This is a genomic window from Nocardioides sp. LHD-245, assembly GCF_030929495.1.
Classification (GTDB): Bacteria; Actinomycetota; Actinomycetes; order Propionibacteriales; family Nocardioidaceae; genus Nocardioides.
The window spans coordinates 228502-283994 of sequence record NZ_JAVFWN010000005.1 but is presented as its reverse complement, the minus strand read 5'-3'; the positions used below and the strand labels follow the sequence as shown (position 1 = coordinate 283994).

General features: G+C 72.5%; 58 protein-coding genes (2 of these 58 only partly in view). 42 read left to right on the top strand and 16 right to left on the bottom strand.

The genetic code is table 11. The features are described from left to right. Positions 1 to 268: the end of an S-methyl-5'-thioadenosine phosphorylase gene (locus tag RB608_RS10365; protein WP_308087789.1), read on the top strand. 518 nt of this gene lie to the left of the window's left edge; the window shows 268 of its 786 coding nt (coding positions 519-786); its start codon lies off the left edge, out of view; it ends in the stop codon at positions 266 to 268. A 2-nt stretch (positions 269 to 270) separates the two neighbouring features. Then, on the top strand, positions 271 to 1314 hold the full coding sequence (locus tag RB608_RS10360) for an NAD-dependent epimerase/dehydratase family protein (protein WP_308087851.1): 1044 nt from the start codon (positions 271 to 273) through the stop codon (positions 1312 to 1314). Positions 1315 to 1319: 5 nt separating this feature from the next. On the opposite strand, the gene RB608_RS10355 is transcribed toward RB608_RS10360, so the two are convergent. Further along, positions 1320 to 2651, bottom strand: coding sequence for a hypothetical protein (locus RB608_RS10355; protein WP_308087788.1), 1332 nt, complete (start codon positions 2649 to 2651; stop codon positions 1320 to 1322). A 102-nt stretch (positions 2652 to 2753) separates the two neighbouring features. Between RB608_RS10355 and RB608_RS10350 the strand changes: the two genes are divergently transcribed. From RB608_RS10350 to RB608_RS10315, 8 genes are all read left to right on the top strand, one after another. Then, a complete protein-coding gene (locus RB608_RS10350) occupies positions 2754 to 3425 on the top strand; it encodes a glycosyltransferase family 2 protein (protein ID WP_308087786.1) in 672 nt (223 codons plus the stop codon). Next, positions 3422 to 4063 (top strand): TIGR04282 family arsenosugar biosynthesis glycosyltransferase, encoded by a 642-nt coding sequence (locus tag RB608_RS10345; protein ID WP_308087785.1) that lies wholly within the window; start codon positions 3422 to 3424, stop codon positions 4061 to 4063. Before RB608_RS10350 ends, RB608_RS10345 begins: the two co-directional genes overlap by 4 nt. Beyond that, entirely contained in the window at positions 4060 to 4701 is a 642-nt protein-coding gene (locus RB608_RS10340) for a methyltransferase domain-containing protein (RefSeq protein WP_308087784.1), read from the top strand. Before RB608_RS10345 ends, RB608_RS10340 begins: the two co-directional genes overlap by 4 nt. Continuing rightward, positions 4698 to 5852, top strand: coding sequence for a molybdopterin-dependent oxidoreductase (locus RB608_RS10335; RefSeq protein ID WP_308087783.1), 1155 nt, complete (start codon positions 4698 to 4700; stop codon positions 5850 to 5852). Before RB608_RS10340 ends, RB608_RS10335 begins: the two co-directional genes overlap by 4 nt. Next, a complete protein-coding gene (locus tag RB608_RS10330) occupies positions 5849 to 6289 on the top strand; it encodes a hypothetical protein (protein ID WP_308087782.1) in 441 nt (146 codons plus the stop codon). Before RB608_RS10335 ends, RB608_RS10330 begins: the two co-directional genes overlap by 4 nt. After that, a complete protein-coding gene (locus RB608_RS10325) occupies positions 6264 to 6953 on the top strand; it encodes a response regulator transcription factor (RefSeq protein WP_308087781.1) in 690 nt (229 codons plus the stop codon). The genes RB608_RS10330 and RB608_RS10325 overlap by 26 nt, the downstream gene beginning before the upstream one ends. After that, on the top strand, positions 6950 to 8077 hold the full coding sequence (locus RB608_RS10320; RefSeq protein ID WP_308087779.1) for a HAMP domain-containing sensor histidine kinase: 1128 nt from the start codon (positions 6950 to 6952) through the stop codon (positions 8075 to 8077). The genes RB608_RS10325 and RB608_RS10320 overlap by 4 nt, the downstream gene beginning before the upstream one ends. A 240-nt stretch (positions 8078 to 8317) precedes the next feature. Next, positions 8318 to 9130 carry a siderophore-interacting protein gene (locus tag RB608_RS10315; protein ID WP_308087777.1) on the top strand — a complete coding sequence of 271 codons (813 nt, stop codon included), beginning with the start codon at positions 8318 to 8320 and terminating at the stop codon, positions 9128 to 9130. Between the two features lie 119 nt (positions 9131 to 9249). On the opposite strand, the gene RB608_RS10310 is transcribed toward RB608_RS10315, so the two are convergent. From RB608_RS10310 to RB608_RS10290, 5 genes are all read right to left on the bottom strand, one after another. After that, on the bottom strand, positions 9250 to 10779 hold the full coding sequence (locus tag RB608_RS10310; protein WP_308087776.1) for a DUF4407 domain-containing protein: 1530 nt from the start codon (positions 10777 to 10779) through the stop codon (positions 9250 to 9252). Between the two features lie 91 nt (positions 10780 to 10870). Then, on the bottom strand, positions 10871 to 11620 hold the full coding sequence (locus tag RB608_RS10305; RefSeq protein ID WP_308087775.1) for a hypothetical protein: 750 nt from the start codon (positions 11618 to 11620) through the stop codon (positions 10871 to 10873). A 12-nt stretch (positions 11621 to 11632) separates the two neighbouring features. Continuing rightward, positions 11633 to 12361, bottom strand: a complete 729-nt coding sequence (locus RB608_RS10300) for a hypothetical protein (protein WP_308087774.1) — start codon at positions 12359 to 12361, stop codon at positions 11633 to 11635. 19 nt (positions 12362 to 12380) lie between these two features. Further along, entirely contained in the window at positions 12381 to 14231 is a 1851-nt protein-coding gene (locus RB608_RS10295) for a ThiF family adenylyltransferase (RefSeq protein ID WP_308087773.1), read from the bottom strand. A 76-nt stretch (positions 14232 to 14307) separates the two neighbouring features. Then, positions 14308 to 15183, bottom strand: a complete 876-nt coding sequence (locus RB608_RS10290) for a hypothetical protein (protein WP_308087772.1) — start codon at positions 15181 to 15183, stop codon at positions 14308 to 14310. Between the two features lie 136 nt (positions 15184 to 15319). On the opposite strand from RB608_RS10290, the gene RB608_RS10285 reads away from it, so the two are divergent. Genes RB608_RS10285 through RB608_RS10265 form a run of 5 tightly spaced genes read left to right on the top strand, consistent with a single transcriptional unit; the run spans position 15320 to position 20276 of the window. Continuing rightward, complete coding sequence (locus RB608_RS10285; RefSeq protein ID WP_308087771.1) at positions 15320 to 16537, top strand: caspase family protein; 1218 nt, start codon at positions 15320 to 15322, stop codon at positions 16535 to 16537. Between the two features lie 13 nt (positions 16538 to 16550). Further along, complete coding sequence (locus RB608_RS10280; RefSeq protein WP_308087769.1) at positions 16551 to 18134, top strand: hypothetical protein; 1584 nt, start codon at positions 16551 to 16553, stop codon at positions 18132 to 18134. Between the two features lie 48 nt (positions 18135 to 18182). Continuing rightward, a complete protein-coding gene (locus RB608_RS10275) occupies positions 18183 to 19514 on the top strand; it encodes a hypothetical protein (RefSeq protein WP_308087768.1) in 1332 nt (443 codons plus the stop codon). A 22-nt stretch (positions 19515 to 19536) separates the two neighbouring features. Next, the gene (locus RB608_RS10270) at positions 19537 to 20013 is read left to right on the top strand and encodes a hypothetical protein (protein WP_308087766.1); all 477 of its coding nucleotides are present in this window, start codon (positions 19537 to 19539) and stop codon (positions 20011 to 20013) included. 53 nt (positions 20014 to 20066) lie between these two features. After that, positions 20067 to 20276, top strand: coding sequence for a hypothetical protein (locus RB608_RS10265; RefSeq protein WP_308087764.1), 210 nt, complete (start codon positions 20067 to 20069; stop codon positions 20274 to 20276). A gap of 94 nt (positions 20277 to 20370) precedes the next feature. Here the strand turns inward: RB608_RS10265 and RB608_RS10260 are convergent, their stop codons facing one another. Beyond that, on the bottom strand, positions 20371 to 20880 hold the full coding sequence (locus RB608_RS10260) for an Lrp/AsnC family transcriptional regulator (protein WP_308087762.1): 510 nt from the start codon (positions 20878 to 20880) through the stop codon (positions 20371 to 20373). Positions 20881 to 21059: 179 nt separating this feature from the next. Here RB608_RS10260 and RB608_RS10255 point away from each other — a divergent pair, with 179 nt between their 5' ends. The 5 genes from RB608_RS10255 (at position 21060) to RB608_RS10235 (ending at position 25780) form a co-directional block, all read left to right on the top strand. Further along, on the top strand, positions 21060 to 22175 hold the full coding sequence (locus tag RB608_RS10255) for a Glu/Leu/Phe/Val dehydrogenase dimerization domain-containing protein (RefSeq protein WP_308087761.1): 1116 nt from the start codon (positions 21060 to 21062) through the stop codon (positions 22173 to 22175). A 73-nt stretch (positions 22176 to 22248) separates the two neighbouring features. Beyond that, complete coding sequence (locus tag RB608_RS10250) at positions 22249 to 23373, top strand: thiamine pyrophosphate-dependent enzyme (protein WP_308087760.1); 1125 nt, start codon at positions 22249 to 22251, stop codon at positions 23371 to 23373. Beyond that, entirely contained in the window at positions 23373 to 24368 is a 996-nt protein-coding gene (locus RB608_RS10245; RefSeq protein WP_308087759.1) for an alpha-ketoacid dehydrogenase subunit beta, read from the top strand. The genes RB608_RS10250 and RB608_RS10245 overlap by 1 nt, the downstream gene beginning before the upstream one ends. Then, positions 24361 to 25503, top strand: coding sequence for a dihydrolipoamide acetyltransferase family protein (locus RB608_RS10240; RefSeq protein ID WP_308087758.1), 1143 nt, complete (start codon positions 24361 to 24363; stop codon positions 25501 to 25503). Before RB608_RS10245 ends, RB608_RS10240 begins: the two co-directional genes overlap by 8 nt. 10 nt (positions 25504 to 25513) lie before the next feature. Beyond that, positions 25514 to 25780: a hypothetical protein gene (locus RB608_RS10235; RefSeq protein ID WP_308087757.1), complete on the top strand. Its 267-nt coding sequence runs from the start codon at positions 25514 to 25516 to the stop codon at positions 25778 to 25780. Here the strand turns inward: RB608_RS10235 and RB608_RS10230 are convergent. Continuing rightward, a complete protein-coding gene (locus tag RB608_RS10230; protein ID WP_308087756.1) occupies positions 25767 to 26444 on the bottom strand; it encodes an FCD domain-containing protein in 678 nt (225 codons plus the stop codon). The genes RB608_RS10235 and RB608_RS10230 overlap by 14 nt on opposite strands. 168 nt (positions 26445 to 26612) lie before the next feature. Here RB608_RS10230 and RB608_RS10225 point away from each other — a divergent pair, with 168 nt between their 5' ends. Continuing rightward, complete coding sequence (locus RB608_RS10225) at positions 26613 to 26795, top strand: hypothetical protein (protein ID WP_308087755.1); 183 nt, start codon at positions 26613 to 26615, stop codon at positions 26793 to 26795. Positions 26796 to 26906: 111 nt separating this feature from the next. Here RB608_RS10225 and RB608_RS10220 read toward each other — a convergent pair whose 3' ends face one another. Continuing rightward, positions 26907 to 27551, bottom strand: coding sequence for a nitroreductase family protein (locus RB608_RS10220; RefSeq protein WP_308087754.1), 645 nt, complete (start codon positions 27549 to 27551; stop codon positions 26907 to 26909). Between the two features lie 42 nt (positions 27552 to 27593). Then, positions 27594 to 28418 (bottom strand): enoyl-CoA hydratase/isomerase family protein, encoded by an 825-nt coding sequence (locus tag RB608_RS10215; protein WP_308087752.1) that lies wholly within the window; start codon positions 28416 to 28418, stop codon positions 27594 to 27596. 75 nt (positions 28419 to 28493) lie between these two features. Between RB608_RS10215 and RB608_RS10210 the strand changes: the two genes are divergently transcribed. From RB608_RS10210 to RB608_RS10185, 6 genes are all read left to right on the top strand, one after another. Next, positions 28494 to 29690 carry an acetyl-CoA C-acyltransferase gene (locus tag RB608_RS10210; protein ID WP_308087751.1) on the top strand — a complete coding sequence of 399 codons (1197 nt, stop codon included), beginning with the start codon at positions 28494 to 28496 and terminating at the stop codon, positions 29688 to 29690. Positions 29691 to 29759: 69 nt separating this feature from the next. Continuing rightward, positions 29760 to 30905 (top strand): acyl-CoA dehydrogenase family protein, encoded by a 1146-nt coding sequence (locus RB608_RS10205; protein ID WP_308087750.1) that lies wholly within the window; start codon positions 29760 to 29762, stop codon positions 30903 to 30905. Between the two features lie 49 nt (positions 30906 to 30954). Further along, positions 30955 to 31419 (top strand): MaoC family dehydratase, encoded by a 465-nt coding sequence (locus tag RB608_RS10200; protein ID WP_308087749.1) that lies wholly within the window; start codon positions 30955 to 30957, stop codon positions 31417 to 31419. A gap of 72 nt (positions 31420 to 31491) precedes the next feature. Further along, a complete protein-coding gene (locus tag RB608_RS10195) occupies positions 31492 to 32256 on the top strand; it encodes a 3-oxoacyl-ACP reductase FabG (protein WP_308087747.1) in 765 nt (254 codons plus the stop codon). Positions 32257 to 32268: 12 nt separating this feature from the next. Beyond that, positions 32269 to 33318, top strand: a complete 1050-nt coding sequence (locus RB608_RS10190) for an acyl-CoA dehydrogenase family protein (RefSeq protein WP_308087745.1) — start codon at positions 32269 to 32271, stop codon at positions 33316 to 33318. A gap of 4 nt (positions 33319 to 33322) precedes the next feature. Then, positions 33323 to 34456: an acyl-CoA dehydrogenase family protein gene (locus RB608_RS10185; RefSeq protein WP_308087743.1), complete on the top strand. Its 1134-nt coding sequence runs from the start codon at positions 33323 to 33325 to the stop codon at positions 34454 to 34456. A 41-nt stretch (positions 34457 to 34497) separates the two neighbouring features. Here RB608_RS10185 and RB608_RS10180 read toward each other — a convergent pair whose 3' ends face one another. Beyond that, complete coding sequence (locus RB608_RS10180) at positions 34498 to 35148, bottom strand: TetR/AcrR family transcriptional regulator (RefSeq protein WP_308087742.1); 651 nt, start codon at positions 35146 to 35148, stop codon at positions 34498 to 34500. Positions 35149 to 35222: 74 nt separating this feature from the next. Between RB608_RS10180 and RB608_RS10175 the strand changes: the two genes are divergently transcribed. From RB608_RS10175 to RB608_RS10155, 5 genes are all read left to right on the top strand, one after another. Then, complete coding sequence (locus RB608_RS10175) at positions 35223 to 36122, top strand: alpha/beta hydrolase (RefSeq protein ID WP_308087741.1); 900 nt, start codon at positions 35223 to 35225, stop codon at positions 36120 to 36122. Positions 36123 to 36132: 10 nt separating this feature from the next. Continuing rightward, complete coding sequence (locus RB608_RS10170; RefSeq protein WP_308087740.1) at positions 36133 to 36999, top strand: acyl-CoA thioesterase domain-containing protein; 867 nt, start codon at positions 36133 to 36135, stop codon at positions 36997 to 36999. Between the two features lie 123 nt (positions 37000 to 37122). Continuing rightward, positions 37123 to 38262, top strand: a complete 1140-nt coding sequence (locus RB608_RS10165) for a substrate-binding domain-containing protein (protein ID WP_308087739.1) — start codon at positions 37123 to 37125, stop codon at positions 38260 to 38262. Then, positions 38259 to 39809 (top strand): sugar ABC transporter ATP-binding protein, encoded by a 1551-nt coding sequence (locus tag RB608_RS10160; RefSeq protein WP_308087737.1) that lies wholly within the window; start codon positions 38259 to 38261, stop codon positions 39807 to 39809. The genes RB608_RS10165 and RB608_RS10160 overlap by 4 nt, the downstream gene beginning before the upstream one ends. Beyond that, positions 39799 to 40851: an ABC transporter permease gene (locus tag RB608_RS10155; RefSeq protein WP_308087736.1), complete on the top strand. Its 1053-nt coding sequence runs from the start codon at positions 39799 to 39801 to the stop codon at positions 40849 to 40851. Before RB608_RS10160 ends, RB608_RS10155 begins: the two co-directional genes overlap by 11 nt. A 50-nt stretch (positions 40852 to 40901) precedes the next feature. Here the strand turns inward: RB608_RS10155 and RB608_RS10150 are convergent, their stop codons facing one another. The 5 genes from RB608_RS10150 to RB608_RS10130 are packed head-to-tail and all read right to left on the bottom strand — an operon-like array spanning position 40902 to position 45511. Continuing rightward, positions 40902 to 41663, bottom strand: a complete 762-nt coding sequence (locus RB608_RS10150; RefSeq protein ID WP_308087735.1) for a crotonase/enoyl-CoA hydratase family protein — start codon at positions 41661 to 41663, stop codon at positions 40902 to 40904. Next, a complete protein-coding gene (locus RB608_RS10145; RefSeq protein WP_308087733.1) occupies positions 41660 to 42727 on the bottom strand; it encodes an acyl-CoA dehydrogenase family protein in 1068 nt (355 codons plus the stop codon). Before RB608_RS10145 ends, RB608_RS10150 begins: the two co-directional genes overlap by 4 nt. After that, on the bottom strand, positions 42724 to 43905 hold the full coding sequence (locus RB608_RS10140) for an acyl-CoA dehydrogenase family protein (RefSeq protein WP_308087732.1): 1182 nt from the start codon (positions 43903 to 43905) through the stop codon (positions 42724 to 42726). Before RB608_RS10140 ends, RB608_RS10145 begins: the two co-directional genes overlap by 4 nt. Next, positions 43902 to 44720, bottom strand: a complete 819-nt coding sequence (locus RB608_RS10135; RefSeq protein WP_308087731.1) for an enoyl-CoA hydratase-related protein — start codon at positions 44718 to 44720, stop codon at positions 43902 to 43904. Before RB608_RS10135 ends, RB608_RS10140 begins: the two co-directional genes overlap by 4 nt. An 8-nt stretch (positions 44721 to 44728) precedes the next feature. Beyond that, positions 44729 to 45511 (bottom strand): enoyl-CoA hydratase-related protein, encoded by a 783-nt coding sequence (locus RB608_RS10130; protein WP_308087730.1) that lies wholly within the window; start codon positions 45509 to 45511, stop codon positions 44729 to 44731. 61 nt (positions 45512 to 45572) lie between these two features. Between RB608_RS10130 and RB608_RS10125 the strand changes: the two genes are divergently transcribed. From RB608_RS10125 to RB608_RS10080, 10 genes are all read left to right on the top strand, one after another. Beyond that, positions 45573 to 46163, top strand: coding sequence for a nuclear transport factor 2 family protein (locus tag RB608_RS10125; RefSeq protein ID WP_308087729.1), 591 nt, complete (start codon positions 45573 to 45575; stop codon positions 46161 to 46163). A 129-nt stretch (positions 46164 to 46292) separates the two neighbouring features. Continuing rightward, the gene (locus RB608_RS10120; RefSeq protein WP_308087728.1) at positions 46293 to 47486 is read left to right on the top strand and encodes a CoA transferase; all 1194 of its coding nucleotides are present in this window, start codon (positions 46293 to 46295) and stop codon (positions 47484 to 47486) included. 14 nt (positions 47487 to 47500) lie between these two features. Beyond that, positions 47501 to 48001 carry a MaoC family dehydratase N-terminal domain-containing protein gene (locus tag RB608_RS10115; RefSeq protein ID WP_308087726.1) on the top strand — a complete coding sequence of 167 codons (501 nt, stop codon included), beginning with the start codon at positions 47501 to 47503 and terminating at the stop codon, positions 47999 to 48001. Continuing rightward, complete coding sequence (locus RB608_RS10110; protein ID WP_308087725.1) at positions 47998 to 48462, top strand: acyl dehydratase; 465 nt, start codon at positions 47998 to 48000, stop codon at positions 48460 to 48462. Before RB608_RS10115 ends, RB608_RS10110 begins: the two co-directional genes overlap by 4 nt. A 24-nt stretch (positions 48463 to 48486) precedes the next feature. Then, positions 48487 to 50313: an acyclic terpene utilization AtuA family protein gene (locus RB608_RS10105; protein ID WP_308087724.1), complete on the top strand. Its 1827-nt coding sequence runs from the start codon at positions 48487 to 48489 to the stop codon at positions 50311 to 50313. Between the two features lie 8 nt (positions 50314 to 50321). Then, positions 50322 to 50639: a hypothetical protein gene (locus RB608_RS10100; RefSeq protein WP_308087723.1), complete on the top strand. Its 318-nt coding sequence runs from the start codon at positions 50322 to 50324 to the stop codon at positions 50637 to 50639. A gap of 17 nt (positions 50640 to 50656) precedes the next feature. After that, positions 50657 to 51841 carry an acyl-CoA dehydrogenase family protein gene (locus tag RB608_RS10095; protein WP_308087721.1) on the top strand — a complete coding sequence of 395 codons (1185 nt, stop codon included), beginning with the start codon at positions 50657 to 50659 and terminating at the stop codon, positions 51839 to 51841. Between the two features lie 10 nt (positions 51842 to 51851). Next, positions 51852 to 53465, top strand: coding sequence for an amidase (locus tag RB608_RS10090; RefSeq protein WP_308087720.1), 1614 nt, complete (start codon positions 51852 to 51854; stop codon positions 53463 to 53465). 60 nt (positions 53466 to 53525) lie between these two features. Then, entirely contained in the window at positions 53526 to 54467 is a 942-nt protein-coding gene (locus tag RB608_RS10085; protein ID WP_308087719.1) for a cyclase family protein, read from the top strand. A gap of 40 nt (positions 54468 to 54507) precedes the next feature. Continuing rightward, on the top strand, positions 54508 to 55493 hold the 5' portion of the coding sequence (locus RB608_RS10080) for a thiolase family protein (protein WP_308087718.1). 157 nt of this gene lie beyond the right edge of the window; only the first 986 of its 1143 coding nucleotides appear in the window; it begins with the start codon at positions 54508 to 54510; its stop codon lies off the right edge, out of view.

Below are 55493 nucleotides of genomic sequence, written 5' to 3'. Positions count from 1 at the left end.
GATCAACATGACCGGTCATCCCGAGGCGGTGCTCGCCCGCGAGATGCGGCTCTGCTACGCGGCCCTGGCACTGGTGACCGACATGGACGCCGGCGTCGAGACCGGCCAGGGCGTCGGTCAGGCGGAGGTGTTCGCTCGCTTCGACGCCAACCTCGCCCGACTCGGCGAGCTGCTGACCCGCGCGGTGACCTCGCTGCCGGACCCTGGCGGCTGCGCCTGCTCGGCCTGGGCCGACGACATCGAGCTCACCTACGACGTGCCGGGTTGAGCATGCGCGTCCTGCTCACCGGCTCGGCCGGCTTCATCGGGTCCGCGGTGGACCGGGCGCTGGACGCGGTGGGTCACGAGGTGGTGCGGGTCGATGCCCTGCTGCCCACGGCCCACCGTGACCCGACCCCGGACGAGGGCACCCATGTCGTCGACGTCCGGGATGCCGACGGCTGGCGCGGGCTGATGGAGGGCGCCGACGTCGTGTGCCACCAGGCCGCCGTCGTCGGAGCGGGGGTGACGACCGCCGATCTTCCGCTCTACGCCGCCCACAACGATCTCGGCACGGCCGCGCTCCTGGCCGCGGCCACCGAGGCGGGGGTCGACCGGGTCGTCCTCGCGTCGTCGATGGTCGTCTACGGCGAGGGCGCCTACGCGTGTGCCGAACACGGGCGGCTCGTGCCGCCGGCCCGTACGCCGGAGGCGCTGGCGATCGGTGACTTCGACGTGCGGTGCCCCCACTGCGCCCGGCCGGTCGCCTCGCTCCTGGTCGATGAGGACGCCGCGCTGGCCCCGCGCAACGCGTACGCCGCCAGCAAGGTAGCGCAGGAGCACTACTCCCTCGCCTGGGCGCGACAGACCGGCGCCGCCGTCGTCGCGCTGCGCTACCACAACGTCTACGGCGCAGGCATGCCGCGGGACACGCCGTACTCCGGGGTGGCGGCGATGTTCCGGTCCTCGCTCGAGAGGGGTGAGCCGCCGCGAGTGTTCGAGGACGGGCAGCAGCGGCGGGACTTCGTGCACGTGGACGACGTGGCGCGTGCCAACCTGCTCGCGGCGACCGCCGTCGCGGCCGCGGCTCCCGGCACCTTCCGTGCCTTCAACGTCGCGTCCGGTCACCCGGTGACCGTGGCCGAGGTGGCGGCACTCGTCGCACGTGGCGCCGAGCATCCGCTGGCGCCGGAGGTGACGGGGGAGTACCGCCTGGGGGACGTGAGGCACGTCGTCGCCTCACCGGCGCGGGCCACGGCCGAGCTGGGCTTCCGCGCCGAGGTGGCGCCCACGGCCGGCCTGCCGGCTTTCGCGACCGCGCCGCTGCGGGGCTGACCTGCTCACCAGGTCGTGTAGAGCAGGTGCTGCAGCACCAGCGCGGTGAGCACCTGCACGGCGAGCGCCGGGCGGTGCCAGGACGCCGGGAGGACCGCGAGACCGACGGTCAGCCAGGGCACGAACGGGAGCCAGATCCGCTCGACCTCGGCCTTGCTCATCAAGGTCGCGTCGGCGGCCACGACGGCCAGGACCGCGCCCCCGACGAGCAGGGCGACGACCGGCTCACTCCGGCGCGCCGCCCAGGCGGCGCCGACGGCGCTCCCGAGCAGTACGCCTCCCGACAGCAGCAGCGCGGCGAGATCGCCCCACAGCCAGTACGCAGCGGGCCGTTGCGCCGCGATGCCGTCCCAGTACCTCTCACGCAGCACCGGCAGCGCCTCCCACCACGAGAACCCCAGCGCCGCGAACACGAGAGCCACGGCGACCGCGGCCACGGCCGCGACGGGCAGCGGCCACCAGCGCCGGGCAGCGGCCAGGACCGCGAGCGCCAGCAGTCCGGCCAGGGGCATGCCGTAGGACATCTGCACGGCGTACCCCAGCAGCGCGCCCGCCACGACCGCCCAGGGCCAACCTGTCCGCAGTGGCCCTCGTGCCGCCAGCGCCAGGGCTGCGAGTCCCCAGGCGACCACCGCCGCGAGGACCGCGTCGGCGGACACGGCCAGGAAGACGGCGGCCGGCGTGACCACCAGGTACGGCGCGGTCCGGCGCGCGAGATCCTCCCGACCGAGCGCGCGCACGGTCACGAGCACGGCGGCGGGCAGCGTCGCGGCGACGACGGTGACGGCGATGCCGGCGGCCAGGTCGCCGCCGAGCCCGAGGCGCACCAGCAGCACGAAGAACAGCAGCATCCCGGGTGGGTGTCCGGCGACATGGGTCGGCCAGTTGTCCGGCGCGGTGGAGGGGATGTGGTCGACGTACGACGCCAACAGGTCGGGCACCGAGGTCACGGCACGCGCGGTGGGCAGGTACTCGTGCCGGTTGCCGAGCACGCGCGAGAGCCCGGACGTCCCGTCGACGAGCGCGAGTCCGAGCAACCAGGCCAGCGATGTGGCCCAGGTCAGGGCGAGCAGCGGACGCCAGCCGAGCCGGTGCGCCACGCCGGGGCCGACGAGCACGACGATGACACCGGTGAGGACGGCCAGCGGCGTCCCCGGGCCGAGCTTGGTTTCGAGATAGCCGTGCAGCGGAGGGAAGCCGACGATGTCGTCGGCCCGCTCCCGCACGTCCCAGCCGGTGAGGGCGGGCACCAGCCCGGCCGCCCCGACCAGCAGGACCGCGACGACGGCGCCGGACAGGGCGCCCCGCCGGACATCCGTCGGAGCCGTCGCCGTCATGCCGCCGACCTTAGGCGCGCCCGCGACCCGGGGGAGGGCGTCGTCACGGGACCGTAAGGATTGGCGGGCATGACGAGGCCCCCGGTTCCCTAGGTTGAAGAGGTGCTCGACTGCCAGCTCGTCCTTCCCTGTCGCGACGAGGAGGCAGCGCTGCGAGTGCTGCTGCCTCGCGTTCCCGCCGGGCTCGGTGTCGTGGTCGTCGACAACGGGTCGAGCGACGCGACGGCGGCGGTCGCGGCGCGGGCCGGGGCCCTCGTGGTGGACGAGCCGCGGCCTGGCTACGGCGCGGCCGTGCATGCCGGGGTGGAGGCCGCCACCGCGACCTATGTCGCGGTCATGGACGGCGACGGCTCGTTCGATCCCGCGGACGTGCTGCCGCTGCTCGCCCTGGTCCGCGACGGTGAGGCCGACCTCGCGATGGGACGCCGGGCCGGCGGCGTACGCCCGCCCTGGCCGGCCCGGGTCGGGAACGCGCTGGTCCTAGCGACCGTACGCCGGCGTACCGGCGTCGCTCTGCGCGACCTCGGGCCGCTGCGGGTCGCGCGCCGCGCCGATCTTCTCGGCCTCGGGATCGAGGACCGGCGCTTCGGGTACCCGGTCGAGCTCGTCCACCGCGCCGCGAGCGGTGGTTGGCGGATCGTCGAGCGGGAGGTGGCCTACCACCCGCGAACGCCCGGCACCCGTTCGAAGGTGTCGGGCTCGGTCGCGGGCACTGTGCGTGCGGCGCGTGACTTCCTCCGCGTCCTCGTCATCACCCGCAGGAGCAGGCGATGACGACGATCGTGGTCATCGCGAAGGCGCCGGTGCCGGGCCGGGTGAAGACCCGGCTCGCCGTCGACATCGGCGAGCACGCGGCGGCTCGGATCGCGTCCGTGGCACTCCTCGACACCATCGATGCGTGCGCGAGCGCCGTCGGCCCCGGGCGGTGTCGGCTGGCCGTGGCCGGCGACCTCGAGGACGCTGTCGACGGTCTGCGGATCCGGCGGGCCCTCGCGGGCTGGTCGGTGGTGCCCCAGGTCGCCGGCAGCCTCGGCGGCCGGATCGCCGCTGCCTTCGCCGCCCTGCCCGGCCCCGTCGTCCAGGTCGGCATGGACACGCCCCAGGTCACGTCCGGCCTGCTGCTCGACGCTGTGGCGCGACTCGAGCGACATGACGCGGTCCTCGGGCCCGCCGAGGACGGTGGCTGGTGGCTGCTCGGGCTCCGCGAGCCGTCCCACGCGACGGCGGTGGCGGCCGTGCCGATGTCGACCGCCCGCACCGGCGTCCTGACCCGCGAGGCCCTGGAAGCGGCCGGTCTCAGCGTCGCGGATGCACCGGTCCTACGGGACATCGACGTCCTGGCCGACCTCCAGGCCGTCACGACCACGCACCCGCGACTTCTGACGAGCGCGGCAGGCCGGGCACTGCCGTGACCGCCTCCACGATGCCCTTCGACGTGGTCTTCGCCCACGCGCTGCGGGGAGAGGCCTGCACGGTCCGCACCGTGGAGGGGGCGCCCGTGCCGCTGCCCGTCGAGGACTGGACACGCGGCGCCGATGTCGTCGATCGCCTGTTCCTGCGCCACTGCGCCGGAGCCACGATCGACGTGGGCTGCGGGCCCGGGCGGCTGACCGAGGAGCTGGCGCTCGCGGGGCACGTCGTGCTGGGCGTCGATGTGGTCCACGAGGCCGTGACCCAGACCCGGCACCGGGGTGGACCCGCGCTGCGCCGTGACGTCTTCGACCGGGTTCCAGGTGAGGGGCGGTGGGACACCGTGCTCCTTGCCGACGGAAATGTCGGCATCGGCGGCGATCCCGCGGCTCTGCTGCGGCGGATGCGGGACCTGCTGGGCCGAGGTGGCCGGATCGTGGTGGAGGTGGAGCCGCCGGGCCGGCCGACCGGTTCGGCAGACGTCCAGCTGACCTGTGAGTGCGCGTCGACGACCTACTTCGCCTGGGGACGGGTGGGCGTCGACGGTCTCTCGGCCCTCGCGGACCGGACGAACCTGACGGTGCGCGCCGTCGACCGGTACGACGGTCGCTGGTGCGCCGTGCTCGGGGTCCGGCGATGAGGGCCCGGGTCCCGAGTCCGGACACCTTCACCTCGCGGCTGCACGACGTCCGCGTGGCCGCTCGCGTGGGGCGGTGGCTGGGTGTCTGCTTCGCGCTCGCCTTCGTCACCGGCGTGCTCAGCCACTACGCGCAGGCGACCCACCAGCCGATCCCGCTGCCGACCCGGCCGGTGTGGGGCTACCAGGTCACGCAGGCCGTGCACGTGCTGGCCGGCACCGCTGCCGTGCCGCTGCTGCTGGTCAAGCTGTGGACCGTCTACCCGCGGCTGTTCCACCGTCCGTCGCGGGGGGTGCGGGCTCGCCTGCTGACAGCCCTGGAACGTGGATCGATCGCACTCCTCGTGGGGGCCGCGCTCTTCGAGGTCACGACCGGCTTGGTGAACGTGACCCAGTGGTACCCGTGGGAGTTCAGCTTCCGTCGTGCCCACTACGCCGTCGGCTGGACGGCCATGGGCGCGCTCGTCGTGCATGTCGGGGTCAAGCTGCCCGTGATCCGCGGCGCTCTCGCGCGCGACCTCGACGAGTCGGACTCGTACGACGACCGTCGGCCGTCCTCTCCCCTCGACCGCAGGGGACTGCTCCGCCTGAGCGGTCTCGCCGCAGCGGTGGCGGCGGTGAGCACCGCGGGCGGCACCCTTCCCAGCATCGACCGCCTCGCCGTCCTGTCAGCCCGCCGCTCGGGCGGACCCCAGGGTGTCCCCGTCAACCGGACCGCCCGCGCCGCCGGCGTGCTCGCCGCAGCGAGCGATCCGGAATGGGTGTGCGAGGTACGCCATGGCGACCGCGTGGTCGAGCTCGACCGGGCCGCCCTCCTCGCCTTCCCGCAGCATGCCGTCGATCTGCCCATCGCCTGCGTCGAGGGCTGGAGCGCCACCGGTACCTGGACCGGGGTCCGGCTCCGCGACCTGCTTCGGCTGGTGGATGCTCCGGACGGCGCAGAGGTCGCCTTCCACTCCCTGCAGCGCCGCCGCGCCGGGCGGTTCAGCGTCCTGCCCGCACCGTTCGCCTCCGATCCGCTCACGCTCGTCGCACTCGGCCTCAACGGCGTCCCGCTGTCCCTCGACCACGGCTTTCCCGCGCGGCTCATCGCACCGAATCGCCCCGGTGTCACGCAGACGAAGTGGCTGGCCCGCATCGAGGTGCTCCGGTGAGGGCGGCACTGGTCGCCGTGGGGACCATCGCGATGGGCTACGGAGGGTGGCTGCTGCTGTCCACCCAGAACCTCACCCAGGTGGGACAGACAGCGCTGTGGGCAGGGGCAGCGGTGGTTGCCCACGACCTGCTGCTGGTTCCCGTCGTGCTGATGCTCGGCTGGCTGGTGCGGCGCAGTGGCAGTGGCCGACCGGTCCTGGCGGCGGCCGCCGTCCTCGTGCTGCTCGGTCCGGTCTCGCTCGCCGCGGTCCCGGTGTTCGTCGGGCTCGGTGCCGATCCCGACATGCCCACTCTTCTCAGCCGTGACTACCTGCTCGGCTGGGGCGTCCTGGCGAGCGGCATCGTCCTGGCGGGGGGCGCCCTCGCGAGGTCGCGGATACTGTCAGGAGAAGAGCGAGGAGGGAGCGCCGGTGGCACGGATCCTCGTGGTCGATGACCACCTCCCGGTCCGTGAGGTGGTCAGCTCCTACCTGCGGGCGCGAGGACATGACGTCGCCGAGTCCGGCGACGGACTCGACGCGCTCCGCGTCGTACGCTCCGGGGGCGTCGATGCCGTCGTGCTCGACGTGATGCTGCCCGGCCTGGACGGCCGCGAGGTGTGTCGGCGGCTCCGTGCGATCGGTGACATCCCGATCATCATGCTGACGGCGCTCGGAGGTGAGGCCGATCGGGTACACGGCCTCGAGCTCGGAGCCGACGACTACGTGGGCAAGCCGTTCAGCCCCAGGGAGCTGGCGCTGCGGGTGGACTCCGTCCTGCGCCGGACGACCGGTCGTTCCGGTGAGCCCGAGATCCTCTGCGACGGCGACCTCCTCGTCGACGTCACGCGGCACGTGGTCACCCGCGGGGGTGCGGAGATCGCTCTCACCGTTCGCGAGTTCGACCTGCTGAGGTTCCTCCTCTCTCACACGGACACCGCGTACTCCCGCGAACAGCTCCTGGAGCAGGTGTGGGGGTGGAGCGTGGGAGACCAGTCGACCGTGACGGTGCACGTGCGCCGCCTGCGCGAGAAGGTCGAGCCCGATCCGCGCAGGCCGGTCCGTCTGGTGACGGTGTGGGGCGTGGGCTATCGGTGGGAGCCAGCGGTGGAGGCCTCATGAGGATCGCGGATGCCCTGTCGATCGTCGCCGTGGCGACGGCATGCGCCGTTCTTGCCGGCCTGGTCGGGCTCACCGTCGCGCGGCTGGTCCGCCGCCGCTCGATCCGCTGGCAGCTCGCCGTGGTCGCCGTCGTCCCGGTGGCGGGGGCGTACCTCGGTGCCACGGCGGTCGCGCGGCTGATGTTCATCTCCGCCCACGACCTCCTCGTCATGTCGGTGGTGTCCTCCGTGGCGGCCCTCGGCGCGGTGGGCATCGCCCTCGTCGTCGCCGCTGCCATCGCCCGCTGGTCGGACGCGCTCCGGGCGCAGCTGCGCACCTTCGACGCCACGTCGAGCGAGTCGGCGGGCGGTACGCCGGGCACCGCCGAGCTCCGGTCGCTGGCCGACGAGCTCGACCGCACCCGGGAACGCCTCCGCGAGGCCCAGGACCGGGAGCGGCGGCTGGAGGAGGCGCGCCGGGAGCTGGTGTCGTGGGTGTCCCACGACCTGCGTACGCCGCTGGCCGGGATCCGGGTGATGACCGAGGCGCTCGAGGACGACATGACCACCGACCCGGCGCGCTACCACCGGCAGATCCGCGCCGAGGTCGACCGGATGAGCGGCATGGTCGACGACCTCTTCGAGCTCGCCCGGATCCAGGCAGGTGCGCTCGTCATCGCTCCCGAGCCGGTCCTGCTCTCCGACCTGGTCAGCGAAGCCTTGGCCGCGATCACACCGATCGCCGAGGCGAACGGGATCCGCGTCGAAGGAGCGGTCGACGAGGGGGTGGAGGTGTCGGCCGACCCCGCCGGGATCGCTCGCGTGCTCGACAACCTGCTGGTCAATGCCGTACGCCACACGCGGCCGGGCAGGAGCGTCGAGGTGCGCGGGAGCCTCGTCGCCGGGCGCGTCGAGATCGCCGTCAGCGACGGCTGCGGAGGACTGCCGACCGAGGACCTGGCCCGGGTGTTCGACGTCGCCTGGCAAGGAACGCCCTCCCGTACGCCGGAGGGCACGGCTCGCGGAGGCGGCCTGGGACTCGCGATCGTCAAGGGCATCGTCGAGGCTCACGACGGCCACGTCGTCGTGGAGAACCGCCCGCGCGAGACCGGTTGCCGATTCCTCGTGGTCCTCCCGGGCCAGTAGTCGCCGATACGGCGACTGGTTGTCATCGACCTCGCCGGCCTGCCCCTGGCGCTGCGCACGCTCGTCGGCTACCAGACCGCGAGCGCATTCGTCCGCGCCTTCAGGCAGGCCACCGGGACCACGCCGCGCGCCTATGTGGCGGCACTGCGCGACCAGCCGCCGGGGTGATCCACCCACGCTGTAGGTAAGGTCAACCTAAGCCGGCCGATCGGGCCGGCGTGGGTGGACGAGGAGTGAGTGATGTACGGAGAGGTCGTCGCTGTCGTGCGTCTGACGCCCCAGCTGGTCCGGGTCGTGCTCGGAGGGCCGGGGCTCGACGAGTTCGTGCTCGGCGAGGACGCCGACCAGTACGTCAACTGCTTCTTCCTTCCCGACGCCGCCTCCTACGCCGTGCCGTTCGACGGCGAGGCCGTGCGTGAGCTGCCGCGCGAGCAACGCCCGTTCCCGCGCCGGATCACGGTCCGAGCCTGGGACGGCGAGCGCCGCGAGCTGACGCTCGACATCGCGGCCCACGGCGATGCCGGGTACGCCGGCCGGTGGGCGTCCCGCGCCCAGGTCGGCCACCGCCTCCAGCTCCGCGGACCCGCGGGGAGCTACCGGCCGCACGCCGACGCCGACAGCTACCTCTTCGTCGGCGACGAGAGTGCCCTGCCGGCCATCGCCGCGTGCGCCGAGGCGGTCCCCGCCGGTCGCCCGGTCGTCGTTGTCGTCGAGGTCGAGGACGCCGCGGGGGAGGTCGAGCTGGGCTCCCCCGGCGAGCTCGAGGTCCGCTGGGTGCACCGCGCCGGTCGCGACGACGTGGACGACCTCCTCGCCGAGGCCGTCGCCGCGCTGCCCCGCCCGGCCGGCGTCGTGAGCGCGTTCGTGCATGGCGAGGCGGCCGAGACGCGGGCGGTTCGACGGGTGCTGCTGCGCGAGGGCATCGTCGAGCCCGAGCGGCTCTCCTGCTCGCCGTACTGGCGACGGGGGTTGGACGACGAGGCCTGGCGCGCGGTCAAGGCGGCGTGGGTGCGCGACACCGCTGCCGAGACCTTCGACGTCATGCCGAGGTGAGGTGCCTCCGCCCGATCACCGCCTTCGATGCCCGAGCCGATGATGGGGGGCCCGATGGTCACGACGACGCAGCGGCAGCTCATCCAGGCATGCCATGACGGCCGCGCGGCCGGCCCCGCTCACCGTGCCCGGCGTCCCCACCACCGCCGGGCCGGCTGCTGGACGGCGGCCGGGTCGCCGGCGAAGCCGGCCACCGGCGCGGCGGGGACCAACCTAAACCCCGGTCCGGTACGGCGCGCGGGCGCACTGAGCCACACGTCGAACTCGGCCTCGGCCCGGCGGCGCAGCTCGGCTTCGCGGCGGGCGCCGTACTCGGCATCGATGGCCAGGCCGCGGGCGGCCAGGTCGTCGGCGCGGGCCTTCGCGACCCGGGCGTCGGCCTCGTTCGCGACGCGGCGCAGCTCCAGCTCGTGCTCGGCCTCGAGCTGGCGGGCGTCGAGCTCGGCGTCCTTGGCCAGGAGCGCGGCCTCGTAGTCGGTCTCGGCCGCCAGCTGGGACACCGCGCGCTGGGCCTGGGCGGTCGCGACGCCGCGATCGTCGGTGCTGCGCATCGCCTCCTCGTACGCCTTGCCGCCGGGGCTCGACGTCCACAGCAGCTTGGCCATCACCGGGAGCACCTCGACCACGACCAGCAGCAGCGCGAGCAGCAGGTGCGCGATCATCAGCGCCTTGTTGTCCTCGCCGGCGCGCCACAGGCCCGCGATCTGGGCCAACAGACCGGTGTTGCCGTTGTTGGCGGACTCCAGGCCGGAGCCGAAGCCGTCGAGAGCCTTCTCGGCCCGGGTCAGCTCGTCGCGCAGTGCGGGCAGCTTGTCACCGGCCTGGGCCCGCAGCGACTTCAGCTTGCCGCTGTTCGCGCCGGTGAGCTGCTTCTCGAGGCGGTCGATCTCGACCAGGTCGTCGGCGACGACCTCGGCCGTGGCCTCCGCCTGGGCCTTGTAGAGCGCGGAGTTGCCGTTGAAGCCCGGCTTCGGGGCGCACTTGTCCGGGTCGTCGAGCCGCTCGCGCCCACCGCCGTAGGTGTCGCAGTTGTAGAGGATCGCGGCCTGGTCGGCGGCATGCTGGTCGGCGGCCAGGGCTTCCCTGGCGGCGGCCAGCTCGCGCGCCAGCCCCGACGAGCTCGGGTCCGCGAACGACGTCGGCAACACCCCCGCCGCGATGTTCTCCCAGTCGTCGACCTCCTGGCGCAGCGCGGTGACCTGCTGGGTCTCCTGGGAGTCCGCGAGCCAGGTCTTGTTGAGCTCGCTCTGCTCGGCCTGGGACTTCACGATCTGGGCGTCGATGTCGGAGGCGAAGATCCGAAGCGTCAGCGGCGTCGAGACCACGATCCCGATCAGCGCCGCCGCGAGGAGCCGGCCGAGCACCGAGGCCGTCGTGGCGAGCCCGCGGCCGCCCATCCCCAGCAGCAGCAACGTGCGGTCCATCGCGAAGATCACCAGGCCCCACAGGGGCGCCAGCAGCACCGCGACCACCGCCTGGGTGTGGACGGCGTCGGTGAGGAAGAAGAACATCGACACCGTCGCCAGCCCGGCGGTGGTCAGCAAGGTGATGGCGATCTGGGCGAACGCGCGGCTCGCGGACGGCACGAGATCGAGGGCGGCGGCGTCGCCGCCGCCGATGCGGATCAAGGTGCGGTAGAGGGGACTCATCGGTGCCTCCAGGTCGGACGGGCGGCCCCGGTTGGCCGCGCCCTCCTCACCGATCCCGGATGCGGCCGGGCCCGGGTCCCACGGTCGGCCACTAGTCCGCCGCTCCGAGCAGCAGCGCGAACAGCAACCCGATGAACACGAGCGTCATCGCGACGAAGATCGCGATCCCGAGCGCCGTCGCGAACGCGATCATCGCCACCGCGATCGCGGTCCCGGTGATGCCCAGCAGGGCGGCGAGCACGCCCACGAATATCGTCGTCCCCGCGACGCCACCGACCTGGCGCAGCCCCCGGCTGAACCCGGCCGCGCAGGCGAGTCCCGCGGCTCCCAGCAGGGAGAAGGCCATCGGCCATCCGACATGGCCGCCCCAGGTGAGGAGCCCGTTGACCGGGCCGCTGTAGTCGACGAAGTCGGCGAACGGGAGACCTGAGCCGATCCAGCCACCGGTCCGCATCAGGAAGTACGCGTTCCCCGCCGCGGCGAACATCATCAGCCAGGCGAGCGCGGTGACCACCCACGTCACCGGCTCGGCCCCGCGCCGCCCGGCGGTCGCGGTGACCGCCGCGAGCAACGGCCGGTCGGGGGCGACGGCCCGACGCGGCGCGCGTACGCCGTCGGGCGGGATCACCGCCGACATCGCCGCCCGACCCGTCAGGCCGGTCACGCCGGGCCGCGTGGCCGCGGTCGGACGGGTGGCCCGCGTGCCCCGGACACCGGAGGCGCGGCGGGGCCCGGTCGACGGGCCGCCCGGGCGTGCCGTCGCCCCCATCATCGGCGGCGGCACGTCGGCGACGCGGGGCAACCCGATGAGATCGTCGCTGTCGCGGAAGCCGTTGGTCATCTCCGGATCCCGTCACCAGCGCCAGGCGGCGAGGGGATACCAGAGCGACAGCGGCTGCCCGGTGACCGGTTCCCCACCGGCCGGCTGCCCGACCCGCCGCCCGGCGACCCGGGTGGCACCGGTCGGACGGCTCTTGGCCTTCGGCTCGACGTGCAGGACGCCGAACACGATCGGGTCGATGCCGCTGGCAGCCGCGGCCAGCAGTGCGATCGGTGCCGCGACGATGGCGACCGGAGCCAGCGCGAGTCCCAGCAGGGCCGCCGGTCCGTACTCCGCCGCCGCGTCGCCGGCCCGGTTGAGGGTGGCGGCCATGCGCTTGTGGCCCTCGGCCGCGGGGGTCTTGCCGATCAGCTCGCGGGCCGCGGCCTCGTCGCAGCGCACGCCCTCGGGAGGGATCTTCCCCAGGAGCGGCGCCACCGGTCCCTTCGGGTCGAGCTCGTGGGCGACGGCCAGGCTGTCGAAGTCCACACCCTTGTGCGCGATCGCCGCCAGCGTCCGCTTGACCTCACGGGGAAACGGATAGCCGCCGTCCCGGGTGCGCAGCGGATCCTTGTCGTAGGGCAGCAGGATCCACGGCGATCCCTTGTCCATCACCAGCAACGGCTCGGGCTGCCAGGGCGCGATCGTGCAGGGAGGGAGCTTCGGCTCGCGCTTGCGGAGCGCGGCGTCGCGGGCGACCGCCTCGGCCTCCCACAGTCGGTCGGGCTGGTACCCGGGCTTGCCGGTGAGTGTCGGAATCATCGCGGTGTGCCTTTCCTGGCTAGGAGACCTCGGCTGCGGTACCGATCCCGGCATCGGCGAGGTCGGAGTCGACCAGCTCGGATGCGCCGTCCAGCAGCGTGTCGAGGTCGGCGGGCAGCTGGGCGCCGGCGAGTGGATGGACGGGTGTGTCGCGGACCGTGCCGCAGACCGCGCAGTCGGGACGCGGGGTCGTCTTGACCCAGACCGAGGCGAAGGGACCGTCCATCGGCGCCGCCGCGATCTGTTGGAACACTCCCCAGCCGTCGACCGACGCCGACAGGTTGAGCGTCCGCCCCGCGGCGAGGAGCGGTCGGATCCAGTCGGCCAAAGGCCCCGGTGCGTCGCGGTGCAGGACGGCGAGCGCGGCCTTGGTGGCGCGGGCCGACACCGCGGCGATGTCGGCACCGAGGGCCGGCTCACCGTCGAGGCGGCCGGTGCCGTAGTCGACCTCTCCGCGGCCGCCCTGGCCGACGGTGAAGCCGGTGGCACAGGCCAGGCAGGCAGTGGACCGGTCGGGCACCACGAATGCGATCTCCCCGGCGTCGGCCTTGGCGAACAGCTTCGTCGACACGTAGGGGATGCCCGCGTCGTAGAGGACGTGTGAGTGCCACGCCTCGGCGGCGGGGTCGTCGGTGGCCAGCACCGCCAGGTCGACGCCGGCCAGCGCGGTGGCGGCGTCGTCGCCGAGGCCGGCGTGGTGGCCGACGGTCGCCACGTGGGGGGCGATCGCCGTGAGCCGAGCGGCGAGTGCCTCCACCTTGGGACGGCCGACGTCGCCGGCGACGTAGATGCCACGCGAGAGGTTGGCCGTGCTGACGTCGTCGGGGTCGACCAGGACGAACTCCTCGACCCCGCCGCGCACCAGCAGCTCGGCGATGCAGGAGCCGACCGACCCGCAGCCGAGGATCGCCACCCGCTTGCTCACCGTCGCCGACCCCGACGGGATGTGGTGACCCAGCCGCGCCGCGATGCCCGACCGGGCGTCGATCGCGACGGAGGTGGCGCCGGTGTCCCCGGCGCAGGTCACCGCCGAGCGGATGGCGTCGGCCAGCCGGGTGCTCAGGTCCGTCGCCAGGTTCCACGCCGGTGCCGCGAACCCGCCGCCCCCCACGCGGATCAGCGGTGCCGACTCCGGATACGACTGCGGCACCAGCAGGTCCACGCTCACCGGGGTCCGCACGGGGCAGGCCGTGGTGGGCTCACCCCGGAGCGCCACCAGCAGCCAGGTCGTGCCGACGCCGGCAACGGGGACCGCCGGCTCCATCCGGAGCTCCATCTCCTCGCGCAGCAGGGCGGTCGCACCCTCGATCGATCCGCGCAGCGGCATCACCGCCACTCGTGCGGGGGCCAGGCCTCGACCGCCGTGCCAGCTGTACGGCGCGACGGTGCCGTGGGCGACGGGAACCAGGTGATCGACGCCGTACTCGGACGGGATCCGCAGCTCCTGGGGCGCGCTCGACACCACGATCGGGAACAGCCCGGCATCGATGCCGGCGGCCCGCAGCGAGGCGTCGAACGCGAGGTGGTCGGGCGCGCTCGGCCAGGCCATCTGCCGCGGGTGGGAGTGGGCGGTGCCGACGTAGCGCAGCAGCGGCTGCCGGGCGAGCCGGTCGTTCAGCAGGGCTTCCAGCCGAGGGGAGTGCCAGTAGCTGGCGGATTCGCCGGGGACCGGGTCGACGATCACCTCCACGACCATCCGGCTGTCGGCCGGGGCGAGGAGCGCGGCACCGCGCTCGGGGGCGGGGGTGGCGAGCTCCCGGTCCAAGGTCGCCAGGGCGTCGTCGGTGATCTGCCAGGGCGCCACCGAGGCGGGGGTGGTGGGCGCGGTGGTGCGGGAGCCGGTCGGGCGGGGGGCCTGCTGGTGCTTCATCGTGGTCCTCGTTCGTGGTTCGGAGTGGAGATGCGGGGGCTGGGACAGGAGCGGGTCGGCGTACCGGCTCACGTCGTCACTCCTTGTAGGGGAACCTCCGGCCGCGGACCACCTCGCCCATGCCGTCGGCCCACTTGGCCGCCTGCAGCACGGCCCTGGTCAGCGTGGGCAGCCCGCCCGTGGTGTTGGTCGACAGACACAGCACCGCCCCGCCGCGGCCGTCGGGGTAGAGGTGAGTGCCGTGCGCGGTCAGGTTCGGGTGCGAGTCGAGATACTTCGGCAGGTCGACCGAGCCGACCTGCCCGGCCGGCCCGCGGACGTCGAAGCGCCAGAACCGCGCGTGGTAGAGGCTGGTGCTCGGGTTGTAGGACAGCAGCACCGTCAGCTCGTCGCCGTGCGAGGTGGGCGTGGTGGTGTAGACCCATCCGGTCGGTGACGCCGACGGCCAGTTCGGGATCTGTGAGGTGTGCTTGATCATCTTGATCACCGTGCTGCCGCCGGCGCGCGCCAGCTGGAGCACCTCCGCGCTCTCGGCCTGAAGCGCGGGAGCGGCGGCGAACCTGTCGGTCGGCAGCGACACCTGCTGAGCCGAGTTGCCCGGCTCGCCGAACACGATCTGTCCGTCGACCATCGACACGACCTGGCCGCCGGCCTGGTGTGCCTCGGCGGCCGCCCAGTCGATCGGCTCGTCGCCCGAGAATCGCTCGTTCGGCAACTGGACGGCCTGGGCGGGGCGACCCTCCTCGACCAGCCCGTCCTCGGTCATCGCCAAGGACGCCGCGGTCCGGGTGGCGGGCACCCGGGCCTCGGCACGGGCTTCGGCGTCGGGGTCGACGAAGATCACGTCCCCGGTCGCGGGGTCGATCACCTCCTCCAGCGTGATGACGGCGCGGTGCGACAGGCGGTCGTCGCGGGTCGGGGAAGCGGTGCGGTGGTCGGCGTGCTGGCCCATCGGGAACCTCCAGGAAGAGTGAGCTGGTCACTCCCGTCACCGATCCCGGCAACCATCTGACGACTCCGTCGCCCGGCGCTAGGATCGCGACCGATCCAGGGGCACGTCGACTCGGGCGGGGACACAGGAGAGCGCATTGTCGGACGGTTCGACGGGCCGGTACGCCTTCGTGGCAGGCGTCAATGCGTACCAGGCGGGCGTTGCCGCGCCACTCAGGTCGGCGGTCAACGACGCCGTACGGATGGCGGAGGTCCTCGCACCGGTCCCGATCGGCCCGCACACCCCGGCCGACGTGCGAGGCATGGCCTGGTACGACGAGGGAGCGATCGGCTGGGACGTCACCTTGTGGTCCGACCAGAATCGCGCGGGCGCGGCGTTCTCCGCCGCCGGCCTGAAGCGCCAGCTGATGGACTTCTTCAGCGGCGCCACGAACCCCGTCGCGGGATCGGACCTGTTGGTCTACTTCTCCGGTCACGCCAGGGGTACGGTGATGGGCACCTATCTCCTGGGGCCCGACGGCGAAGCGGTGGCGTTCGTCGAACTGATGACCTGGGCCACCAATGTGCTCGATGCCGGTGCCCGCACCGTGACGCTGATCCTCGACTGCTGCTTCAGCGGTGCCCTCGGCGAACGCCGCAACCCGGATCCCTTCGTGCTCACCCAGCAAGCCATCCTGCCGCGGAACTGCACCATGCTGTCGGCGTCCAGCGCCGATCAGCAGGCGAAGGAGGGAGCCGAGCACGGCCGGTTCACCGAGGCACTGCTGGGTGGTCTCCGAGGGGCCGCGGCCAACATCGTCGGCGAGGTGACGCCGTTGAGCCTCTACTCCCAGGTCAGCACCGCGCTCCACGACCCGGACCAGTACCCGACCTTCAAGTCGAGCGTGGGCGACCGCACCCCGCTCCTGACCCGGGCCGTGCCGCACGTGAGCGAGGAGCTGCTCCGCAAGCTGCCGGTCTTCTTCCCGAGGGGATCGGCCAACGAACGCGGCGTGGAGCTGACCTGGCACCACGAGGGCTTCCTGCCCACGGAGGTTCCCGACGGATACGTGTGGGACGACGACCTGGACAGCGGAGTGGTCGAGCGGGCGCCGTCGGCAGGTCCGTCGACGTACAAGGACTTCGGTGGCAGCCGGGCGCAGGCGGACCTGGATCACTACAAGCGGTACCGGGACTCCCACCTGCTGAGCACCGAGGACGGCCGGAACTTCTGGGACCTGTGCTGCAAGGAGCCCGGCGACGGGCAGAGCCGTTGGGCGGTGTTGACCCCCCTCGGCCGCTACTATCGCGACTTCTACCAACACGTACTGGACGACGAGCGACGTTCGGCGGGCGACGCCGGGCCCTCCCTCTGAGAGCGGGTCTGGGATGCAACTGCGGACGGTGTGGCGCGAGGAGTGGACGGCGGTCGTCGAGCGCCACCCCGAGGTCGCGATCCTCAGCTCCGAGGCGGGCTTCGCGGCCGCTGGTGACGGCTCTGCTCGGCAGATGTACCTGCCGAGCAAGGTCGTCCAGCAGCGGGCGTTCCCGACCGTGTACGCCGAGTCGCTGCCGAGTCCCGGTCGACACGCCCTGCGCAAGTGGAGCGTCGGCCGGGCCGCGGACATCACCAGCGACGAGGAGAAGGCGATCGCCGCCGCGATCGCCGGATCCGCCGGGTGGTTGTCGACCATCGGCTCGGTGCTGCCGAGGCTCGAACGTCGGGTCAGCGCCCGGCAGCTGGGGGTTTCCTCGCTGCGCGACGGCCTGCTCGCCATCATCCTGGCGAAGGTGGAGGTCGGTGCCGTCCTCGATGACGACGAGATCGACGAACTGGTGGAGCCGTTCCTCCTCACCAGCGGGAACCCGTCGCCGAGCGCCGCGCGGAGCTACCTGCGCGACGACGCGCGGGCGAGCGACGTCGCCGACCGCCTGCGTCGGGCGGGCATGCCCACTCCCCCGCCCGCGGGCTGGGAGGCCGAGCTGGCGATCGCGGGCAAGGCTCTCGACGGGTTCTTGAACAAGCCCACCGACGCCCACTGGCAGGAGACGCTCGACGGTCAGGTCGACCTGTGGCACTTCCTGGCCCGGCGCAGCCACCTCACCGCAGCCGAGCAGCCGCCGCTGCCCCCGGTGCGCCCGCAGCCGGAGCCGAACCGGTTGCGGCCGGTGCCCAGGCTCGACGGGAGCATCGCCGACCGGCTCGCGCCCGCCCTGGACTTCGACATCCTGGAACGCTCCACGATGCCGCCCCTGACGGACTTCGTGGAGTGGGAGATCGTGCGGGCCACCTCGCACCTGGGGCTGAGCAGCGTGGCCGGCCGCGCGGTGATCGCCCTGGGCGCGCGGATCCAGGAGGAGTACGTCGACGAGATCGCCCGCGCGGCCTTCGCGTCCAGCACCCGACAGCTGGGGGGCACACCCGCGCCCGAGCCGGAGCGGACCGTCGGCACGCTCAAGGTGATGCGGAAGATCGAACGCTGGCGGACGAAGACCAACGCGTTCGAGAGCAACGCGTCGTTCCCGCTCCAGGCCTTGGAGAACATCACCAACCCCCAGGCCTGGTACATGAGCTATCTCTGGCGGCGGGTGCACACCCGCGAGGTGGGGTTCAGCCCGATCGACACCGCGGCGGAGGCCTGGAGGGTGCTCACCGAGATGAGCCTGACGACGGTGCGCAACATCTACAAGAAGCCCTGGGCGGCAGAGGGCGCCGGATCGGCCCGCGATGTCGGCGAGACGGCCGCCGTCGACGACGCGACCGGTGGAAACGACCCGCTGACGCTGGAGGATCTCATCATCGCCCTCGACGCCGCGGGCGTCGGGGTCCATGAGCTGGCGCCGTTCATGAACTCCGACGCGTGGGGGAGCGCCGAGCACCGGGAGCAGTGGCAGGCCTGGAACGCCCGGGCGAGTCTCGATCTGGACTACGCCGAGGCGGAGGACTTCTGGAAGCACCACCGCCCGCGGTGAGCCGGGATCGGTAGGGAACGTGGTGACCCGAGGGGAAGGCAGTACCGGATGAGCAGCACGGGCGACAGGTGGACCGAGGTGACGGTCCGTCGTACCGACGACGGCACCGTGATGATCAGGCCCACCGCCATGGAGCTCAGCGCCAGCGGCGCACCGAGCGACGTGTTCGGCGCCGTCCTGCCCGCTGCCGGCGGCTGGCTCCTCGTCGACGTCCGGCAGCCGACCGGGGCTCCTGCCGCCCTCGTCGACGACCCCGACGAGGCACAGCCGTGGCTCGCCGCGGTCTACGGCCCGGCCGTGGCGGCCGAGGTCGCCAAGTACGCCGACGATCCCGACTACTCGGCCGTCTGGCGGGACTTCGCGACGGTCGACCACCTCTCGTCGGTCGTGACGCGCCTCGGGCTCGGCTCCTGGCTGCACCGCCACTGGCCGACCGACTGGGACGGCGTCACTGCCCTGGAGGAGGACCTCCTGGAGGTGGAGGTCGGCGGACTGGCGCATCTCGCGGAGGCGATGCTCCCGGACCTGGAGCCGGTACGGCACCTGCTGAGTCCGCACGGGGCGCTCGTCGCCGAACAGGTGCGGGGACTGATGGAGTCCGGGCAGGTCGCCGGACACGAGGGCGACGTGCTGGTGGCCGCGCTGCGCGCGGTGGTCGATCTGGTCGACCCCGACGCACCCGGCTACGACGCATGCCTGGAGATCGCCCACGACCCGCGACTCACCGCACTGACGGCTCCCGCCGTCGAGCCCGCCACCGCGGGGCAGAGCTGGCTGGCGTGGCTCACCGGCCGCCTCGTCGAGGCGCGGGAGAGGTTCGCGACGCTGGCCACCGAGTCGCAGCCGTCGTACCAGGGGACACGCGGCGCCTCGGCGGGACAGCAGCCGACGGACGGCGACGACCTGGTCCTGACCGAGGCGGTCGACCCCGGGCAGGTCCCGCCCCGCGTGGTGAGCTCCCGGTCTCCCTGGCAGAACCTGCACACCCGGGTGTGGACGAGCGGCTCGGGCGAGCCGACGATCGAGACCTGGGTCCCGGCGGCGACGACCTATCAGCGGTCCCGCGGGGCCGTCCTCTACGCACGGGCCTACGACGACACGACGATCCCGGTGATCTTCCCGTTGACCTTCGAGGCGGCCACCGGTGACACCGGCGCCCGCTTCGTCGGGTCGCGGGTGCTCCCGCGAGCGATCCAGGGCGAGCTGAGGGTCGACGTGTTCGCCAGGGACTACGTGAGCCGCCCCCGCCTGAGCGACGCGGCTCGCGAGGAGCTGGTCGAGCACCAGCTCCAGCGCATCGACTTCCTCAAGGCACGCTCCCAGGCACCGGCCTCGGAGCTCCTGCTCACCGAGCAGGCGATGCGTGCGGCGAGCAACTGAACGACGCGACCAGGAGACAGCAGTGACCACCGTCGGCGTCAGCGGCCACATCGGCATCCGTCCCGAGACGCGGCTGGTCGTGGCGGCCCGGATCGCCGAGGAGCTCAGCAGGCTGCCCGGACCCCTTCGGGGCTACACGTCGCTGGCGGCGGGATCCGACCAGGTCTTCGCCTGGGCGGTGCTGGCCGCCGGTGGCGACATCGTGTTCGTCAACCCGTGCGCCTCGATCGAGTCGACCATGCCTCCCGAGGCGCTGCCGCTGTTCCGGGCTGCTCGCGGCCTCGCGGTCGAGGAGATCGCCCTGCCCTACGACGAGCCGAGCGAGGACGCCTACCTGGCGGCCGGCGAGTACATCGACGACGTGGCGGACGTCCTGATCGTCGTCTACGACGGCTTGGGTGCCCGGGGCAAGGGGGGGACCGGCGATATCGTCGCGCGCCGTGAGGCCACCGACCGCGTGCTCGTCAACGTGTGGCCCGATGGCCACGTCCGCGACTAGCCGACCTCGGGCCCCCTTCCGTCGGGCTGCGAGCCGGGATCGGTAGGAGGGGCATGGCAGAAGACCTGAAGAAGACCGAGACCAAGATCGCCGGCCACCGTCGGGCGATCCGGGCCCACATCGAGAAGTACCGACGCTATCCGGCGGACCAGGACAAGGCGTTCGCCCTGAAGACCATCCAGAACGCGCAGCGGCAGATCAGCGACCTCAAGCGTCGTCAGCCGCGGGCGTCGTCGAGCTCGGAGGACACCTGGCGACCGTAGCGGCGCCCTGAGCGTCGTGGTGGGGTCGAGCAAGGCCCTGCGGGAAGCCCCGGATCCTCGGATCCGGGGCTTCGTCGCCTCCCGGGGAGCGTCCTCAGTCCAGATCGGGCGACGGCGTCGACCTGCCCCAGCCGGCGTCGGCGGTCAGCTTCGCCAGGGCCGGCTGGGCGCGGTAGGGGACGGGCGTGGAGACGGTGAAGGTCGAGGTCGTCTTGCGGACGCCCTCGATCCCGACGATCGCGGCCGTCAGGGTCTGCAGGGCCTCCAGGGACTCGATCGCGACGCGGACGAGGAGGTCCTCGCGGCCGGCCTGGATCCGGACCTCGAGGACCTCGGGCAACGCGGCGAGCCCCTCGACGATCGGCCCCATGACGCGCTGGTCGATCTCCAGGGTGACCAGCGCCTGGACCGCGAGGCCGACCGCGTCGAGGTCGATGATCGGCTGGTAGCCGAGCAGGACGCCGATCTCCTCGAGATGCCGGAGGCGCTGCTGGACGGTCACACGGCTGACGCCGAGGGCGGCCGCGATCTCGGCGACGCCGGGGCGGGCGGTGGCCGCGACCCGGCCGAGGATCTCGGCGTCGAGCCGGTCGATGGTTGTCACGGTGCTCAGCTCTCCGTACGTCGGCCGGGGTGAAGGTTGTCGGAAAGCATAGTTGTTGGTCACTGGCTTGACGGTGACGACAACCAAAATGAGGATTGTCATATCCCGAACACCCGCTCCTCGGGACCGCCGGGCCACAAGCCGGGCGGCGACGAGGTGAGACAAGGAGCGCGCTCCTCATGCCGACGACCACCCCCGTCGAACCCCTCGCCGTCTTCGACCGCAGCGACGATCTCGCCACGGCCGGCCACGAGCAGGTCGTCTTCTGCCGCGACGACCGGAGTGGACTGCGCGCGATCATCGCGATCCACTCCACCGCCCTCGGACCGGCCCTCGGCGGCACCCGGTTCAAGGCCTACCCGCACGAGTCGGCGGCTCTGGTCGACGTGCTGCGGCTCTCGCAGGGCATGACCTTCAAGGCAGCCCTCGCCGGCCTGCCGCTCGGTGGCGGCAAGGCCGTCATCATCGGCGACCCCGACACACAGAAGACGCCCGAGCTGCTGGCGGCGTACGGCGGCTTCGTCGATCGGCTCGCCGGGCACTACGTCACCGCCGCCGACATCGGTACGACGGACGCGGACCTCGACGTCGTCGGCACCCGGACCCGTCACGTCACCGGACGCACCCGGGCGGGAGGCGGCTCGGGCGACAGCGGCCGGTCGACGGCCACCGGGGTCTTCGAGTCCATGCGCGCCGCCGCCGAGCTCGTGTGGGGCGACGACGGGCTGCGCGGACGGCGGGTCGGCGTCGAGGGGGTCGGGAAGGTCGGCCGGCACCTGGTCGACCTGCTCCTGGTCGCGGGGGCGCGGGTCGCCGTGAGCGACGCCTCGCCCGCGGCGCTGGCGCGGCTCCGTGCCGAGCTCGCCGCCGGCCCCGCTGCGGACCGCGCTGCCCGCCGCGCTGCCGACGACGTCGTCGAGGTGCTGCCCTCGGTGATCGACGCGGAGGTCGACGTCTACGCGCCGTGCGCCCTCGGCGCGACCCTCGACGTCGACACCGTCGACCGCCTCCGTGCGCGGGTGGTCTGCGGCGCGGCCAACAACCAGCTGGCGTCCGCCGAGGTCGACGAGCTCCTCGCCGCGCGCGGCATCGTCTGGGTGCCGGACTATGCCGCCAACAGCGGCGGCCTGATCCAGGTCGGCGGCGAGCTGCTCGGCTGGTCGTCCGCCGAGGTCGACCGGCGCGTCCAAGCCGTCGGCTCGACCGTGCGCGGGATCCTCACCACCGCCGCGGCCACCCTCCTGCCGACCGGCCGCGTGGCCGACGAGCAGGCCCGCGCGCGTCTCGCCCGCTGACGCCACGCCGCCTCGCCCCGTCGGCGCCCCATCCGCGCCCTGTCGGCGCCCCGCCCCCATGGAGGAGCACGCCATGTCCCACCCTGCCCTGAGCCAGACCCCGGCCGTGCCGGCGACCCGGACCGACCCGTCGGCGCCGGCCGCCCCGGTCCCGGTGCAGCTGGTCGGTCCCGACGGCCGGCTCACCGACGCCGGGCGCGCCCGGGGCGTCGACGTCGACCTCGCCCGCCGGCTGTACCGCGACATGGTGCGGGCGCGCGCGCTCGACCGCGAGGCGGTCGCCCTGCAGCGCCAGGGTGAGCTCAGCCTGTGGCTGCAGTGCGAGGGCCAGGAGGCGGCCCAGGTCGGCTCGGTCCACGCCCTCGCCGATCGCGACCACATCTTCCCGAGCTACCGCGAGCATGCGGTGGGGCTGGTGCGCGGGCTGACCCCGGCCCAGCTGCTGGCCCAGTGGTGCGGGATCGCGCACGCGGGCTGGGACCCGGCCGAGCACCACCTCCACTTCAACTCGCTGGTGCTGGGCACCCAGACCCTGCACGCCGTCGGGTACGCCCTCGGGTGCCGCCTGGACGGCGACGACGCCGTCACCGTCGTCTACTTCGGCGACGGCGCCGCGAGCCAGGGCGACGTCAACGAGGCGTTCAACTGGGCGGCGACGATGGCGCTGCCCGTGCTCTTCGTCTGCCAGAACAACCAGTGGGCGATCTCGACGCCGACCAGCAAGCAGTTCGGCACCAGCCTGCACGACCGTGCGGCCGGATTCGGCCTGCGGTCGTGGTGGGTCGACGGCAACGACGCGCTCGCGGTGCACGCCGTCACCGCGGAGGCCGTCGAGAGCGTCCGCCGCGGTCAGGGCCCGGCGCTGGTCGAGGCCGAGACCTACCGGATCGGCGGGCACAGCACGTCCGACGACCCGAAGCGCTACCGCACGGAGGAGGAGCTCGACGCGTGGCGGCGCCGCGACCCCCTGACCCGGCTGCGCACCGCGCTGACGGACCTCGGCGTCGAGGCGGACTGGTTCGACGCGGTCGACGCCGACGGGAGCGAGCTCGCCGCGCGCACCCGCGCCGAGTGCCAGGCCCTCGCCGGCCCCGACCTCGCCGACCTCTTCGCCGAGGTGTACGCCGACCCGCACCCCGTGGAGCGCGAGCGCGCGTCGTACGAGGCCCATCTCGAGGCGACGGGGCGTGGTCGCTGATGGCCGTCCTCCCGCTCGGCAAGGCACTCAACCTCGCGATGCGGCGCTCCCTCGCCGAGGACGACCGCGTCCTGGTCCTCGGCGAGGACATCGGCACCCTCGGCGGCGTCTTCCGGGTCACCGACGGCCTGGCCGCGGAGTTCGGGGCCAACCGTGTCATCGACACCCCGCTGGCCGAGTCCGGCATCGTCGGCACCGCGATCGGGCTGGCGCTGCGCGGCTTCCGGCCGGTGTGCGAGATCCAGTTCGACGGCTTCGTCTATCCCGCCTTCGACCAGATCGTCAGCCAGCTCGCGAAGATGCGGGCCCGCTCGCGCGGTCGCGTCCAGCTCCCCGTCGTGATCCGGATCCCGGCCGGCGGCGGCATCGGCGCGGTCGAGCATCACAGCGAGTCGAACGAGGCGTACTTCGCCCACACCGCCGGGCTGCGGGTCGTCTCGTGCTCCAACCCGCAGGACGGCTACCGCCTCCTGCGCGCCGCGATCCGGAGCAACGACCCGATCGTCTTCTTCGAGCCGAAGCGCGCGTACTGGGACAAGGGTGAGGTCGACCTCGACGCGAGTCCGGCATCGCTGGACCGCGCCCTGGTGCTCCGCAAGGGGCGCGACTGCACCCTCATCGCCCACGGGCCGAGCGTGAAGGTGGCGCTCGCCGCGGCCGAGGCCGCCGAGGAGGACGGTGTCTCCGTGGGGGTGGTCGACCTGCGCTCGATCTCCCCACTCGACGTCGAGACCCTGCAGCGCTGCGTGGCGGAGACCGGCCGCGCGGTCGTCGTCCACGAGGCGTCGACCTTCCTCGGGATCGGCGCCGAGATCGCCGCCGCGATCACCGAGGGCTGCTTCCGCGAGCTCAAGGCCCCGGTCCAGCGGGTCGGCGCCTACCAGCTCCCCTACCCGCCCGCCCACGTCGAGGACGCCTTCCTCCCCGACGTCGACCGCGTCCTGCTGGCGATCGACCGGTCCTTGAACTTCGGAAGGACGACAGCGCATGTCTGAGCCGCAGGTGTTCCGGCTCCCCGACGTCGGGGAGGGCCTCACCGAGGCCGAGATCGTCGCCTGGCACGTCCGGGTCGGCGACGAGGTGGCGGTCAACGACGTCCTGGTGGACGTGGAGACGGCCAAGTCGGTCGTCGAGCTGCCGTCGCCGTACGCCGGCGTCGTGCTCGAGCTGTACGCCGAGCCGGGCCAGGAGCTGCCCGTGGGTGCCCCACTGATCGCGATCGGGAGCGCCGCGGGAGAGGTACGCGCGGATCCGGACCCGGCCGAGGCGGCACCACCGGTGTCGGTCGAGGAGCGGCCGGAGGAGCCGGAGGAGCCGGCGCCGGCGGTGCTCGTGGGCACCGGGCCGCGCGCGGCGGTCGCCCGCCGGGTGCACCTGCGCCGGCCGGAGGAGCCGTCCTTCGAGCGCGCACCGGCTGCGGGCGTCGTACCGGCACCGGTGGACCGGCGGATCCCGGTCAAGGGGGTGCGCCGGGCGACGGCGGAGGCGATGGTGCGCTCGGCGTTCACCGCGCCGCACGCGGCGATGTGGACCACGGTGGACGTGAGTCCCGCCATGCGGCTGGTCCGGCGGCTGCGTGCGGACCGCGCCTGGCGCGACGTGCGGGTCAGCCCCCTGCTGATCGTCGCGCGGGCGACCGCGATCGCCGTGGCGCGCCACCCCGAGATCAACGCGTCCTGGGACGACGCGGCGCAGGAGATCGTGCTTCACGGGGCGCTCAACCTCGGCATCGCGGCGGCGACGCCGCGTGGCCTGATGGTCCCCCACGTCAAGGATGCCGGGACGCTCTCCCTGCGCGAACTGGCCGACGCGATCGACGACCTGGTCACCCGGGCGCGGGCCGGGAAGCTCGCGCCGGCCGACATGACGGGCGGCACGCTCACGCTGACCAATGTCGGGTCCTTCGGGGTCGAGGGCGCGACGCCGATCCTCAACCCGCCGGAGGCGGCCATCCTGGCGCTCGGCGCGATCGAGCAGCGGCCCTGGGTGGTCGACGGCGCGCTCGACGTACGTGAGGTCATGACCCTGTCGATCTCGATCGACCACCGGCTGGTCGACGGCGAGCTCGGGGCCACCGTGCTGCGGTGTGTCGCCGACATCCTGAGCGATCCCGCTCGGGCGCTGCTGTAGACCGGCGGCGGTGATGACCGACGCCGGCGGCCGCGCGGCGCTCGCCCGGCCCACCGTGCTCCGGGTGACGGCGGGCGGCGAGGAGGCGCTGCTGCTGCGGATCGCCTCGCTCGTCGCGCACTACGACGTGCGCCGCTTCGTCCTCGACACCCGGCCGGACGGGTCGACCCGGGTCCGGATGGAGCTCGGGGGCACGCCGGCCGATCCGTCGGCCGGCCTGCTCGAGCGACGGCTCGGCCGCATCGTCGGCGTCACCGAGGTGGTCAGGACAGGCTGAGCCTCAGCGACTGCAGGTGGTCGCGGCTCAGGGTGCGGGCCTGCTCGGGCTCGCGGGCGACGATCGCCTCCAGCACCTGCGCGTGCGCCCCGTGGTCCTCGTTGCCGTCGAAGCCGTGGTGGATGCGGAGCATCTCCACCATCGCCTGACGCTGCCGTGGTGTCAGGTCGTCGAACATGCCGACCAGGATCTCGTTGTGCGAGGCACTCAGGATGCTGCGGTGGAACGCCAGGTCGGCGTCGACGAGGTCCTCGATCGTCGTCTGGGACCCCGCTCGGGCCTCCAGCGCGCGGCGCATCCGCCGGACGTCCGCCGGTGTCCGTCGCTCCGCGGCCAGCGCCGCGGCCTCACTCTCGATGGAGATCCGGGCCTCGAGCACGGTCGTGATGGCCGCCCGGCGCAGCACCAGATCCCACTCGTCGTTGGCCTCGAGCGAGATCACGAAGACGCCGGCGCCCTGCCGCGTCTGCAGGACGCCCAGTCCCGCCAGCTGACGGATGGCCTCGCGCACCGTCGACCGGCCGACGCCCAGCTGGGGGCCCAGGGTGGTCTCGGCGGGAAGCTTGGCGCCCAGCGCCCACTCGCCCGAGCGGATGCGCTCGAGTAGGGCCTCGGCGGCCTGGTCGGCCAGCGAGTGGCGGCGGATGGGCGGCACGGATCTCATCCTACTCCTCTACTTGTCTGAGGAGTCGGGACGACGACTCCTGGCCAGCACCGGACACGGTGGCCAAGTCGTTCGTGTCGCTGCTCGTCGGGCAGGCGATCGGACGGGGCGAGCTCGGCGAGAACGACCGGCTGGTGGAGCTGCTCCGGAACTCGAGGCCGGCACGGCGTGCGGCGAGGTGACGTGCGCGACCTGCTCGACATGACGGCGGGCATCGACGTCCGCGAGGACGACAACGCGTACTGGCCCTTCACCGGCACCGCGCCGATGTACACCGCCCGCGACCTGTCGGCGATCGGCACTACGGCCAGTACATCTACGTCGGTCCGCGGACCGGCACCGTCGTCGTGAAGCTCAGCGACTACGGCACCGAGCAGGACGAGCAGGAGACCATCGACGCCTTCCGGGCGATCACCGAGGACGCCGGGAGCTGATCGCCAGCTGCCCGGCGCCCTCACGGCCTCATCGCGCCGCGGGAGCGTCGGCGTCCCAAGCGTTCCAGTGTGTGACGGTCTCGACCGGGCGGCGGGCGGCGGGCTTGAACCGGTCGCCGACCGTGTAAGCGACCGGCAGCAGCGCGATCGGGGTGACGGTGGAAGGCAGCCGGAGGATCTCGGCGTACCGCGCCTCCAACCTGCCGATGAACGGCGTCGTGAGCACCGAGCCCATCCGACGGGACCGCAGCGCGAGCTGGAAGCTCCAGATCGCGGGGAAGATCGAGCCGTAGTACGCCCCCGCCGGGGGTGCGTCCGGGGCGTCCGGCCGCCCGGAGACGCACGGTACGACGATGACGGGGACCCGGTGGAGGATCTCGGTGAGGTGGCGGGCGCTGTCGTAGACCCGCTTGGTCTGCTCGTCGAGGGCGTCGTAGCGGCGTTCGATGACGGGGAGCGTATGCGCGGCGTAGGTCTCGGCGATCCGGCCCCGCACGTCGGGGTCGTCGACGACGATCCAGCGCCAGTTCTGCTTGTTGCCGCCCGTCGGCGCCTGGATCGCCAGCCGGAGGCAGTCCAGGATCACCTCCCGGTCGACCGGACGCTCCACGTCCAGCCGGCGGCGTACGGCCCGGGTGGTGCTCAGCAGCTCGTCAGTGACCGTGGTGTCCATCGCGATCTCCCTCCTCACCGGGCGCGGTCGGAGCGGTGCTGATCATGCCGTCGCCGGCGCGCCGGCGGCGGCGACGTCACTCGAGCCGTGTTCCTCGCTCCCGAGGAACTCCGCGACGCGGATCTTGATGTCCTCGGTCCCGAAGGACTCGTACTCCGCCGCGAGGGCGAAGTTCAGCACGGTGTTGGCCGAGTCCAGCAGGTGCATGTTCAGGGCGCGCTTGGTGTCGCGCGTGGACTGGGCGGGCAGCTGCGCGAACCGCAGGGCGTACTCCTTCGCCGTCGCGAGCACCTGGTCGGTGGGCACGACCCGGTTGCACAGCCCCAGCCGCGCCGCGTCCGCGGCGGGCATCCGGTCGCCGAGGAGGATGTACTCCTTGGCGACGAGCAGGCTGGTCTGCCAGGGCCAGGTCACGATGCCGCCGTCGCCGGCGGCCAGGCCGATCGCGACGTGCGGGTCGCTGAGGAAGGCGTCCTCGCCCATCACGACGAAGTCCGACATCGAGGCGAGGCTGCAGCCCAGTCCGACGGCCGGACCGTGGACCGCCGCGACGACCGGCAGCTCGCACGACAGCATGGCCCGCACGAGGCGCTCGCCCTCGCGGATGTCGCGGCGTCGGGCCGCGAGGTCGTGGTGATTGCGGATGAAGTCGGGCACATAGCCACCCGCGCTGAACACCCGTCCCGCCCCGGCCAGGACGACGGCGCGGGCGCCCTCGTCATCGACGAGCTGGTCCCAGACGCGCCGCATCGCGGTGTGCATGGCGCCGTTGAACGAGTTCAGCTCATCGGGCCGGTTCAGCGTCACGATCCGCAGAGGACCTTCCGCCTCCACCAGCAGCTCCGGTCCCAGGTTCGAGTAGTCCATCTACGCCTCCATCAATCGAAAAAAACCTACGTGGTAGTATGTTAGCACCAGATGCGGACCCCCCGTGGGTGGAAAGTGAGTGGGCGAATGCGCGACGTCGTCGTGGTCGATGCCGTCAGGACACCGGTCGGCAGGCGGAACGGTGGGCTGGCCCACCGGCACGCCAACGAGCTGTTGGGCGACCTGCTCGCCACGCTCGTGGCCCGTTCCGGACTGACCGGCTCGGAGGTCGATCACGTCATCGGGGGGTGTGTCCTCCAGCTGGGCATGCAGGCGGCGAACGTCACCCGCAACGCCTGGCTGACCGCGGGACTCCCCGTCGAGGTGCCGGCGGCCACGGTCAACGCCCAGTGCGGCTCCGCTCAGGAGGCCCTGCTGATGGCGCACGCCCACATCGCCGGCGGTCTGGGCGAGGTCGCCATCGCCTGTGGCGTCGAGGTGATGAGCAGGATCCCGTTGGGCAGCAACATGCCCCCGGACGGTCCGTTCGGCAACCCGCGCGGTGGCCGGTACGCCGAGGTCCACGAGCCGACGATCCAGTTCGAGGGCGCCGACCGCATCGCCGAGCAGTGGGACCTCTCCCGCGAGGAGCTCGACCGGTTCGCCAAGACGTCTCAGGATCGAGCGGCCCGGGCCTGGGACGAGGGTCGGTTCGACGCCCAGGTGGTGCCCGTCGAAACACCGGTCGTCGACGAGCACGGCGTCGTCTCCGGCACCGTCCTCGTCGGCCGAGACGAGGGGATGCGCCCGACGACGCTCGAGGGACTCGCGACGCTGCGGCTCAACCAGCCTGACCGGCAGCCGGCGAGTCTGCACACCGCCGGCAACTCCTCGCAGGTCTCCGACGGTGCGAGCGCGGTGCTCCTGATGAGCGCGGAGCGGGCCGACGCCCTCGGGCTGCGCGCCCGCGCGCGGGTGGTCGACTCGGTCCTGGTCGGCTCCGATCCGGTCCTCATGCTCACCGGCCCGATCCCCGCGACCGAGGCGATCCTGCGCCGGACCGGCCTGACCGTCGACACTCTCGACGTCGTCGAGATCAACGAGGCGTTCGCGTCGGTGGCCTGCGCCTGGATGAAGGAGTTCGGAGCCGACCACGGGCGGGTCAACGTCAACGGCGGCGCGATCGCGCTCGGTCACCCGCTCGGCGCCACCGGCGGCGTCCTCGTCGCCAAGGCGCTACACGAGTTGGAGCGCACCGGCGGGCGATTCGGGCTCATCACGATGTGCTGCGGCGGCGGTCTCGGCACCGCGACGGTCATCGAGCGCCTCTGAGGAACGGCGTCCGCCCGGCGTCGCCTCCCCCGCTTCCGACCCCCAGTTCTGAGAAGGAGAACCCTGAGGATGGACTCGATCCCCCGCCCGTGGCTGACCGGTGAGGCCGCGGACCTGTTCGCGATGGCGTCGGACTTCTTCGACCGCGAGATTCCCGCCCGTCGAGAGGGATGGGAGGCACGCCGACAGGTCGACCGCCACTTCTGGCTCCGGTGCGGCGAGCTCGGCCTGCTCTGCGTCGCCGTCCCGACCGAGTACGGCGGTGGCGGCGGCAGCTTCCTGCATCAGGCGACGGTCCAGGAGGCCTATGCCCGGCACGGCGACCGCTCCTGGGGCAACGCCATGCACAGCGGGGTGGTCGCCGACTACCTCCTCCAGCACGGGACCGAGGAGCAGAAGCAGCGCTGGCTGCCGAAGATGGCGACGGGCGAGTACGTCGCCGCGCTGGCGATGACCGAACCGGCGGCCGGGTCGGACCTCAAGGCGATCCGCACCCGGGCCGAGCGGACGGCGGACGGCTGGCGGCTCAACGGATCGAAGATCTTCATCACCAACGGGGGGAGCGCGGACATCGTCGTCGTCGCCTGCTCGACGGATCCGTCCCTGGGTGCCAGGGGCATCTCGCTCCTCGTGGTGGAGACCGCGGGTGCGGCGGGCTTCTCCCGCGGCCGCCCGCTGGACAAGATCGGCCAGCACGGCGCGGACACCACAGAGCTGTTCTTCGACGACGTCCTGGTCCCTGCGGAGAACCTGCTCGGCGAGGAGGGCGGCGGCTTCGCCATCATGATGCGCAAGCTGCCCCAGGAGCGGTTGATCGTCGGCATCACGGCGGTCACGGCCATGGAGCTGGCGGTCGCCGTCACCACGGACTATGTCAAGCAGCGCGAGGCCTTCGGCGGTCCCCTGTTCGACAAGCAGCACGTGCGCTTCGAGCTCGCGGAGTGCGCGACCCTGGCGACCGTCGCCCGCTCCTTTCTCAACGACTGCATGACCACCCACCTGGCGACCGGGCTCGACCTGCCGACGTCGGCGATGTGCAAGTGGTGGCTGACCGACGTGCAGGGTCAGGTGATCGACAAGTGCCTGCAGCTGCACGGCGGCTACGGCTACATGACCGAGTACCCGATCGCCCGGCTGTACGCCGACGCCCGGGCCCAGCGCATCTACGGCGGCGCCAACGAGATCCAGAAGGAGCTCATCGCCCGCGCCCTATGAGCGGGAGCATGAGCATTGACAAAAACCTACGCAGTAGTATGTTTCTCTCATGAAGTCAGGCCCGCGTCACTTCGCCGACATCGCCGGCCTCCGGGCCGCCGTGGGCGAGGACCTCGGCACCGGAGAGTGGCTCGTCGTCGGCCAGGACCGCATCGATGCGTTCGCCGAGGCGACCGGGGATCGGCAGTGGATCCACGTCGACGCGGAGCGAGCCCGCTCCGGCCCGTACGGTGCGACCGTCGCGCACGGCTATCTGACCGTGTCGCTGTTGCCCGTGCTGGGGCGCACCGCGTTCACGGTCGGCGGCGCACGAATGTCGGTCAACTACGGGCTCGACCGGGTCCGGTTCCCCGAGCCGGTGCGATCCGGGGCCCGCATCCGCGCCCGCGCCCACCTCCTCAGCGTCGAGGACGTCGCGTCGGGCACCCGCGCGGTCGTGCGCTTCACCATCGAGATCGAGGGCCGGGACCGGCCGGCGTGTGTCGCCGACAGCATCCGGCTCCTCGTGGTCTGACGACCTCGTCCACCCCTCCCGGCGATCGGACCGACGTCCTCGCCCCGCACCGTTGACAGCAAGGAGAGAACATTGGGCCGCTATCAGGGACGGGTCGCCGTCGTGACCGGCGCCGCTCGTGGCATCGGGTGGGGGATCGCCTCCCGGTTCGCGGAGGAAGGCGCATCGGTCGCGCTCGTCGACCTCGACGCCGCGGCGGTGGCCGAGGCGGCGGACCGGTTGCCGCTGCGGCCGGGCGCCGCCGCCACGGCCGTGGTCGCCGACGTCAGCAGTGCACCCGCCGTGGAGACGGCGATCGGCACCGTCGTCGGCGACCTCGGTGGACTCCATGTCCTGGTCAACAACGCCGGGGTCACCCGCGACAACCTCATCCACAAGATGCCCGAGGACGAGTGGGACCTGGTCCTGGGAGTGCATCTCAAGGGTGCCTTCCTGATGAGCAGGGCCGCGCAACGACATTTCGTAGAGCAGCGGTACGGAAAGATCCTCAACCTCTCCAGCACGTCGGCCCTCGGCACCCGCGGTCAGGCGAACTACTCCACGGCGAAGATGGGTGTCCAGGGGTTCACCCGCGCGCTGGCGATCGAGCTCGGGCCGTTCGGCGTCAACGTCAACGCGGTCGCCCCCGGCTTCGTCACCACCGAGATGACCGATGCCACCGCCGCGCGGCTCGGCCTGGGCGTCGAGGAGTTCCGCAACGCCCGCGCGGAGCGGAACCCGGTCCGGCGGGTCGGCTCGCCGGACGACATCGCCGCGGCCGCGGCGTTCCTGTGCAGCGACGAGGCCTCCTATGTGACCGGTCAGACGCTGTACGTCGACGGCGGCTCGAAGCTCTGAGGACGGATACCCATGCGATTCGCGCTCTCTGATGACCAGCAGTTCCTGCAGAAGGTCACCGACGAGGTGGTCGGTCAGGCCCTCGCCGCCACCCCCGCACGCAGCGCCGCCACCGACGGGGGTGAGCTGCGCGCCGCGCTGTGGTCCACGCTGGTCGAGCTCGACCTCGTCGCCCTGCTCGTGCCCGTCGAGCACGGCGGCCCCGGCGGCTCGCTCACCGACGCGTGTGTCGTCGCCGAGGTGCTCGGGCGACACCTGGCTCCGGTGCCGTACGTCGGGACGGCGATCGCGGCGGCGGCGCTGCTCCGCTTCGCCGGCGGCCCGCCGGCGGCGCTGGCCGGTCTCGCCGCCGGGGAGCCGTACTCCGTCCTGCTCGACCAGCACCTCGCCGACCCGGACGGCCCGGACGGCCCGGACGGCCCGGACGGCCCGGACGGCTCCGTGAGCATCGCCTTCGACTGGGTCGCGGGCGCACGTGGCGTCGCGCTCTCCCCCGACGGGGTCGCGACGACCTACGAGCTCGCCGCGGGCGAGGAGGTGGACGACGTGGACCTGTTGCACCGGCTCCGGCGCTTCGATCCGGTCCCGGCGGCCGCGCCGCGCGGCGACGACGCGCGGCGGGCGCGGGCGATGGCCTGGACCGGTGCCGCCGCCCTGCTGACGGGACTGGCCGACGGGGCCCTCGCGACCGCGACGGAGTACGCCCGGCAGCGGCATCAGTATCAGCGTCCGATCGGCTCCTTCCAGGCCGTGCAGCACCTGTGTGCCGACATGCTCGTCGACGTGGAGACCTCGAGGTCGATGACCTACGGCGCCTCCTGGGCCGCCGAGCACGCTCCGATCGACGAGGCGATGCGGGTCGCCGCGGCGGCCAAGGCCTACGCCGGAGCCGCCGCCGTACGGGTCTGCGAGACGTCGATCCAGGTGCTCGGCGGCATCGGCGTCACCGATGAGCACGACGCTCATCTGCGCCTGCGCACCGCACACCTGCACCACGCCGCCTTCGGCGGCCCGGACGCCCCGATGCTCCTGCTCGCCGACCGCATCCTGGAAGGGAACTGACGACATGGATCTCCGCGATTCCGCCGAGGAGGCGCGCTTCCGCGCGCGGCTGCGGACCTGGCTGGCCGAGAACGTCCCCGACGAGTCCGAGCCGGCCGTGCTGGCCGAGCGCTGGCCCTACATGCGTGCCTTCCAGGAGCGTCTCTACCGGGCCGGGTGGGTCGCGCTGTCCTACCCGACCGACGTCGGCGGCCAGGGGCTGGGTCCGATGGAGGAGGCGATCCTGAGCGAGGAGCTCGGCCGCGCGAACGCCCCCACGCTGCTGCCGCTCGGTCATCTGGGGCGACCGCTCCACCGCTACGGGAGTGAGGAGCAGCGCCGGCGGTACCTCCGCCCGCTGCTGGCGGTCGAGGAGATCTGGTGCCAGGGCTTCTCCGAGCCCGAGGCCGGCTCCGACCTGGCGTCGCTGCGGACGCGCGCCGTCCGGGAGGGCGAGGAGTGGGTGATCGACGGGCACAAGATCTGGACCAGCTACGGCGCCTTCGCCGACTACTGCCTGCTGCTGGCCCGGACCGACCCGGACGCTGTCCGGCATCGCGGGATCTCCGCGTTCATCGTGCCGCTCGACACCGCGGGAGTGACGGTCCGGCCGATCGTGCTGGCCAACGGCGAGGAGGAGTTCGCCGAGATCTTCTTGGACGGGGTGCGCATCCCGGCGGAGAACATGCTCGGCGAGCCGAGCGACGGCTGGCGGATCGCGATGGACGTGGTCAACTACGAGCGGGGAGCGGTCGAGACCGGCTATCTCCCGAAGTTCGCGCGCTACCTCTCCGAGCTCGGGGAGGTGCTGACGGCCAGCGGTCTCGGTGCGGACCGGGCCGCCCGGCTCCGGCTCGGCCGGGTCGCGGCCCACCTCGAGGTCCTGCGCATGCACTGCCTGCGCACCCTCAGCGCGCGGGTCTCGGGCGCGCCGCCGGGCCCCGAGAGCTCGGTCGACAAGCTGCTGATGACCGCGGTGGAGCAGGAGCTGATGGACCTCAGCATCGAGCTGGTCACCGACGTCGGCAGTCCCGGGCGGGCGGAGTGGTTCGACCGCTATCTGTACGGGCGGGCCGGCAGCATCTACGGCGGCTCGGCACAGGTCCAGCGCAACATCCTCGCCGAGCGGATGCTGGGCCTCCCGCGTCAGCAGGGCTGATCCTGCATCCAGGCTGACCCGGCCGGCCCTGGTAGGTCGGGTCAGGCGACGACGCCGCGGACCGCGAACTCGGCGATCTCCGCGGCGATGCGCTCGCGCTCGGCCGGGGAGTCCTTCGGCTCGGTCGGACTGAACCAGGCGTGCATCCAGTTGACCGCGCCCAGCACGGCCTTCACCAGCAGATTGACGTCGGCGTCGCGGAAGGCCTTCGCGGCGACGCCCTCCTTGACCACGGTGACGTAGAGGTCCTCGAACTGGCGTCGCATGCTCAGGATCTTCTGCATCTGCGCTTCCTTGTTGCGGCCCTCGCTCGCGAGGTTCATCTCGATCTGGTACTGGGCCGGGCCCATGTAGCTGGACCGGTTCATCAGGTGCAGGGCATGCTGATGGACCATCTGGCGCAGCCGCTCCGCGGGATCGAGATCGACGCGCTCGGCCGGCGGGCCCACGGCCTCCAGTGCCCACTCGAGGGCCTGGTGGTGGATGCCGATGAACAGATCGCCCTTGGTCCGGTAGTAGTGGTAGATCCGGCCCTTGGTGCAGCCGAGCACGTCGGCGACGTCGTCGATCGAGGTGGCCGCGTAGCCGCGCTCGGAGAAGGCCGTCGCGGCGGCGTCCAGGATCTCGCGAGCGCTGGCCTTCTGCTTGGGGCGGAGTTCGCGGTCGCTGTCGGAGGCGGCACCTTGTCGCATGGACAACATACTACTCGGCGGAATGTGCGGCCGAGGACGGCCGGAAGAAAAACCTACGTGGTAGTATGTTCCTTGTGCTGCTCGACCCCCCTGCTTCGACACCCACCCCGAGCGCGGTGCTCGACACGCGCCCCGACTGGTTCGCACGAGCACTCGCGCACCGGCCGGAGACGGCCGAGTGCGCGGTGGACGACGGGGTGCGGATCCGCCTTCGCGCGTGGGGTCCCGCCGGCGCGGCCGAGGGTGTGCTGCTGGTCCACGGCGGCGGCGCCCACGCCGGCTGGTGGGACCACGTCGCGCCGCTGCTCGTCGACGGCGGTCGACGCGTCGTCGCGCTCGATCTCTCGGGCCACGGCGACAGCGGTCACCGGGACCGCTACGAGCTCGACGACTGGGCCGACGAGGTGGCTGCCGTCGTGGCCGCCGGGGGTTTCGGCGGACCGCCGGTGGTCGTCGGCCACAGCATGGGCGGGCTGGTGGCCCTGCGGCACGGGCTGCGACACGGCCGGGCCGTCCGCGGCACGATCGTCGTCGACTGCCGGACGGTCCCCTACAGCGATGCCGAGCGCGCCGCCAACGAGGAGCGGGCGCTCCGGCCGGCCCCGGTCTATCCGGACCCGGCCGACGCGCTCGCCCGGTTCCGCCTGATCCCCGACCAGCGCTCGCTCCCGTACGTGTTCGAGCACATCGCCGCGACGTCGATCCGTCGGACTCCGGCGGGCTGGAGCTGGAAGTTCGACCCGCGGATCTTCGCCGGCCAACGGGACTTCGACCCCCTGGATCTGGGACGCCTGGCCGGCCGGCTCCGCATGGTGCGGGCCGAGCACGGCATGCCCGCGGCCGACCTGTCCCGGCTCGACCCGGCCGTCCGATCCGTGCCGACGGTGGAGATCCCCGACGCCGGCCACCACGTGATGCTCGATCGGCCGCTCGCCCTGGTCGCGACCCTGCGGGCCCTGCTCGCCACCTGGTGAGGTCGTCGCGGTGGACGAGATCCTCAGCCTCCGTCGGCTCTCGTCGCTGACCTACCGCAGCGTGCCGTCCGACCGCCCTCGGACGCGTCTGTACGGCGGCGAGGTGGCTGCCCAGGCGATGCTGGCCGCCCGCGCCACGGTGCCGCCGGGCCGGGAGCTCAACTCGATGACGGCCTCCTTCCTCCGGGCCGGCGACACGGCGGTCCCGGTCGACTATCGCGTCGGGGTCGCTCGGGACGGCGGCGTCTTCAGTGCCCGGACCGTCGAGGCGTCCCAGGGGGAGAGGCCGATCCTGCTCCTCACGGCCTCGTTCCAGGCCGAGGAGCGCGGCCTGCGGCACCAGGTCGCGGCGCCCGACGTCCCCGCCCCGGAGCGCCTGCTGCCCGTCGAGCGGGCCCTCGCCGGCGAGCCCGCGCTGGTCGCGTGGATCTCCGAGGTGATGCAGCGGCTCCGGGTCGAGGTCCGGTTCCCCGACGCGGGCCTGCATCGCGAGGGCGTCCGGGTGGGCGAGCCGGTCCTGCGGGTCTGGATCCGCGCGCGGGGCCCGGTCGGCGACGGCGAGGGGCGCCGGGACGCGGCTCTCGTGTACCTCTCCGACCTGCTCCTGCTGACCGCGGCGCTCGAGCCGCACCCCCACCGGATCGAGGACGGGGACGTCTGGTTCGCGACCATCGGCCACTCGGTGGTGATGCACGCGCCGTGGTGTGCGGACGACTGGCTGCTCTACGAGGGCCGGAGTGACTGGGCGGGGGCGGGCCGGTGCCTGGTCGCCGGGCGCCTGTTCGACCGTGCGGGACGCCTGTGTGCGAGCACCTCGCAGGAGGGACTGCTCCGCGTCGCGTCGCCGCAGGGCGACGGCGTGCCCTCGACCCGTTGACCCAGAGAAACCTACTCCGTAGGATGTTTTCTCTGTGGTGCGCATCACCCTCGGACGGAGGGAGCGGCCGCAGTGCCCACCCCTCCCGAGCGATTCGGCGCTCGACGACCCGAAAGTGAAGCGATGTCGAAAAAGTTCAGGGCCTCGATGGTGGCCGTCCTCGTCGGTGTGCTCGGCCTGGCGACGGCGTGCGGCGGAGACGACGGCGACGGGGGCGGCGGCAGCGCCGAACTGACCCCCGCCCAGCAGCAGGTGGTCGACGAGGCCGGGGCGGCCTTCGACCGGTACACGCAGATCCAGGAGGCCGCGGCGGTGCCGGAGCTTCCGGCGCCCGCTCCCACCGGCAAGCGGCTCGTCATGGTGACCTGCTCGATCCCGGTGTGCGTCACGCTCTCGGACGGTGCGCGGGAGGCCGCGGAGAAGCTCGGCTGGACGGTCTCCACCCTGCAGACGAACAGCACTCCGGAGGGGTACACCTCCGCGATGAACCAGGTGGCCGCCGATCCGCCGGACGCCCTCGCCTACATCTCGGCGCTGCCCGACTCGTCGGTGGCCAAGCAGCTGGCGAAGATCCACGCCGCCGGCACCCGGATCGTCGCCATCTCGCCCCTCGGCGATCCGCTCGCGGAGGCCGACACCCCCATCGGGGGCGTGGTGTTCGGGCAACGGGACGCCCACTTCACCGGCACCCTGATGGCGCAGTCGGTCCTCGCCGACGCGGACGGTCCGGTCGAGTCCGTCTTCGTCTGGGACCCGTCCTTCGAGGGCTCCTGGGGCCCGATCAAGGCGGGGTTCGAGGCCACGATGAAGAGCGCCGGTGCCGAGCCCGGCATCCTCGAGGTCTCCAACGCCAACATCGGCAAGACGGTCCCCTCCCAGATCGTCAGCTATCTGCAGGCCCATCCCGACACGGCGTACGTCGCCCTCGCGGTCGTCGACTACAACGCCGGTCTCGCCGCCGCCCTCCAGGCGGCCGGCCTCCAGGACCGGGTCAAGATCATCAGCAGGGCCGCGGACGCGGCCGCGCTGGAGGCGATCCAGGCCGGCAAGCAGTGGGCGTCGATCGGGCTGGAGCTCGCCGCCGCGGGCTATCGCGTCGTCGACCAGCTGATCCGGCTGATGACCGACGTCCCGCTCGAGGACCGGGCGGACCCGATCGGCTGGCAGCAGGTCTACGTCGAGGACAACGTGTCCGACGCCGACAACCAGGTCGAGCCGCCGGAGTACGCGCAGGCCTACTACGACGCCTGGCACGTGGGATGAGCTCGCCGGACGCCTCCGGGCGGGTCGTGCTGCACATCGAGTCGTTGTCCAAGACGTTCCCGGCGCAGAAGGCGCTCGACGACGTCGACCTGGAGCTGCGATCCGGTGAGGTGCACTGCCTGCTCGGACAGAACGGGTCCGGGAAGTCCACGCTGATCAAGATCCTGGCGGGCTACCACGCGCCCGACCCGGGATCGGCCGCGGTGCTCGACGGGCGCTCCGTCGTCCTCGGCAGCCCGACGATCCGTGATCACGGCGTCGCCTTCATCCACCAGGACCTCGGTCTCGTCCCGGACCTGGATGTCGTCGACAACCTCGCTCTGGGCAACAGGTACGCCGGCCGGTGGTGGGTCTCGGAGCGGACCGAGCGCACCGCCGCGACCCGGCTCCTCGACCGCTTCGACCTCGACCTCGATCCGGCCGCCCCCCTGTCCGCCGCCACCCCGGGCGAGCAGACGATGGTCGCCATCGTCCGCGCCGTCGCCGGCGCCGACACGGCGCCGGCGGTCCTCGTCCTCGATGAGCCCACGGCGTCGCTCCCTCAGCACCAGGTCGAGCAGCTGTTCGGCCTGGTGCGGCGCCTGCGCGACCAGGGCACCGCTGTCCTCTACGTGACCCACCGGCTGCGCGAGGTCTTCGACATCGGTGATCGGGTGACAGTGCTGCGCGACGGGCGCCGGATCGCGACCCGGCCGGTCGCCGACGTCACCAGTGACGGCCTCGTCGAGCTCATCATCGGCCGCAGGCCGACAGCGTTCGCGCCCTCGGTGCCGACGGCGAGCGTCGACGTGCTCCTGCGCGCCGACGAGGTCGTCGGCGAGCAGGTGGACGACTTCTCCATCGATGTGCGCGCCGGCGAGATCGTCGGCATCACGGGCCTCATCGGGTCCGGATACGACCAGGTCCTGGGCATCGTCTACGGGGCGAGGCCGCGGACGTCGGGCGAGGTGGAGGTCGCCGGCCGTCGACTGGACCCGGGACGCCCCGACCGGGCGATCGCCTCGGGCGTCGCCTACGCGCCGGCCGACAGGAAGCGGCTCTCGACCATCCAGTCCTGGACGATCGGTGAGAACCTCACCCTGCCCCGGCTGCCGTCCGCCGGCCCGGCGCGCTGGCTCGGACAGCGCCGGGAGCGTCGCGAGGTCGAGCCGTGGTTGAAGCGGCTGGACGTCGTACCCGACGATCCCGACCGCCTGCTGTCGCTGCTGTCCGGCGGCAACCAGCAGAAGGTCGTGCTGGCGCGCTGGCTCCGGGTCGACGCACAGGTCCTGCTCCTCGACGAGCCGACCGGTGGGGTCGACGCGGGCGCCAAGGCGTCGATCTACCGCGCTCTCGCCGAGATCGCGAGCCAGGGACGTGCCGTCGTCCTCTCCTCCTCGGACGCGGAGGAGCTGTGCGCCGTGTGCGACCGCGTCCTCATCATGCGCAACGGTGCGGTGACCTCCGTGCTCGACAAGGACGAGCTCTCCGTCGCCCGCATCGTGAGCGAGACCATCCGCGACTCGGTCGCCGAAAGCTTGGAAGGGCCCACCTCAGATGACGATTGATGCGCAGACCGAGAGCCGTGCGGACGACGTGCCCGCGCTCGACGCCGACGACCGCGACGCGAGGAGGTCCCCGAGCCGGATCCTGGGTGCGCTGCGCCCGGCCCGCTACAGCGGCCTCCTGCTCCTGGCCGTCTTCGTGGCCTTCTTCTCGATCCGGCTCCCGGAGACCTTCCCGACGAGCTCGACGATCACGAGCATCGCCGGCGACCAGTCGGTGACGCTGATCCTGGCCCTCGGCCTGCTGGTGACCCTGGCGGTCGGTCAGTTCGATCTGTCGGCCGCCCAGAACCTCGGCATGAGCGCCGTGCTCTGTGGTGCCCTCATGGTCAAGCAGGACCTGAGCCCCGTGCTCGCCGTGACCATCACCCTGCTGGTGGGCGTGGCGGTCGGCGTCGTCAACGCGATCCTGGTCGCCGGTGTCGGGATCGACAGCCTGATCGCGACCCTGGGCATGAGCTCGGTCCTGCTCGCCGTCACCTCCCTCGTCTCCAACTACCAGTTCGTGGGACCCGTGCCGGAGGGCTTCCAGGGCATCGCGAACGCGGAGCTGTTCGGGCTGCCGGTGGTGGCCGTCTACGCGATCGGACTGTGCTTCCTGGTGTGGTACGCGCTCGAGCACAGTCCCGCGGGTCGCCGGGCCTATGCAGTCGGGGCGAGTCCGGACGCCGCTCGCCTGGCCGGCGTCCGCACGGTCCGGTATGTCGCCGGCTCCTTCGTGGTCACGGCGCTCTTCGCCTCCGTGGCCGGCGTGCTGGTCACGGCCAAGATCGGCAGTGTGGCGCCGACCCTGGGGCCGGCCTACCTGTTGCCGAGCTTCGCGGCCTGCTTCCTGGCGACCACCCAGGTGAAGCCGGGACGATTCAACGTCTGGGGCACGGTGATCGCCGTCGTCCTGCTGGCGACCGGGGTCAAGGGGCTCCAGCTGATGGGCAACCAGCTCTGGGTCACCGACCTGTTCAACGGGCTCGCGCTCCTGGTCGCGGTCGGTGCGGCCGTGCTGAGTGGCCGTCGCACGCGCCGTCGGCGGCGCCGGGCGAGCTGAGCCGCCCGCGCCGGTCCGCGGTCGAGCCGCGGACCGGCGCCGGGCCACCTCTACTCACCCGCCCAGACGGGCGCTCTCCGCTCGGTGAACGCGAGGGCGCCCTCGAGGGCGTCGCGGGACGCGAGGATCCGCTCGACGAGCGGACGCTGGGCGTCGAAGCCGCCGGTGCTCGGATAGTCGACCGACATCGCCACGATCTCCTTGCTCGCCCGGACCGCGAGCGGCCCGTTGGCCGCGATGGAGGCGGCGAGCTCGCGCGCCGCGGTCAGGGCGCCTCCCGGCTCGGTGAGGATGTTCACCAGCCCGTGGTCATGGGCCGCCTCGGCCCCGATCGGCTCGCCCGTCAGGGCGAGCTGCATCGCCAGCCGGTAGGGAAGGGTCTTGGGCAACCGGAGCAGGCCACCGGCCCCGGCGACCAGGCCGCGCTTGGTCTCGGGCAGGCCGAACCGGGCATCCCGCGCGGCGACGATGAGGTCCGCCGCCAGGGCGAGCTCGAAGCCGCCGGCGAGAGCCCACCCCTCGACGGCCGCGATCAACGGCTTGCCGGGAGGGCTCTCGGTGAGGCCACCGAAGCCGCGTCCCGGCAGGACCGGGATCTCCCCGCGCGTGAAGGCCGCTAGGTCGAGGCCGGCGCAGAAGGTGCCACCGGCGCCGGTGAGGATCGCGACGGCGAGGTCGGTACGCGCCTCGAACGCATCGATCGCCCGGGCGATGCCGTGGGCGACGTCCAGGTCGACCGCGTTGCGCCGCGCGGGACGGTCGATCGTGATGACGGCGATGCCGTCCGCGTCCTCGAAGCGCACGGCACTCATCGGCCCGCCTCCGTCGCCGTGACCAGGGCCCACAGGCCTCCGGGACCGGCCCCGAGCGCCCGCCGGCCCAGGGCCGCGGCCCAGGCGTGCTCGCTCCCGCCTTCGTCACGCCACGCCCACAGCCGCGTCGTCGTCCGGTGCAGCGGATGCTCGGCGGTGTAGCCGAGGGCGCCGTGGACCTGGTGGGCCAGCGAGGCCACGACGCCGGCCGAGCCGCTGGTCGTCGTCTTGGCGGCCGCGACGGCGAGGACGTCAGGCCCTTCCCCGACGGCGACGGCGGCGGCATCCACGGCGATCCTCATCGCCAATACCTCGCCGGCCATGGCGGCGAGGTGCTGCTGCACGGCCTGGAACCTGGCGATCGGTCGGCCGAACTGCTCGCGTTCTCCCGCGTAGTCGACGGCCAGCGCCAGGGCGCGCCGGGCGGCTCCGGCCAACAGTGCCGCCCGGGAGAGCGCGGCGCGCTGCTGGAACTCGTCGAGGACCGAGGAGGCCTCGGTGAGCCCGCGCCCGAGATCGCGGTCGGCGCGCAGCGACCGGTCCACGAGGACGTCGTCCCGGGGCTCGCCGGCGAGGTTCGTCCGGGGCAGCACCTCGAACTCGCCGGCCTTCAGCAGCACGACGCCGGCGCCGTGCACGACGAGGAGATGCTCAGCCTGACGCGCCCAGGGGACCCGGCGGATCGATCCGCGGACCCCGACCTTGTCCCCGTGTCGGACGACGTGGAGTCCGTCGCCGGCGACGGTCGCGGTGAGCGGACCTCGCGGGACCGGCTCTCCGCACCGGGCGAGCAGCCATCCGCCGAGGAGGCAGGACTCGGCGAAGGGGATCGCGGCCGCGTGCTCACCGAGCACCTGGAGGACGGCGACGGCGTCGCTGATCGTGCCTCCCGATCCTCCGGCCTCCTCCGGCACGGCGATGGTCGTCATGCCGAGCTCCTCCAGCGCCGCCCACAGGGGGGCGTTCCAGCCGCCGTCGTCGGCGCGGGCCCGGATCTCCGCGCCGGACAGCTTGGCGCAGACCTCCCGGACCACCGCGGTCAGTGTGTCGTGTACGTCGTTCATCGAACCCCCAGCTCCTTGGCGACCACGCCACGCAGGATCTCGTTGGTCCCACCCCGCAGGGTGAAGCCCGGACTGTGCAGGATCGACTCGGCGAGGAGCAACGCGACGGGATCGGCCGATCCCAGGTCGGGGACGGCCCCGCCGAGCTCGCGGGCCGCCTCGATGACGACGCCCTCGTACCGGGTCCCGAGGTCCTTCACCAGCGCCGCCTCGACGGCGGGAGCCGCGCCGGCCTCGAGCCGACCTGCGACGGCCAGGGACATCTGGCGCAGTGTCCAGAGACGGGCGACGAGGGCGCCCAGACGCGGGGCGCTCGCTTCGCTCCCGGCGCTCGCCAGCCGGTCGACCAGGGCGCTCAGCAGGGGGAAGGTGGACAGGACGCGCTCGGGACCGCTGCGCTCCATCGCCAGCTCGCTGGTCACCTGCTGCCAGCCCGCACCGGGAGCGCCGAGCACCCGATCGTCGGGGAGGAAGACGTCGTCGAACACGACCTCGTTGAAGTGGTGCTCGCCGGAGAGCAGCAGGATCGGCCGGATGTGCACGTCGGGGTCGGGCAGGTCGATGAGCACCTGGGTCAGGCCGGCGTGTCGATCCGCAGTGCGTGCCTCGGTGCGCACCAGCGCGATCATCGCGTGGGCGCGATGGGCGCCGCTCGCCCAGACCTTGGTCCCGCTGATCCGCCAGCCGCCCGCGACCCGCGTGCCGCGGGTCCGGACGGAGGCGAGGTCGGATCCGGTGTCCGGCTCACTCATCCCCGCCGCGAAGAAGCACTCACCGCGAGCGATGCGGGGCAGGTAGGCCCGCTTCTGCTCCTCCGTGCCGAATCGCAGGAGACCCGGGCCCGACTGTCGGTCGGCGATCCAGTGCGCGGCGACGGGGGCGCCGGCCGCCAGCAGCTCCTCGGTGACGACGAACCGGGCGAGCGCACCGGCCGCCGCGCCGCCGTACGCCGCCGGGAAGGTCATGCCCAGCCACCCGTGCTGGCCCAGGCGACGACTGAACGCCTCGTCCCAGCCGCCGAGCCACTGGTCGCAGCGGGTCGTGATCCGCCCGGAGGAGACCTCCTGCGCGACGAAGGCACGCACCTTCGCGCGTACCTGATCGAGCTCGGGGGGCAGCACAGCGGGTCGCAGCTGCCACAGGTCCAGCCGCTCCCGGCCGGAGGTCGCGGTCGTCATCGCACCGCCCAGCGGCCGGTGAACGCGGGTGGGGCGGACTTGTCCAGGAAGGCGCGGAAGGCGGCGGGGGCGTCCTCGGTCGCGAGGTTGACCGCCTGCGCCCGGGCCTCGCCCTCGAGTGCGTCGGCCAGGCTCTGCCGGGTGCCCTGGTGGAGCAGGCTCTTCGTCTGTGCCAGGGCGAGGGGTGGCTGGGCGGCCAGCCGGCCGGCCAGGTCGGCGACGAAGGCCGGGAGGTCTCCCTCGGGGCACACCCAGGTCACCAGACCGAGCTGCCGGGCCTCCTCCGCGCCGATGGTCTCGGCGAGCATGGTCAGCCGCTTGGCCTGCTGGAGTCCGACCAGCCGGGGAAGGAGCCAGGTCCCGCCGAAGTCGACCGAGAGGCCACGCCGCGCGAAGATCTGCGAGAAGCGGGCGCTGGTGTCGGCTACGACCAGGTCGCAGGCCAGCGCCAGGTTCCACCCGGCGCCGATGGCGCTCCCGGCCACCTGGGCGATCACCGGTTTGGGCATCTCGACGAGGGCCAGCGCGACGTCGCCGACGCGCCGCATCCGGGCGAGAGGATGCTCCTCGCGTCGACTGCCGCCGAGGTCGGCGCCGGCGCAGAAGTTCCCGCCGGCGCCGGTCAGGACGACGGCACGCACGGAGTCGTCCCGGGCGAGGTCGTCGAAGATCGCGCGTAGCCGGTCCCAGCCGTCGCTGTCGATGGCGTTCCTGCGCTCCGGCCGGTTGAGGAGGACGGTGGCCGTGGCGCCCTCGCGGGAGACGCTGACCGCAGGCGCGAGGGGATCGTGGGCGGCGGTCGTCGGGTTGCTCATCAGCTGCCTCAGCTCCCCGTGAAGTGGGCCGCACGACCCTCGCGGAAGGCGGTCATGGCCTCGGTCGAGTCCTCGGTGCTGTGCACGAGGGCCATGTGCGAGGAGATCAGGTCGAGCGCGGTCCGGGCGTCGGTCCGGGCCGACTGGTAGGCCGCGCGCTTGATGAGCCGCACGTTGAGCGGCGGCTGGGCCGCGAGTCGCTCCAGGAAGGAGCGCCAGGCACCAGGGAACTCGCTGTCGGCGTACACGTGGTCCGCGATGCCCAGGCGGTGGGCCTCCTCGGCCCCGACGAAGTCGCCGGTCCACATCAGCTCCAGCGCGCGGGCCATGCCGATCAGGCGGGGGAGGTAGTAGCAGCCGCCGTCCCCGGGGACGAGACCGAGCCGGATGTAGGCCTGGGAGAAGCGGGCCGACGCGGCGACCAGCCGGATGTCGCACATCAGGGCCATGTCCATCCCGGCGCCGACGGCGAGGCCGTTCACGGCCGCGATCAGGGGCTTGTCGAGATCCTCGACCGCCATCGCCACCCGATGGATCCGCTCGTGCAGGAGGGTCTTGAGCGCCAGTGGTCCGGTCGCCTCGCGATCGAACGTGCTCAGGTCGATGCCGGAGCAGAACGCGTCGCCCGCGCCGGTCACGACGACGGCGCGCACCGCGGGATCGGTGCGCGCCGACCGGAGCGCATCGCTCCACTCGTCGACCATCTCGAGGGTGAACGCGTTCTTCAGGTGAGGCCGGTTGAGCAGGATCGTGCCGATCCCGTCCGCGACCGAGTATTCGAGGTCTGTCACCATGACATACTACCACGTAGGTTTTTTTCGAGAGGGCGCGTGAGCCCGGCGAGGAGGAGTGATGGACGAGGTGGCGGAGGTCGCTGAGGTGGCGGGGACGGCGGGGGGCGGACTGCTGGCGGGCGATCGACTCCGCGCGGGCATCCAGCTGTTGCTGGACGAGCGGGAGATCTCCCGGACCGTGCTGCGCTACGCCCACGGGGTCGATCGGGGTGATGTCGACATGGTCGAGAGCTGCTACCACCCCGGCGCCTACGACGAGCACGGGTACGCCAGCGGCACGGTCGAGGAGTTCGCCGCGAGGCTCCGGCAGGCCGACGGTCCGCTGGGGCCGCGGCATCATCTGATCGGGAACCTGCTGATCGAGGTCCGGGGGGACGTCGCGGTCTGCGAGTCCTACTTCCTCTGCTATCTCCAGGATCTGGATCCGGCGGGCGACCCCGTGTCGACAGGCGTGTTCGCCGGACGCTACGTCGACCGCCTCGCGCGTCGCGAGGGTGCCTGGCGGGTCGAGCGGCGGATCTGCGTCATGGACTGGAGCCGCGTGCTGTCGCCGGCGTCTCCGGGCCGGGGGGCGCGCACGTTCGCCCAGGGGTCGCGGGACGAGCGCGACCCGGCCGTGGTCGCGTTCCGGGAGCTCGCGGGCGCGTGAGTCGCGGCGCGCCCGCTCTCGGCGCGCGATGCTGGAGGGGGCGCGAAGAGACCGTTGCAAGAACGACCTACGCAGTAGTATGTTTTTCTCGGTCGGCCGATCGCGCCGACCCGCGGAAGGGAGCACCAGATGACGAGTCGGGCGCTGGACGGCGTGACCGTCCTGGACCTCAGCCAGGTCTACAACGGCCCCTACTGCACGCTGCTGCTGGCCCAGCTCGGCGCCGAGATCATCAAGGTCGAGCCCTTCGGCGGCGAGCCCGTGCGCTGGCGGCTCGCGGGCGATCAGGAGACGGCGGCCTTCGGCCTGCTCAACGGGGGCAAGAAGAGCCTGCGGCTCAACCTCAAGGACCCCCGCGGCCGGGCGCTCCTCCTGGAGCTGGTCGCGCAGGCCGACGTCGTCGTCGAGAACTTCAGTCCCGGAGCGCTCCAGCGCCTGGGGCTGGGTTACGACACCCTGGCCGAGGCCAACAGCCGGATCATCCTGGCCTCGGGACGGGGGTACGGCGCCCACACGCCGCAGGCCGAGCAGCGGGCCATGGACCTGACGATCCAGGCCGTGTCCGGGGTGATGGCCACCACCGGACAGCCTGAGCTGCCCCCCACCAAGGCGGGTCCGGCCGTCGCGGACTTCTTCGGCGGCACGCACCTGTTCGGCGCGATCCTCGCCGCCCTCTTCCAACGCACCGTGACCGGGCGCGGCCAGCACGTCGAGGTCGCGATGCAGGACGCGGTCATCCCCTCGCTCACGTCCAGCATCGCCGGCCACCTGGACAACGACGGCGCCCTCCCGGAACGGACCGGCAACCGTCACGGAGGCATGGCGGTGAGCCCGTACAACGTCTATCCCGCCGCCGACGGCTGGGTCGCGATCCTGTGCATGACCGACACCCACTGGCAGACGCTGTGCCGACTGATGGAGCGGGACGACCTGGCCGCGGCACCAGAGCTCGCGAGCCCGCCGGGCCGGGTCGCGCAGATGGAGAAGCTGGACGAGATCGTCGGCGGGTGGACCGCGGGCCGGTCCCGCGACCTGATCGTCGCCGATCTCCAGGCCGCGGGCGTGCCCTGTGCGCCGGTGCTCTCCCTCGCCGACGTGCTGGCCGGCCCGATGGTCGGCGAGGACTCGATGATCCGTCCCGTCACGACCGCGGACGGACGGCCCGGCTACGTCTTCGGCAGCCCGTTGAACCTGACCGACTCCGCACCGGTGGCCTCCCGGGGCGCACCCGCGCTCGGGGCCGACACCGACCAGGTGCTCGCCGAGCGCCTGGACCTGACGCCGGAGCAGCTGCGCCGGCTCCAGGACGAGAACGTGATCTAGGAGAGACAAGAGACATGGCCGTCGACCAGACGCTGTTCGAGTCCATCCACACCCGGATCGGCACCCAGCGGACCCACCAGCTCGGGGAGGTCACCGGGGTCCTGATCCGTCGCTACGCGCGGGCGATCGGCGAGACCGACCCGATCCACTACGACACCGCCTACGCCCGTCGGCAGGGGTACGCCGACGTCGTCGCGCCCGCCAATCTCGTGACCGCGGTGTCGGTCTGGGACGAGGGTCCGCCGACCGAGGACCTGCGCGAGGACGGGACGCCGGCAGCCGCGCTCGAGGATCTGGCACCCGACGGCGTCCGGGTCATGGGCGGCGGTGAGGACATGGAGTTCCACCGGCCGATCACCGCCGGTACCACCGTCGAGGAGCGGTCGACCATGACCGACGTCGAGCTGCGCGCCGGTCGCTCGGGACCGGTCATCGTCGTCAGCTACCGCCACGAGTTCACCGACGCCGCCGGTCGCCTCCTGGTGACCACGACCCGAAAGCTGCTCCTGCGATGAGCCACCGCACCTCCGCCGTCACCTCCGCCGTCGAGCGCCACCTCCGCTTCGGGGACGTCCAGCTCGGTGATCGACTGCCCGAGCTGCGACGGGTGCCGACGAGGCTGCAGGTCTATCGCTACAGCGCGGTGACCTGGAACAGCCACCGCATCCACTTCGACCCGGACTACGCGGCAGCCGAGGGCTACCCCGACGTCCTCGTCCAGTCCCATCTGCACGGCGCCTTCCTCACCAGCCTGTGCACGGGCTGGATCGGATCCGCCGGGCGGCTGCGCCGGCTGGCGGTGTCGGTGCGCCGGTTCGCCGTTCCCGGCGACGTCCTGACCTGTGGCGGCGAGGTCGTCGGCACCGAACGCTCCGACGACGGCCTCGGCCTGGTCCACCTGGACCTGAAGGAGATCCGGGAGTCCGACGACGCCGTGTGCGCGATCGCCTCGGCGACCGTCGCGCTTCCGCTGTGAACACCACCTGTGAGAAAGGGTGAGATGACCACGTCACGCCAGGTCCTGAGGATCGGGAACTGCTCCGGCTTCTACGGAGACCGGCTCTCCGCTGCCCGCGAGATGGTCGAGGGCGGCCCGATCGACGTCCTGACGGGCGACTATCTGGCCGAGCTGACGATGCTCATCCTCTGGAAGAGCCGTCAGCGCAACCCGGACGCGGGCTACGCCACGACGTTCCTCACGCAGGTCGAGGAGGTGCTGGGCACCTGCCTCGACCGGGGGATCCGGATCGTCAGCAACGCGGGCGGCCTCAACCCGGGCGGCCTGGCCCGTGAGATCGAGCTGCTGGCCGCCCGGCTGGGCCTGCAGCCGAGGATCGCCCACGTCGAGGGCGACGATCTCCTCGACCGCCTGCCCTCGCTGCAGGCCGCCGGGCACCCCCTCGCGCACCTCGGCACCGGGCGCACCCTGCACGAGGCAGGCGTCGCGCCGGTCACGGCCAACGCCTATCTCGGTGGCTGGGGCATCGCCGAAGCGCTCCGGGGCGGCGCCGACATCGTGGTCTGTCCCCGGGTCACGGACGCCTCCCTCGTCGTCGGCCCCGCCGCGTGGGCCTTCGACTGGCGGCTCGACGACTGGGATGCGCTCGCCGGCGCGGTCGTCGCCGGCCACGTCATCGAGTGCGGGCCGCAGGCCACCGGGGGGAACTACTCGTTCTTCACCGAGCTCCCGGGCGGCAGCCGGCCGGGCTACCCGATCGCCGAGATCGCACCGGACGGCTCCGCGGTGATCACCAAGCACCCCGGCACGGGCGGTGCCGTGACCGTCGAGACGGTGACGGCCCAGGTCCTCTACGAGACCGCGACGCCCGACTACCTCAATCCCGACGTGGTCGCGCGCTTCGACACGATCGAGCTGAGCCAGGAGGCGGCGGACCGGGTCCGGATCAGCGGCGTCCGCGGACGCCCGGCACCGGACACCGCGAAGGTGTGCGTGAACTACGCCGGCGGGTTCCGCAACAGCGCGACCTTCGTCCTCACCGGGCTCGACATCGAGGTCAAGGCCGACCACACCGTGCGCGCGCTCGACGACGCGCTCGGCGGCCTCGACACCTTCGCCGAGGCCGACGTCAGGCTGCTCCGCACCGACGTCCCCGACCCGTCGGCGAGTGCCGCCGCGGAGTCGCGGCTCCGGGTCACCGTCAAGGACCCGGACGAGAGCAGGGTCGGCCGGCGGTTCTTCGACGCCATCGGCGACATCGGGATGGGCGGCTACCCCGGGATGTGGGTCGAGCGTGCCGAGCGCCGGGCGAGCGCCTACGGCGTCTACTGGCCGGCGCTGGTCCCGACCGCCGAGCTCGCTCCGGAGGTGGTCTTCGCCGACGGGCGCCGGCTGCCGGCGCCGGTCCCGCCGGTGGCGCCGTATCCCGGCTATCCTGCCGCGTCGCCGGCGTCCTCCCTCGGTCATCGGATCGTCGGCGAGACCGTCTCGGTACCACTCGGTCGACTCGTCGGCGCCCGCTCGGGCGACAAGGGCGGCGACGCCAACATCGGCCTCTGGGCCCGCTCCGACGACGCGTTCGCCTGGCTGCGCGACTACCTCGACGTCGACCGGCTGCGCCTCCTGCTGGTCGAGGCGTCCGACCTGACCGTCGATCGCTACGAGCTCCCGCGCCTGCGAGCGCTGAACTTCGTCGTCCACGGACTTCTCGGCGACGGCGTCGCCGCGACGACCCGACCCGATCCCCAAGCCAAAGGACTAGGTGAGTACGTGCGCTCGCGACATGTGGATGTTCCCCGGACGCTGCTGGCCGACCTCGGTACGCCGGCGGCCGCCGACTCCTCCCGGACGGCGGTGCCCGCCCGATGAGCGTCTCGATGACCAAGGCGTGGTCTCCGCTCACCGCGGAGACGCTGGCGGAGGTACCGGCCACGGTCGGTGTCTTCGAGGTCGCCGACGCCTCCGGGGTGATCGGCATCGACTACGCCGGTGGGCACAGCCCCTTCGGCCTGCGCGGGGCGCTGCAGGGCTGGCTCGATCGCGGGCCCGGCCTCTCCTTCAGGTACGAGCGCACGAACGCCTACCTCTCCCGCTTCCGTGAGGTCGTCCAGGTGTTCGTCAACGACACCGGGGAGCCGCCGCCCAACCTCGCCGGCACCGAGAACCTCCCGACCGGACGCATCCGGCAGAACTAGAGACTGGAGCACAGACCATGGGATTCGCCTTCAACGACGTCCAGCGCGCGCTGATCCACAACGTCCGGAGCTTCGTCCGCAACGAGATCATCCCGCTGGAGCTCGAGCTCGACCCGGACGAGAGCGAGCTGAGGCCCTCGGTCCTCGACGGGCTCCGCGTCAAGACGAAGCAGATGGGCCTCTACAACCTGGATGCGCCGGAGGAGTTCGGCGGCCCCGGGCTCGACACGGTGACGCGGACCCTGCTCGCGATGGAGATGTCACAGCACCGCGCCGGGCTGTACTCGGCCTGCTACGGCGCCTTCGGGCAGCCCGACATGGCTCAGCTGTACGAGGCGACCGATGAGCAGAAGGAGCGCTATCTCCATCCGGTGCTGCGGGGGGAGAAGAGCTCGTTCTTCGCGCTCACCGAACCCGCCGGCGGCAGCGACCCGGCCCGGTCGATCCAGACCCGCGCCAAGCAGGACGGCGACGACTGGATCATCAACGGCACCAAGGTGTTCATCAGCGGCGCCGACTCCGCCGACTTCGGCCTGGTCTTCGCGCGCACGGGCGACCGGGAGTCCGGACGCGAGGGGATCACCTGCTTCATCGTCGACGCGGACACGCCGGGATTCACCGTGCGACGGGTGATCCACACCCTGCGATCCGGCCACTACCCGACGGAGCTGGTGTTCGAGGACGTCCGGGTCCCCGGCAGCGCGGTCCTCGGTGAGGTGGGCCAGGGCTTCGCGATGGCGAGCGAGCGGCTCACCAAGAACCGGATCCCCTACGCGGCGGGGTGCATCGGTGTCGCGATGGCCGCGCACCGCCTCGCGATCGAGTACGCCGGCATCCGCTCGGTCTTCGGGCAGAAGCTCGCCGACCACGAGGGCATCCAGTGGATGTTGGTCGAGAACGAGATCGACATCCGCTCGGCCGCGCTGGTAACGCTCGACGCCGCCGAGCGCGCCGACAGCGGGGAGCCGTTCCGGACGGAGGTGGCGCTGGCGAAGATCGTCGCCACGGAGGCGTCCGGCCGGGTCGTCGACCGGGCGATCCAGATCCACGGCGGCTACGGCGTGACCAAGGATCTCCCCCTCGAGCGGTGGTACCGCGAGCTGCGGATCCGGCGCATCGGGGAGGGCACCACCGAGACCCAGAAGATGATCGTCAGCCGGGACCTGCTGCGCGGGCGCTACGCGGGCCTGATGGACCGCTGAGGCCGGCGACATGACATCGGCGGAGGACCGGGTCCGGGTCCTGTTGGACCTGTTCGGACTCGACGTGGACCGGGCGGAGATCGCCTCGGTGGCGCGCGACTACCCGACGCTGCGCGCCCAGGCCGACGAGATGCACCGGACCGCCGTCGACGGCCGGCCGCGCGACACGTCGGTGCCGAAGGCGTTCTCCGCGGGCGCGCTCCGGTCTGCTGCCCCGTCCGCCCGGGTGGGGCGCACGATCGAGGAGACCGCGGCCGACCTGCGCTCGGGTGCGGTCACCTCGACGTCCCTCGTGGCCGCCTGCTTCGACCGCGTCGACCGTCTCGACCCCGGTCTGGGTGCCTTCGTCCGCACCTTCCGGGACGCGGCGATGGCCGCGGCGGAGAGTGCAGATCGGGACCTCGTGGCGGGACGCGACCGGGGGCCGCTGCAGGGCATCCCGATCGCGGTCAAGGACATCGTCGCGACGGCGGAGGGCGCCACCACAGCGAACAGCCTGGTCGCTCCGCCCCGATGGGACGGCGACGCCGACGCGACGGTGATCGCGCGCCTGCGGGACGCGGGCGCGATCATCACCGGGAAGACGACGACGAACGAGTTCGCCCTCGGGCTCAACGATCCGAGCAAGGGCTTCCCGATGCCGCGCAACGCCTGGGATCCCCGTCGCTACGCCGGCGGATCCAGTTCGGGATCGGCCATCGCCGTGGCGACCGGCATGGTCCTCGGCTCCGTCGCGACCGACACCGCCGGCTCGGTGCGGCACCCCTCCGCGCTCAACGGCGTCACGGGCCTCAAGGTCAGTCGCGGACGGGTTCCGCTCACGGGCGTCGTCCCGCTCTCGCCGTCCCTGGACACGGTGGGCCCCATTGCGCGCTCGGCTCGCGACTGCGCCCATCTGCTGGGGGCGATGGCAGGACACGATCCGTCGGACGGTGTCTCGTGCGCCGACCCGGCCGCCGACTACGCCGGCGCGCTGGACGGCTCGGTGGCCGGCCTGCGCATCGGCTGGCCGGCGGCCTACTTCCTCGACGAGGGCAATGTCGCCGAGCCGGTCCGCGCGGGTGTCGTCGCCGCCGTCGCGACGCTGCAGGAGGCCGGTGCCTCGATCGTCGAGATCGAGCTCCCGCATGCGGACATCGCCAAGATCGCCTGCCAGGTGGTGCTGTTGAGCGAGGCGCTCGCCTACCACCGCGACGAGCTGGCGGCGCAGTGGTCGGCGTACGGCGTCTATCACCGCGGGCTGCTGGCTCGCGGGGCCCTGTTCAGCGCGGCCGACTACGTGCAGGCGATGAAGGTCCGCGATCTCTTCGCGGCGCAGGTCGCCCGAGTGCTGGGCGACTGTGACGTGATCGCCCTGCCGACGATGCCGACCGGAGCGCGGCTGCTCGACGAGACGGACCCGACGATGATGGACCGCTGGTCGGGAGCGTCCTTCATGTCCCAGTGGAACCTGGTCGGGCTGCCGGCGTGCGCGCTCCCCGTCGGGTACGACGGCAACGGCATGCCGGTCTCGATGCAGCTCGTCGGCCGCCATCTCGGCGAGGCCACCGTGCTACGAGCGGCCGATGCCTTCCAGCGCCTGACCACCTTCCATCTCGTCGCCCCCGCCGAGCCCGGCCGCTAGGCCGAGCTCGCGATCATCACCCACCCGGAGCGATCCCGCCTCCGCGACCAAGGAGAGACCATGTCCGAGAACCCCGCATCCGGCGCGCGGCGCCAGGTGGCGACCAGCCCGTTCGGTCCCGACGACCAGATCGGGCGGCTCAACCTGATGACGCCGGAGTCGCGTGCGTCCGTGATGAGCCGGATCGACCCCACCCGGATGTTCGACCTCTCGGTGGACTACTTCATCGGGATGCCGTCGTGGCAGATGGTGGGCGACCCGGCGTACCAGATCTGGATGACGCACACGCCGCACGGCACCGTCAACGACGGGCTCCCGGGCATCTCCAAGGAGCTGACCGAGTACGTCGGCTACTCGGGCGACTCGATCCTGATGTACACCCACACCGGCACCCACATCGACACCCTGAACCACTACGGCTACAACGGCCGGATCTACAACAACTTCACCGAGGCCGACCACCTCGGCAGCCGGCACTGGCACAAGTCCGGCGCCGACCAGATGCCGCCGATCATCGCACGCGGCGTCCTGCTCGACTTCGCGACGCTGCGGGGGGTCGACATGCTCCCGGACAACTACGGCATCACGCCGGAGGACATCGATGAGTGCCTGGCCGCCCAGGGCAGCGAGATCAGGGCCGGCGATGTCGTCCTGATCCGGACCGGGCGCATGCGAGCCTGGCCCGACCACGAGGCGTGGGGCGGGAACCCGCCGGGCATCAACCGCGCGGCGGCGGTGCACCTCGTGGACAAGGGCGCCATGATCGTCGGCGCCGACACGATCTGCGTCGAGCAGGGCCCGGCCCACGACGACGACAACTACACGCCCGTGCACACCTATCTGCTGGCCGAGGCTGGAGCGCCGTTGATCGAGGCTCTCAACCTCGAGGAGCTGGCGGAGGCGAAGGTGCACGAGTTCGCGTTCTTCGCGGCCTGTCTGCGGCTGCGCGGAGCGACGGGCTCGCCGCTGCGCCCGTGGGTCTTCCCGCTGACCCAGGGCTGAGCCCACCCATCCGCAGATCCCCCCTCGAGAAGGAGTTCCCATGCGAGACGCAGTCGTCGTCGCGGCCGTCCGTTCCCCCGTCGGCAGACGAGCCGGTGTCCTCTCCGCGGTCCATCCCGCCGACCTGTCGGCGCAGGTGCTGTCCGCGTTGGCGGCCGACGCAGGCCTCGATCCCGTGGAGGTTGACGACGTGATCTGGGGATGCGTCAGCCAGATCGGTGAGCAGACCTTCGACATCGCGCGCACGGCCGTCCTGTCGGCCGGTTGGCCCGAGTCCGTCCCGGGCACGACCGTGGACCGGCAATGTGGTTCATCCCAGCAGGCCATCCACTTCGCCGCGGCAGGAGTGGTGGCCGGTCACTATGACGTCGTCGTGGCCGGTGGCGTGGAGTCGATGTCGCGGATCCCCATGGGGTCGGCGGTGGGCGACCAGTCGCCGCTCGGTGAGCTGTACACGAAGCGGTACGGCGACGGGATGCCCAACCAGGGCCTGGGCGCCGAGCAGATCGCCCGGGAGTGGTCGCTGGACCGGGCGGTGCTCGACGCCTACGCGCAGAGGTCGCACCAGCGCGCCGCCGCCGCCGTCGCCGCGGGGTCTTTCGCCGGCCAGATCGCGGCCATCGAGACCCCGGACGGGGCGGTGACCGCCGACGAGGGCGTCCGTGCGGACTGCTCCCTCGAGACGCTGGCTGGGCTGCGTACCCCCTTCCTCGTCGAGGGCGTCGTCAGTGCGGGCAACAGCTCCCAGATCAGCGACGGGTCCGCGGCCCTGCTGATCACCACCTCGGAGATCGCGGCTGCACGCGGCTGGAAGCCGCTCGCGAGGATCCACACCGCCGTGGTCGTCGGCAGCGAGCCGAACATCATGCTCACCGGCCCGATCCCCGCCACCGCCAAGGCGCTGGCGAGGTCGGGCCTCAGCCTGGCCGACATCGGCGCGTTCGAGGTCAACGAGGCGTTCGCCTCCGTACCCCTCGCCTGGCAGGCGACGTACGAAGCCCCCATCGAGTCGCTCAATCCGGTCGG

Excerpts from the sequence above, each read along its gene's own strand:
- RB608_RS10360 (WP_308087851.1), top strand. The coding sequence starts at position 271 with ATGCGCGTCCTGCTCACCGGCTCGGCCGGCTTCATCGGGTCCGCGGTG.
- RB608_RS10355 (WP_308087788.1), bottom strand. The coding sequence starts at position 2,651 with ATGACGGCGACGGCTCCGACGGATGTCCGGCGGGGCGCCCTGTCCGGC.
- RB608_RS10345 (WP_308087785.1), top strand. The coding sequence starts at position 3,422 with ATGACGACGATCGTGGTCATCGCGAAGGCGCCGGTGCCGGGCCGGGTG.
- RB608_RS10335 (WP_308087783.1), top strand. The coding sequence starts at position 4,698 with ATGAGGGCCCGGGTCCCGAGTCCGGACACCTTCACCTCGCGGCTGCAC.
- RB608_RS10320 (WP_308087779.1), top strand. The coding sequence starts at position 6,950 with ATGAGGATCGCGGATGCCCTGTCGATCGTCGCCGTGGCGACGGCATGC.
- RB608_RS10315 (WP_308087777.1), top strand. The coding sequence starts at position 8,318 with ATGTACGGAGAGGTCGTCGCTGTCGTGCGTCTGACGCCCCAGCTGGTC.
- RB608_RS10310 (WP_308087776.1), bottom strand. The coding sequence starts at position 10,779 with ATGAGTCCCCTCTACCGCACCTTGATCCGCATCGGCGGCGGCGACGCC.
- RB608_RS10305 (WP_308087775.1), bottom strand. The coding sequence starts at position 11,620 with ATGACCAACGGCTTCCGCGACAGCGACGATCTCATCGGGTTGCCCCGC.
- RB608_RS10300 (WP_308087774.1), bottom strand. The coding sequence starts at position 12,361 with ATGATTCCGACACTCACCGGCAAGCCCGGGTACCAGCCCGACCGACTG.
- RB608_RS10295 (WP_308087773.1), bottom strand. The coding sequence starts at position 14,231 with ATGAAGCACCAGCAGGCCCCCCGCCCGACCGGCTCCCGCACCACCGCG.
- RB608_RS10290 (WP_308087772.1), bottom strand. The coding sequence starts at position 15,183 with ATGGGCCAGCACGCCGACCACCGCACCGCTTCCCCGACCCGCGACGAC.
- RB608_RS10280 (WP_308087769.1), top strand. The coding sequence starts at position 16,551 with ATGCAACTGCGGACGGTGTGGCGCGAGGAGTGGACGGCGGTCGTCGAG.
- RB608_RS10275 (WP_308087768.1), top strand. The coding sequence starts at position 18,183 with ATGAGCAGCACGGGCGACAGGTGGACCGAGGTGACGGTCCGTCGTACC.
- RB608_RS10265 (WP_308087764.1), top strand. The coding sequence starts at position 20,067 with ATGGCAGAAGACCTGAAGAAGACCGAGACCAAGATCGCCGGCCACCGT.
- RB608_RS10255 (WP_308087761.1), top strand. The coding sequence starts at position 21,060 with ATGCCGACGACCACCCCCGTCGAACCCCTCGCCGTCTTCGACCGCAGC.
- RB608_RS10250 (WP_308087760.1), top strand. The coding sequence starts at position 22,249 with ATGTCCCACCCTGCCCTGAGCCAGACCCCGGCCGTGCCGGCGACCCGG.
- RB608_RS10245 (WP_308087759.1), top strand. The coding sequence starts at position 23,373 with ATGGCCGTCCTCCCGCTCGGCAAGGCACTCAACCTCGCGATGCGGCGC.
- RB608_RS10240 (WP_308087758.1), top strand. The coding sequence starts at position 24,361 with ATGTCTGAGCCGCAGGTGTTCCGGCTCCCCGACGTCGGGGAGGGCCTC.
- RB608_RS10230 (WP_308087756.1), bottom strand. The coding sequence starts at position 26,444 with ATGAGATCCGTGCCGCCCATCCGCCGCCACTCGCTGGCCGACCAGGCC.
- RB608_RS10220 (WP_308087754.1), bottom strand. The coding sequence starts at position 27,551 with ATGGACACCACGGTCACTGACGAGCTGCTGAGCACCACCCGGGCCGTA.
- RB608_RS10215 (WP_308087752.1), bottom strand. The coding sequence starts at position 28,418 with ATGGACTACTCGAACCTGGGACCGGAGCTGCTGGTGGAGGCGGAAGGT.
- RB608_RS10205 (WP_308087750.1), top strand. The coding sequence starts at position 29,760 with ATGGACTCGATCCCCCGCCCGTGGCTGACCGGTGAGGCCGCGGACCTG.
- RB608_RS10200 (WP_308087749.1), top strand. The coding sequence starts at position 30,955 with ATGAAGTCAGGCCCGCGTCACTTCGCCGACATCGCCGGCCTCCGGGCC.
- RB608_RS10190 (WP_308087745.1), top strand. The coding sequence starts at position 32,269 with ATGCGATTCGCGCTCTCTGATGACCAGCAGTTCCTGCAGAAGGTCACC.
- RB608_RS10185 (WP_308087743.1), top strand. The coding sequence starts at position 33,323 with ATGGATCTCCGCGATTCCGCCGAGGAGGCGCGCTTCCGCGCGCGGCTG.
- RB608_RS10180 (WP_308087742.1), bottom strand. The coding sequence starts at position 35,148 with ATGCGACAAGGTGCCGCCTCCGACAGCGACCGCGAACTCCGCCCCAAG.
- RB608_RS10165 (WP_308087739.1), top strand. The coding sequence starts at position 37,123 with ATGTCGAAAAAGTTCAGGGCCTCGATGGTGGCCGTCCTCGTCGGTGTG.
- RB608_RS10160 (WP_308087737.1), top strand. The coding sequence starts at position 38,259 with ATGAGCTCGCCGGACGCCTCCGGGCGGGTCGTGCTGCACATCGAGTCG.
- RB608_RS10155 (WP_308087736.1), top strand. The coding sequence starts at position 39,799 with ATGACGATTGATGCGCAGACCGAGAGCCGTGCGGACGACGTGCCCGCG.
- RB608_RS10150 (WP_308087735.1), bottom strand. The coding sequence starts at position 41,663 with ATGAGTGCCGTGCGCTTCGAGGACGCGGACGGCATCGCCGTCATCACG.
- RB608_RS10145 (WP_308087733.1), bottom strand. The coding sequence starts at position 42,727 with ATGAACGACGTACACGACACACTGACCGCGGTGGTCCGGGAGGTCTGC.
- RB608_RS10140 (WP_308087732.1), bottom strand. The coding sequence starts at position 43,905 with ATGACGACCGCGACCTCCGGCCGGGAGCGGCTGGACCTGTGGCAGCTG.
- RB608_RS10135 (WP_308087731.1), bottom strand. The coding sequence starts at position 44,720 with ATGAGCAACCCGACGACCGCCGCCCACGATCCCCTCGCGCCTGCGGTC.
- RB608_RS10125 (WP_308087729.1), top strand. The coding sequence starts at position 45,573 with ATGGACGAGGTGGCGGAGGTCGCTGAGGTGGCGGGGACGGCGGGGGGC.
- RB608_RS10120 (WP_308087728.1), top strand. The coding sequence starts at position 46,293 with ATGACGAGTCGGGCGCTGGACGGCGTGACCGTCCTGGACCTCAGCCAG.
- RB608_RS10115 (WP_308087726.1), top strand. The coding sequence starts at position 47,501 with ATGGCCGTCGACCAGACGCTGTTCGAGTCCATCCACACCCGGATCGGC.
- RB608_RS10110 (WP_308087725.1), top strand. The coding sequence starts at position 47,998 with ATGAGCCACCGCACCTCCGCCGTCACCTCCGCCGTCGAGCGCCACCTC.
- RB608_RS10105 (WP_308087724.1), top strand. The coding sequence starts at position 48,487 with ATGACCACGTCACGCCAGGTCCTGAGGATCGGGAACTGCTCCGGCTTC.
- RB608_RS10100 (WP_308087723.1), top strand. The coding sequence starts at position 50,322 with ATGACCAAGGCGTGGTCTCCGCTCACCGCGGAGACGCTGGCGGAGGTA.
- RB608_RS10095 (WP_308087721.1), top strand. The coding sequence starts at position 50,657 with ATGGGATTCGCCTTCAACGACGTCCAGCGCGCGCTGATCCACAACGTC.
- RB608_RS10090 (WP_308087720.1), top strand. The coding sequence starts at position 51,852 with ATGACATCGGCGGAGGACCGGGTCCGGGTCCTGTTGGACCTGTTCGGA.
- RB608_RS10085 (WP_308087719.1), top strand. The coding sequence starts at position 53,526 with ATGTCCGAGAACCCCGCATCCGGCGCGCGGCGCCAGGTGGCGACCAGC.